The sequence below is a fragment of the Rosettibacter primus genome, assembly GCF_036860675.1.
Classification (GTDB): domain Bacteria; phylum Bacteroidota; class Ignavibacteria; order Ignavibacteriales; family Melioribacteraceae; genus Rosettibacter; species Rosettibacter primus.
Genome location: NZ_JAYKGK010000001.1, coordinates 576,713 through 634,383 on the forward strand (window position 1 = coordinate 576,713; position 57,671 = coordinate 634,383).

A 57,671-nucleotide genomic window follows, 5' to 3' on the forward strand; every position below is an offset into this window, starting at 1 on the left:
TTCCAATTACATCTGCATAAATCTGCATCATTAATGGATTTTTAACTGCAAGACCACCACAATTAACTACATCCTTAATTTTAACCCCATATTCTTCAATTCTATCAATTATAGTTAAAGCACCAAAGGCAGTAGCTTCAATTAATGCACGGTAAATTTCATGTGGTGTAGTATGTAGTGTTTGACCAATTAACAATCCTGATAAACGTACATCAACAAGAATCGTTCTATTCCCATTATTCCAATCAAGAGCTAATAAACCAGATTCACCGGGTAATAATTCCGAGGCAGCTTTTTCGAGATTAATAAATTTTTCTTCAACTGATGAACCATATTTTTCTGGAGTAAGATAATTTACGAACCACAACAAAATATCACCTACTGCAGATTGACCTGCTTCAATTCCATAATAACCATTCATAACAGAACCATCAACAATACCACACACACCTTCAATATCTTTAAGCGGTTTTTGATTATTCCATACCATGATATCGCAAGTACTTGTGCCGATTATTTTTACCATTGTTTCTTCAGTAATTCCAGCTCCAACTGCTCCCATATGAGCATCGAAAGCTCCAACTGCAACTGCAACATTTTCAGATAATCCTAATTTTTCAGCCCATTCTTTAGAAAGATTACCTGCTAAGTTTTCTGCACTGTATGTGTTTTCGTATAATCTATCACGCAGTTGTTCCAAGCCGGGAGAAAGTGATGTTAAAAATTCTTTATCAGGTAATCCGCCCCATTGCAAATTATACATTGCTTTATGACCAGCAGCACAAATACTTCTTTTAATTTCTGCAGGTTTCGTTTTACCAATTAAAACAGCAGGAATCCAATCACAAATTTCTACCCAGCTATATGTTTCATTGAATAATTCAGGGTCAACATTTTTGCAATGAAGAATTTTGCTCCAGAACCATTCCGAGGAATATTTACCACCAATCTTTGATAAATATTGAGGACGAATTTTTGATGCTAATTCTGTAATTTGTTCTGCTTCCTGAAAACTGGTATGGTCTTTCCACAACCAGACCATTGCATTTGGATTATCATTGTATTTTTCTTTGAAACACATTGGCAGTCCATTTTCATCAATTGGCATAGGACTACTGCCCGTTGTATCAATACCAATTCCTATAACATCATTATTATTAAAATCAGGTTCAATTTCTTTTGATTTCTTTAATGCTTCTTTAATTGTAGATTCAATGCCTAGTAAATAATCTGCTGGATTTTGTCTTGCAAGATTGGGGTTATCAGAATCAATGATAACCCCATCTTTTCCAGATGGATATGGAAATACATGACTTGCAATTTCTTTTCCATCAGAAACTCTAACTACTAAGGAACGGCATGAGTTTGTGCCGAAGTCAAGACCAATAACATATTTGCTCATATCAACCTCTCAAAAAATTAACCTGTAAAGTAGATATAAGCCATAAGTATGAAAATAATTACTAATGAAGAGAAAATAACATCCCATTTATTCCAGCTTGCTCTTGATTCTTTACGATGTTCTTCTGTAACTGTTTGATATGTTAATCCTGTTATTTTATCATACGATGGTTCTTCTGTAGCATAGCTTACTGCTACCATTACAATTAGACTTATCAAAAAGATCAATAAGCTGTAATATTGGAAATAAATATTATTGACAATCCAAAGGAATGAACCTTCGGAGTAATGAAATCCTTTAATTAATTTGACTGGAGTATCTACAGCGAGTCTAAAAATACCTAATGCAAAACCTGTATAAAGAGCAGCCAGACAACCCTTTGCATTTAATCTTTTATGAAATACTCCTGCAAAGAATACAACAAAAATTGGAGGAGCTAAATAAGCTTGAACACCTTGCAGATAATCATAAAGACCTTTACCACCACGAATAACAGGCAACCATAATAATCCAATTAAAACCATCACAGCAGTAGCAACTCTTCCAACCCATACCAATCTTTCCTGAGAAGCATTCGGATGAAGTCGAGAATAAAAGTCAATAGTAAATAAAGTTGAACTCGCATTAAAAGCTCCAGCAAGAGAACTCATTAATGCTGCTAGTAGACCTGCAACTACAATCCCTCTTATACCAATTGGTAAAACAGTAGCAACCATTAACGGGAATGCTTGCTGAGCGTTATCCCGAATAATATTTCCATTAGCATCGAGTAAAGTTTGTTGAATTGAAGGAATCTTTCCACTAACTGCAAGGCCATAGCAAATTATACCAGGGATAATAAATATAAATACAGGTAATAATTTAAAAAATGCAGCTGCAATAGTACCGCGGCGAGCTTGAGTTTCATTTGGTGCTGCTAATACTCTTTGAACAATATACTGGTCTGTAGTCCAGTACCACAAACCAATAATTGGAGCACAAAATAACATTCCAACCCAGGGATAATTATCATTAAAATACCATGCCATTTTACCTGCTTCTTTTACAGGTGCCCAGGTTCCTTCAACGCCATGTGGAACAAGCGGTTTCCATAGATTGAACATTTCTGGAGAAACAATTGCTCTAAGTTCACTCCAGCCACCAATTGCTTGCAGACCAAAAAATGTAACTAATGCAGAGCCAATAATTAAAATGATAGTTTGTAATGCTTCAGTATAAGCAACCGCACTCATTCCACCAAGAATTGTGTAAATTCCAGTTACAATAATTACAAGTATTGAACCTATCCAGAAACTATCCATTCCCATAAAATTTATATCTGGCAACAAGACAGCAAAAACAACTCCACCTGCAAAAACTCCAACTGCAATCTTAGTTAATATATATGCTACCAAAGAAATACCAGAAAGAACAATTCTTGCTTTGGGTGAAAATCTTTTTTCAAGAAATTCAGGCATAGTAAATACTTTTGACCTTAAATAAAAAGGAACCATAATCCATCCTAATATTAGCAAACACCAAGCATGCAATTCATAGTGAGCCATTGCAACTCCATCAGTAGCTCCTGAACCAGCCAATCCAACTAAATGTTCTGAACCGATATTAGAAGCAAAAATTGAAGCACCTACAATAAACCATCCTAAACTTCTTCCAGCTAAAAAATATCCATCAGAGGTTTTCTTTTGTCTTTTTATAACCCACCATGCAAGACCAAGAATTATCGCGAAATAACCGGCTATAACAAGCCAGTCAATTGTGCTGAGTACTCCCATATTTGACCTCTTTTATTTTGATGTGATTATTTAACTAAAAATCGATATATAGTTTTTTGTGTATATTTTTCACCAGGTTTTAAAACTACAGATGGAAAATTTGGATGATTCGGTGAATCAGGAAAATGTTGTGTTTCAAGACATAATCCTGTTCTAAAATCATAAGTTACACCCTTTTTCCCTTTAATTGAACTATTAAGAAAATTACCAGAATAAAATTGAATTCCAGGTTGGTCTGTTAATACTTCCATAGCTCTGCCGCTTATTGGTTCAAATAATTCTGCAACCTTTCTTACTTTGCCATTAAAATTATTTAATACCCAGTTATGGTCATATCCTTTTCCAAAAATTAACTGTTGATGTTGTTGATTAATTCTTTCACCAATTTTATGAAAAGTTTTAAAATCAAATGGAGTACCTTCTACTTTCATTAATTCACCAGTTGGAATTAACTGGTCATTGACAGGAGTTAGATAATCAGCGTCTATAAACAATTCATGATTTAGAATTGTATTTTCAAATGAGCCGCTCAAATTAAAATATGAATGATGTGTTGGATTTACAATAGTCGGTTTATCAGTTGTTGCAGTGTAATCTATAATGATTTCATTATTGTCATTAAGAGTATAAATAACTTCTATTGTTAAATTACCCGGATATCCCTGTTCACCATCTTTACTATGATATGTAAGCTTTAAAGATTGCGAGCTATCAGTTGTTATAGGTTCAGCTTCCCATAAAACTTTATTAAAACCTGTTGTCCCTCCGTGCAAATGATTTACACCATCATTAATTGTTAACTGATATTCAACATCATCTAATTTAAATTTCCCTTTATTAATTCTATTTCCAAATCTACCTACAATACATCCGAAGTAAGATTTTCCATTAATATAATCTTCAAGATTATCATAACCCATTACAATATCGTCGAACTTATTGTTCTTATCAGGTGCAGTTAATGATACAATCGTAGCTCCATAATTAATAATTTTTGCTTCCATTCCATTCTTGTTTGTAAGAGTGTAAACAAAAACTTGTTCACCGGTTGGAAGTGTACCAAACAATTTTTTGTCAATCATTTTTTCCCTCGTGTTACTTGTTTGACATGAATATAAAAAAGTCACAATTAATACCGTGCTGATAATTTTCTTAATCATTTTATTAATTCCCTTTTAATTAATTAAATGATATAAATGATATATTAGATAAGAATCATAAAGAAACCAAATTGCGACTTTTAATAACCAATTTACGAAATTATTTGTAAACATTAACAATAAATTTCAAAAGTAGTCAATAGAATATTATGACAAAAATAATTTAGTCATTTAACACTAAGCAATTTTTTTTATTGATGTAATAAATTACAAATTAATGATTAAAAACTTTTGAGACTAAATTTTACTTGGGAGTAAATTTAAGTAGAAATAACTAACATGATTTTAAAAATAAGAACTATTAAATGCATTACTTTGCAAATTCATTTTTTAGGTTTAGGATAACCTCTTTCTATTGGGAGAGAAAAATTTCTTGACCATTCATTCCATGAGCCTAAGTAATTTTTTACATTTTTAATTCCAGCGAGCTTCATAGCAATAAACATATTTGAAGTTCTTGCCCCTTTGAAACAATAAATATAAACTGTACTTTCTTCAATAATTCCTGACTTTAAAAAAATTTCTTTCAATTCATCTGGTTCTTTGAAATAAGCAACATAATTTTTATGATACATCGTCTGATACCATTCAATCCATTTAGCTCCTGGAATTCTGCCTTTCCTTGGAGCAAAATCAGGACCATATGGCGAAGAACTTGTGCCTACCCATTCTGCATGGTCACGGCAATCTAATTTTATTATATCTGGATTTGTCAATGATTCTAACATTTCTTCCTGAGTAACGATAATAGAATTATCAATACTTATATTGAAAATTTTTTCTTCAACATTAGGAATTTGTCGTGTAACAGGAAGATTTTTTGCAATCCATGCTTGATATCCGCCATGTAATACTTTTACATTTTTATGTCCAAGATGTTTTAACAAAAAATAACCTCTGCAAGATCTTCCATATCCATTATCCATTGCATCTTCATAAACAATTACTCTTTCACTTCCATCAATACCAGCTTTACCAAAAAGTTCGGTGAATTTCTTTCTCATTGCATCATATCCACCATTCTCTTTTGTGGATAGATAAGTAAATATTTCATAAATATTAATTGCACCTGGTATGTGGTCGACGAGATAATCTTCAGGTTCTCTTGTATCAATTATTACTAAATCTTTACTACCTAATATTTCAAATAATTCTTCAACTTCGATTAAATATTGTTTTTTTATTTCAGATTCCAATTTAATCTCTCAATTAATAAGGGAGTAGATTTTTTATAAAATTATCGGAAGTTTAATTGAAGATTTTAGTCGGGATTATTTTTTTGTTTTTGATAATGTCTTTCAATTAGATTATTCAAAACTTCCTGCAGTTCAATATTTTCTTCGACAAGCATTACTAAGAGATGATAAATTAAATCTGATATTTCATTTATAATTTCATTTCTGTCCTTATTCTTTGCAGCAATAATTGTTTCAACAGCTTCTTCGCCAACTTTTTGAATTATTCTGTTCAAACCGCTCTGGAATAATTTAGTGGTATAAGAACCTTCCGGTAATTTTTCTTTTCTTTCTTTAATTAATTCGAAAAGATATTCAAGAAATTTTGTATTTAATTTTTCATTGCCAAAACATGAATAATTTCCAAGATGGCATGTTGGTCCATCAGGCTTAGCAATTATTAAAAGTGTATCATTATCGCAATCTGTTTTGATATCAATTAAATGCAAATAATTTTTTGATGTTTCTCCTTTAGTCCATAATGTTTTTCTTGTTCTGCTATAAAATGTTACAAGTTTTGTATCAATAGTTTTTTCAAGAGCTTCCTGATTCATATATCCAAGCATTAAAACCTGACCGGTAAAATTATCTACAACAATTGCAGGAACAAGTCCAGAATTCTTTGAGAAATCAATCGAGTTTATTTCTATCATAATCTTATATTTATATTATTTTCTTTAAGATAATTTTTTAGTTCATTAATTCTTAATTCTCCATAGTGAAATAAACCTGCAGCGAGACATGCATCAACATTTGCAATTTTAAATGCATCAAGAAAATGTTCTTTTGACCCTGCACCTCCGCTTGCAATTACAGGAATTGTAACTGAATCTACTACTTTTTTCAAAAACTCTATATCATATCCTTTGCGAGTTCCATCATGGTCCATCGAAGTCAATAAAATTTCTCCTGCTCCAAGTTCATTAACTCTCTTACACCATTGAAACCCTTCAAGCTGAGTTTCTTCTTTCCCACCTTTGATGAAAACTTTTTTAATTCCATTTACAACTTTAACATCAATTGCCGCAACAACAGCCTGCGAACCAAATTGTTTGGCAGCTTGAGTAATTAAATCTGGATTTCTTACAATTGATGAGTTGAGAGATACTTTATCAGCTCCTGCTTTTAATAATTCTTCAATATCTTTTAGAGAAGAAATTCCTCCACCGACAGTAAAAGGGATTCTCAAAACTTTTGCAACATCACGCACAAGTCCAATCAAAGTTTTCCTTTTTTCTTCTGTTGCAGTAATATCAAGAAACACAAGTTCATCTGCCCCTTCTTCATAATATCTTTGTGATAACTCAACTGCTGAACCTGCATCTTTCAAATTAACAAAATTGACTCCTTTGACAACTCTACCATCTTTCACATCAAGACACGGTATTATACGCTTAGCTACCAATTTTTATTAAATCCCCCAGTTTAATTTTATTTTCATAAATTGCTTTGCCTACAATTACTGCATATAAGTTTATGTTTGAGAGTATTAAAATATCGTGTAAAGAACCAATTCCACCAGAAGCAATTAAATTTATATCCGGGAATTGATTCAAAATTTTTTCATACAATTCTTTATTTGACCCGCTAAGTGTTCCATCACGACTTATATCTGTGCATAAAAATGTATTTATTCCTCGTTCAAAACAATATTGAATATGTTCGTAAATTGAGATGCCGCTATGTTGCGTCCATCCTTTAATAAGAATTTTTTCTTTATTTGAATCTATTGCAACAATAAATCTTTCTTTGCCAAACTTATCAATAATTTTTTCAAATTCTGTTTTATCAGTAATAGAAAGAGAACCAATAATTATTTTATCTACGCCAGCGCTTATCAATTGATTGACCTGTTCAACATTTCTTATTCCTCCGCCAAATTCAATTTTCAATTTTGTATTTTCTTTTATCTGTTGAATAATTGGAAGAATGCTAATTTTTCCATCAATAGAAGCTGCAAGGTCAACTATGTGAACCCATTTGAAACCTGCAGAATTATATCTTTCAGCAACTTTTAATGGTGTTGTATCATAGTAAGTTGCTTGATTAAAATCTCCCTTCGTGAGTCTAGCAACTTTATTGTTCAATATGTCAATAGCTGGTATGATTAACATTTTTCAATAAAATTCTTTAATACTTTTAATCCATTGCTTCCAGATTTTTCAGGGTGAAATTGAATACCATAAAAATTATCTTTTTCACAGGCAGCTGAGAAGTCAATATCATAATTTGATTTTGCAACTGTAAAATCATTTAATGGGACATAAAATGAATGAGCAAAATAAAAATATGAGTTGTTTTCTATTCCATCAAATAACTTGCTTTCTTTAATCACTTCAACTTTGTTCCAGCCCATATGTGGCACTTTAACTTTGGATGCATCAAACATTTCTGTGGTAGTATTTATTATTCCCAGGCAACTTACATTTCCTTCTTTTGATTTATCACATAATACTTGCATACCAAGACAAATTCCAAGCAAAGGTTTTTTAATTATTCGAAGCATTGTAAATAAATTTAGAAGATGCAATTTTTTTACAGCAAAAGATGCTTCACCAACTCCTGGAAAAATAATTTTTTCACATTTCAGCAAATCACTTTCTTTATTTGTTACAATGAAATCTGTTGTTATGTCGCTCAATGCATTAACTACAGATTGAATGTTACCAGCTCCATAATCAATTACAGCAATCATAATTTCCCTTTTGTTGATGGCAATAATCCTTTTGCTCTTGGGTCAATTCTGCAAGCTTCATTTAATGCTTTTGCAAACGCCTTAAATATCGATTCAATTTTATGATGGTCATTTTTTCCTTCTGCTTTAATATAAATATTTGCCATTAATCCAATTGTAAGACCGCGGAAAAATTCTTCTGTTAATTCTGTCGGAAACTCTCCAACTTTTTCTCTTTGAAATTTGCAATTAAAATTGAGAAAATTCCTCCCGCTTAGGTCAATTGCACATACTGCAACTGAATCATCCATTGGCAGCATAAATCCAAATCTTTTGATACCTTTTTTATCACCGAGTGCTTTTCTTAATGCTTCTCCCAGAGCAATTCCAGTATCTTCAATTGTATGATGTTCATCAATATTCAAATCTCCTTTTACCTCAACAGTTAAATTCAAATTTGCATGACGGGCAATTTGTTCAATCATATGATTGAAGAATCCAATTCCAGTTTCTATTTCAGCTTTTCCTTCGCCATCAAGTTCAAGTTTAATTGTGATATCTGTTTCTTTTGTTTTCCTTTTTATCTCGGCAGAACGCAAGTTCTTAATTATTCTATCGACCGCCTCTTCAATATTTTTTATTTTGTTTTTAGAAATTACAATTTTGTTATCGGAAGATTTTCCTTTAATTCTAATTTCAAGATAGTCACTGTTCTTTTTCGCAGGATTAATTTTAATTCCTTCCAGTTTTAAAATGTCCAAAACTGTTCTATCAATTTTATCTTTATCAGCAAAGATTTGAAATGAATATTCTGATAATTTTTTTAATGAACTAATTAGTCCCTTTGCTAATTTGTTTGACGGATTAAAAAGTTCTGAATCAATTAAAATATTTTTCATAATATCTCATTAAGCTTTTCAAGAAATAAATTATTTTCTTCAGGTGTTCCGATTGTAACTCTTAGATAACCGGCAAAATTAAATTGATTGCTTCTATCGCGAATAATAATTCTATTTTTTTCGAGATAATTATAAACTTCTTTTGGATTTTCTACCTTAAAAGAAATAAAATTTGAATCAGAGTGCAACACATTTAATATTTTTTTATTTGATTTTAATGAAGAATATACTCTTTCTCTTTCCTTTAAAATCATTCTTATGTATTCATTTCTTTTATCAATGTTTTGAAGAGCAAGTGTTACTGCTTCGGCTGTAAGTTTACTAATATTATAGGGTAATTTTATTTTGAAAAATATATTAATAATTTCTTTTGAAGCAGCACAAAAACCACAACGAACACCAGCCATTCCCCAGGCTTTTGAAAATGTTCTCATTACAATCAAATTAGGGAATTCAAGTGTATATTTAATCAGACCTTCATTCTGAGCAAAGTCAATGTAAGCTTCGTCAACAAGTACAATGATGTTTAATTTTTTTGTCAACTCAAGAATTTTTTCTTTATCAAGCAAATTTGCAGTGGGATTATTAGGCGAACATAAAAATAGAATTTTTGTTCTTTCATTTACTGCTTTTTCAATTGCATTAATGTCAATGTTAAAATCATTTGTCAATGGAACATTAATAACTTCTACCTGATTTATATCGCATGCAACTTTATACATACCGTAAGTTGGTTCGCAAACAATTGCGTTATCAATTGAAGGCTGGCAAAAAATTCTTATAGCTAAATCAATTATTTCATCTGAACCTACACCAAAGAATAAATTTTCAACAGGAATATTTAAAAACTTGCTTACACCTTCTCTCATTATCTTTTGATATGGGTCCGGATAACGATTAACACCCCAAAAATCTTCTTCAGGTAAAACTGTTCCAAAACTATTTTCATTTGCATCAAGAAGAATTCCTTCAGAATGCGACTGGCGAGCAGAAGTATAAGGTTTTAGTTCCAAAATATTTTTTCTTACTAATTTTTCTATGTTCATTTATTTAACCTAATTTTTATTGCATTTGCATGAGCTTGCAGTTCTTCAACCTCTGCAAGAGTAATTACTGTTTGAGCAATTTTCTTTAGTCCATCTTTAGATAATTTTTGAAATGTAATAGACTTCATAAATGATTCTACATTAACTCCACCATACGACTTTGCATATCCATATGTTGGCAATGAATGATTAGTTCCAGATGCATAATCACCAGCACTTTCTGGTGAATAATTTCCAATAAAAACAGAACCTGCATTAACTATTTTATTTATTAATTTATTTGGATTCTGGACTGCCAATATCAAATGTTCCGGTGCATATCTATTGCTAATTTCAATTGCTTCTTCAAGATTTTGAACCAAAATGATTCTTGAATTATTAAGAGATTTCTCTGCAACTAATTTTCGAGGCAATAACTGAAGTTGATTTTTCAATTCAATTAATACCTGTTCTGCTAAATCTTTACTTGTCGTAACTAAAATTACCTGAGAATCTTCACCATGTTCAGCTTGTGATAATAAGTCAGCTGCAACAAAAGAACTCTCTGCAGAATCATCTGCAATTATCAAAACTTCACTTGGACCTGCAGGCATATCGATTGCACAGCCATCAGGGTCAATGCTTACAAGTGTTTTAGCTGCTGTTACAAATTGATTTCCGGGACCAAAAATTTTATCTACTTTCTTTACATCCTCGATTCCATAAGCCATCATTGCAATTGCATGAGCACCGCCTATTCTATAAAATTCATCTACTTCACAAATTCTTGCTGCAAATGCCAAAGCAGGATTAATTTCATTTTTAACTGGAGAGCAAACAACTACTCGTTTACAATTAGCTATTTTTGCAGGTATTCCCAGCATCAACATTGTCGAAACTAAAACTGCACTACCACCCGGAACATATAAACCAACATTTTCAATCGGAACAGATTTACGCCAGCATTTTATGCCCTGCATTGTTTCAATCTCATATTCATTTTTCTTCTGCTTTTCATGAAATTTAAAAATATTATCTGCAGCAGTGATTATTGCTTTACGAACATCGCGTGATAATTTTCTTTCGACTTTTGATAATTCATTCCTGTCAATAAGAATATTTTCGTCTCTTAAGCCATCAAATTTTTTTGCATATTTTATTACTGCACTTCTTCCTTTATTCTTTACATTTTGAATTATTGGTCGAATTTGTTCATAAATCTCTGCTGTCTTAATAGCAGGACGACTTAATAATTTTTCAATCTGTTTTACATTAAGATTTTTGTAATCAACAATTTTCATAATATCATATTTTCAATTGGTAAAATTAAAATTCCTGAAGCGCCAGCACTTTTTAGTTTTTGATAAATCTCCCAAAATTGTTCTGCAGGTATTACTGCATGAACTGCAACCATTGTAGGATCAGCTAAAGGAAGAATAGTTGGACTTTTAAGTGAAGGGATTATTTTTTCAATTTCTTCGAGTGAAGACTTAGGGGCATTCATCATTAAGTATTTTGATGTTTTTGCAGTTAAAGCTGAATCTATTCTAACCAATAAATTATTCAACAATAAACTTTTGTTATCATCATTATCAATAAATTTGTTCTTAATCAAAACTGCTTCAGAAGAAAAAACATCAAATGATTTTTTAAGCTTATTCAGCTTAAGAGTATTTCCTGTTGAAACAAGGTCACAAATTACATCTGCTACTCCAAGTGATGGTGCAATTTCTACTGAACCACTAATCTCGACAATTGTTGCTTTAATATTATTTTCATCAAGAAATTTTTTTAAAAGATTTGGATAAGAAGTAGCAATTCTTTTCCCATTGAGTTCGGATATGTTGTTGAGCGTTTTATTTTCTGGAATAGCTAAAGATAAATTACATTTGCCATAACCTAATTTTCGAATTACATCAACTTCTACATTTCTTTCATATAAAACATCTTCACCAACAATCCCAATATCTGCAACTCCATCACTTACATATTCTGGAATATCATCATCACGCAAGAATAAAATATCAAGTTCAAAATTACGTGTTGTAATTATTAACCTTTCTGAATAATCTTCAATATCAAGTCCGCAGTTACGCAGAAGTTGAAGTGATTTCTCGGTTAATCTTCCTCTTTTTTGTAAAGCTAATTTTAAATTTCCATTTAACATATTTCACTCCATATAACAAAAAACCCCGACATGCGCCGGGGTCTTATTGAAAATTTATTATTTAATTTATAGTATACCGGCGCTTCTCTCAGGAAGTAGATGATAATGGTGGATATGATGATATACTAAATTTTTCATAAGTCTTGTAAATTTTTGTTGTAAATTTAGAAAACTTTAATAAAGAAACAAAAATATTTTTTAGGAATTATAAATGCTCTGTTATTTTACATCTGACTTACACGGTCATAAATCAAGGTATGAAAAATTATTTAACTTAATTATTCAAGAACCACCTCATATTTTATTTTTGACAGGTGATATACTTTCTCATCATTCCACTCAAAATTTTTTAATGGATTACATAGTTCCAAATCTAAAAAGAATAAAAAATTTTCTATCAGAAAGATATCCACAGATATATTTAATTCTTGGGAATAATGATGAAAGAATTTATGAAGAAATCATTGAAAATATTAGCAAAGAAAATTTATGGAATTATATTCATTTTAAGAAAATAAAATTAGATAATTACAAAATCTATGGTTACAATTATTCTCCACCTACACCATTTTTATTAAAAGATTGGGAAAAGTATGACATTAATTATGAAATTAAAAAAGGTTGTATACCGCCTGAGATGGGTAAACGAACAGTCGAAATTTCTGATGAAGAAAAATTATCTACAATTCAAAATGATTTAGAAAAGTTAGCAAATATTGAAAATCATTCTAATTCAATATTTTTATTTCACGCTCCTCCTTATAAAACAAATTTAGACAGAATTGGCAGTAGTATTGTGTTGGATTCTCATGTAGGCAGTAAAGCTATTAGAAAATTTATTGAACAAAAGCAGCCATATTTAACATTGCATGGTCATATTCACGAATCAACAAGAATAACTGGTAAATGGAAAGATAGAATAGGCAGAACAATAAGTTTTAATGGAGCTCATGATGGAGAAGAATTATCGATTATAAAATTTCATATTGATAATTTAGAGAATGCAGAACGAATTTTAATTTGACCTAGATTTTAATTTCAATGGATGAGCAGCTTCAGTCAATGCGCTGATTTTTAATGCATAACTTGTTTTATTCTCAATATCATCATCCGTTATATAATGAACATCCAGTAATCCTTGAGTTTTTATACCAGTTCGTAAATAATTAATTTCACTCAAACATAAAGACCATCCTTCAAACCATAATTCGAGTTCATATTTTTTGCATTTTTCTTTATCTATATGAACAATTAAATCTATATCACTCGCTGGACCAGAAACAGCATCTTTGGTACTGCCAAATATATAAATACCTTTAACACCAAATCTTTCACCATCAAGTTCAGAAGCAATTTTTTCAGCCATTTTCATTCTCCAGCGCCAGTGGTCGCTTGGATGAAAATTCACACTTTCTTTAATTTCTTTTTCAATTTGAATATCCATAGATGGAGTAACAAACATTGCAATTGCTTCATCATATTCAGCATTCATCAATACACGTAAAACCATCCCACCAGTAGATTTTACTACATCAATCACTCTTATAGTGTCTTGCAGGTAATAGTATTCAGGTAAAAGATTTTCGAAAATATTTTCTGATTGAGTCAAAAATTCTTCATTGAATATAATCCCATCATCATCAGGATAAAGTGGAAGATATTTAATATTCGATTCAACTAAATCCTGGAAAAAATGAGTTCCAAAAGAAACTTCCGGGACATAATTCCCTTTTTTGCGTGCAATTTCAATTAACATTGCAGTATTGTTAATATCGGAATAAGTTACACTAACGCCTAATTTAATATCACCACGACTACCCCATCTGCCAGGTCCCATTAAAATAAATTTTCTCTTGGGTAATAGTTTATTTAGTCTGCTTACTGCTCTGCCAACTTGAATCAATTTATTTCTTTCAGAAATTTCATTGTATTTTATTGGGTCTACATAAACAATGTGAGTAATCTCAGGAACTCTTCCGTTTGACACAAATTTTTTAGCTGTAAAAAGAATTTTATCAACAGGAACATCTTTGGGAATTATATCAATAGCAGTTTCTCTTGAACGACTTTGCGGTCTACATTGAAGTAAATAAAAATCCTTGCTGTCACAAGCAAATTCCACATCAACTGGTGTTTTCATTTTTGACTGAAGAGTTTTTAGAATCATATCAATTTTTTTGAGAAAATCTGTTTTCAAAAATAATCCATCAAATGTAACAATGTATTCTTTTGATGGGTCCTCAAATTCAAAAGTCATAGGTTGACGTATTATGTTCCCTTGTAGAACTGAAAAAACTAATTCAAAAGAAGGAAAAATATTATTTGTTTCTTCAAGAAATTTTTTAATCGATATTGTTTCAAACTCGTTTGTTTTCAAATTAATCACATCAATATGCTTAGGAGAATATCTTAACATTTCTTCTGGCGAAACATTTACTCTTAAATTTGGTTGAGCTGGAGAAATAAGAATTGGATAATCATCACTTAATCTATCTACTGCACGAGTACCCAAGCCTGGAACCAGGCGAACCAAACCATCTTCTCTTTTAATTCTTGGAGACCATCTAAATTCATTCAAGCTGAAAGCAACGCCGGCAAATGAAGGCAGAAAATAATTTCCCACTCTTGTACCTACAACTTCTTGAATCATTATGCCCATTTCTTCGTGAAAATCCAGTAATCCTCTTTCTGCTCTATATTCAATTGGGTCAGGTCCAAATGTGGAAGCATAAACTTCTGCAATCGCATCCATAAGCGAAGCAAGTCTTTGCTGCTTTGTTCCCTGATTTGCAAGAAACAAACTTTTATATTTCCCAGAGAATGTGGCATCCATCTGATCTTCAAGTAAACTTGAACTTCTCACAATTAAAGGTCTATCACCAAAATCATCTAAAGCAACTGATAATCCTTTTACTATATCAGGAGGAAATTCAGAATTTTTAAAGAGTTGAACGATATGAGGATATTCAATTCTTACCTCATCAATTTCCTTATATTTTTGTTCAAGAACCTCTTCTAAGTTATTATATTGCATAAAATTAAGAATGCCATCCGAAGCTATATACCATGTTTTAGGAACTTTTATATTTTTCAATAAGTCATTGTTTTCAGCTTCTTTTTGTAGAATATGAGATGCTATAAATAAGCCTGCACTCTTACCACCAAGTTTGCCGTGACTTCCTGGCGGGAAGATCATCTTATCAATTAACTTATAAAAATCTGTTAATTTAACATACTCTTTGGCAATTGAAATAAAATTAAGCTGGTCAGTAAAAAATCGACGGAGCAAGGACACACGCAAGCCTTTAATAGTAGACGGTGGCAATTCAAATTTTTCTGGAGCTAAATGATAATATTTGCGCAAAGCATCTGCTATTTCTGTTAAAGAAGTATCCTGATTATCAACAACTTTAATCAATGCACTTGATTTATCTTCCTGAATCCATTTTTGAATTTTATTAAGTATAACTTCATCAGGTAAATTATCATCAGCTAATCTCTGAATGGTTTCAACATATTCGTCATAATTAATAATCTTTTCAACTTTGCTTGGTTTATTTTCATCCTGTGTATCACTATCATTATATCCAACTCTAATCCTTCTTGGTATATTTGAATGTTTCATTAATAATTCTGCTTCTTCAATCCCTTTCCAGCACAAAAGATTAAGAAGTTTTCTCATTAAACTCATAAAAAGATTAGGATCAGTCTTTCGTATCATATCTAAAACAATTTTCCATTCTCCTCTAATTGTTTTACCTATATCTTTTCTTGCATTTTGTAATTCCTCAAAAACACTTTTTAATTTTTGGTGAAGTATAAAATGACCCAATCTTTCAGCAATTGTATTAAGTAATCTTTTTTCCTCTTTTAGGAAAGGACTACCTTCAACCATTGGTACTTCTTTAGTATAATAAACAAGTATTTGCCCTACAACTTTTTCCTGGACTATAATATCAGTACTAATTACCCATGGCGTTTCTTCAAATTCAGAAGTTTGATAAACAATATCACCATACACTAATTTAGCTTTACAATATTCAGAATATTGAAATCCTGCTGGAATTGCATCAAGCACTGTAAGAAAAGCTTGGCGCAAAGATATTTCGGAACGATTAAGATTATCCTCTATTGTATATAAACAATTTAGTTCTTTTGTTCTTTCTTGAAGTTGCAGAATAAGATTATCATCCGGCTTATGTCCATTTAACATTTCTTAATGATTCCTTTCCCTGTTTTTCCATCTACTTTTACTAAAATACTTTTTTTTAGTTTAACATGAGAAACAAAATTTTTCTCTTCTACAATCTCCTGAACCTTTAGCCAGTCCCAATCTATTTTGTATTTACCTTTGTAATTTATTGAAAAATAGAACACATTGAAACTCAATAAATTATGAAAAAAGTGAGAACCTTGACTTAACTCTACATCGATATTAAGTAATGTGGATTCAACAATTATACTTGCCCCAGAAATTTGACTCCATATAACAGGTATACCAAGCCAAGGGTCACTGCTGCCCCACCTCCCAAAACCAATTAATAAATAAGGCAAATTATTCTTAACAAGTTTTTTATTGATAATCTCGATTTCTTTAGCTATTTGAGTTGTATATTTTTTATCAAAACTATCAGGTTTCACATAAACAATATCAAAAATATTTTCTTTAATCCCGTTACCCAAAACACATTCTGAAGCTATTAAAATATCATCGCTCATCATTTCATCATCTTTAATTTCTACAACCTCATTAGAAATTGCAATTGGTCGTATCTGTAAGAATCCCAAATCCATTTTACATATCTTTGGATTTAGTGTGCAGGCAAATTCAATTTCTACTGGTGAGTTGTAAGCATCCTGGCATATTTTTAATAATTCTTTTATTAAATCATTAAAACGAAATTCGTTAAAGTATAACAACGGTGTAAAATTAATAATCCTTGGTCCCTTAGTTTCTGTTCCAATTATAATTTTATCTTCTGAGTAACTATAAGTTGATGCAATCAATTTTAGAGTACTGTCATACTCTGCATCTTTTAAATTGCATTTAATAAGGAATTCTGTTTCTCTAACCGGATTGTAATGAATAATAGTACTCAAGTTTACTGCCCAAAAATCAGTTTGAGTGAGTTTTAATAATTCATGTGGGCTGCCAAAGACAAATGAAGACTTTGGATAAGCTGGAGAATAGGACCATGTTATACCCCCATCAACAATTGTTTTACCTAAACCAAGGGCTAAATTAACAATGCCATCTTCAGGTTTAGTTTTACCAATGGAATAAAAATTATACGAACGTGCAACTCCAGAAAAATTCGGATAATATCTTGTATCATATTTATGACCTACAACTTCCTGAATAATAACAGCCATCTTTTCTTCTTCTATATTATGAGTTGATATTCTAAAATAATCTTTTGAAACTTTGAAATAAGTGGATGCATAAACAAACTTAATTGCTTCAATTAATTTTTGGAAACGAACATCTGTACTTTGTTGGTTATTAGGTATCATCTTGGTTGCATAAACTCCAGCGAATGGTTCAAATTTAGCATCTTCCAACAAGCCAGAAGAACGAACTGCTAAAGGCGTTTTTATTTTGTCAATGAAGTAGTATAAATCACCCAGATATTCTACAGGAAAATCAGCTTTTAAAAAACGGTCCAATATTCTTACATCTGATTTTTCATTTAATGCATAATCATATAAATTATTGCGGGACATAAACAGTTCAAAAACTTTTGTGCGCAAAACAATCATTCTCGGAACTGAAATGACAATATCAGGGAATTTAGAAATATTAATTTCTTTACGAATAATTTCTTCAATAAAAATTAATCCACCGGCTTTCCCTCCAAATGAACCTTCCCCAATAAAGAAGTGAGTTTTTTGAGGTTCTAATAATCTTCTATCAAATTGTTCAATAATATTTTCATTCATCAGAATTTTTGAAATAATTTCTTGAGAATAAAATAAAGCCAAGAATTGAAAAAATTCAATCCTTGGCTAAACTTAAAATAAATATTAAATTATACCCAGCCTCTATCTTTACAAGCTTGAGCCACACGGCTAACAGAAATAATATAGGCTGCATCACGCATGTAGAGATTTTTCTTTTTTGCGAGTTCACTAACAGCCAAATAAGCTGATGTCATTTTTACATCAAGTTTACCTAGTACTTCATCTCTTTCCCAATAATAGTTCATATTTGACTGAACCTGTTCAAAATAACTGCATGTTACACCACCTGCATTAGCTAAAAAATCAGGTATTAAGAAAATTCCTCTTTCCTGAATTACTTTGTCTGCATCTGGTGTTGTAGGTCCATTTGCACCTTCAACGATTATTTTAACCTTCTTGCTAATTTTAGTGACATTATCTGCGTGAATCTGGTTTTCAAGAGCAGCTGGCAATAAAATATCAACTTCTTGTTCAATCCATTCCTCCCCACTTAAAACCTCATAACCAATTTCTTTAGCTTTATTTTTATCTATTCCACCAAATCTATCAGTAATTTTTAACAGCTCATCTTTATCAATTCCACTCATCTTTCTAAAAGTATAAGCACATTGGTCTTGTTCATCCCAGCTTGCGACTGCAATTACTTTACCGCCTAATTGTTGATAAAGTTCTATTGCATACTGAGCAACATTGCCAAAGCCTTGAACTGACATAGTTGTATCTTCAATTTTAATACCCATTTCTTTTAGTGCTTCTCTTAAAGTGAAAATAACACCATAACCAGTGGCCTCTGTTCTACCTAATGAACCTCCCATGCCTACAGGTTTGCCAGTAATAAATCCAGGATATTTACCGCCGTAGATAGTTTCATATTCATCAAGCATCCAGAGCATGTGCTGAGCGTTGGTCATTACATCAGGAGCTGGGACATCGTTAACAGGTCCAACATTTTTAGCCATTTGACGAACCCAGCCTCTGCAAATCTGTTCTTGTTCTTTCATACTCAAATGATGTGGATCGCATATAACTCCACCTTTTCCACCACCAAGCGGAATGTTTACAACAGCACATTTCCAAGTCATCCACATTGCAAGTGCTCTTACTGTATCAATTGTTTCATGAGGATGGAATCGAATACCACCTTTTGATGGTCCCCTTGCATCATTGTGCTGAACTCTAAATCCTCTAAATATTTTTGTTGTTCCATCATCCATTTTAACAGGTATGCTAAAATGATATTCCCTTAAAGGATATCTTAATAACTGACGAGTAGCTTCATCTAAATTTAACATGTCTGCTACTTTGTCAAATTGTGCTTGTGCCATTTCGAATGGATTGAATTCTTTTGACTTCATAAATTCCTCAAAATTTTTTATTGAATTTTTAAGTCATCAACACATATTATTTGTAATTAATGACTTAACTTATTTTTCTTATGAACGAAAAATAGAGAGAGAATATCATAAAGCAAAATAAATAAAAACTTAATTACACACAGAATGATTTCTTAATTTTAGCATGTTACAAAAAATCATTTAAGAAAATTATGCTATTAAATTTTATTTCTTAATTATTATTGATAATTTTTAGAAATACCTAACTTTCTCAAATAGTAAAATATTTTTTTAAAAAATGATATTTACAGACATCATAACTCAATTTAAGTAAAATTAAAGTTTGGATTTTTTCTGAACGAATTCTATCTTGTAGTTAAATAATCTCCTGTATATAAAACTTTGGAGAAATAATATGAAAAGAGCTTTACTGATAATATTTTGTGTTTATTTTTCACTTTATCTGAAAGCACAAAACTTACAATACCCCGTAACAAAAAAAATAAATCATATAGATGAATATCATGGAGTAAAAATTGCAGACCCTTATCGCTGGCTTGAAGATTTAAATTCTGAAGAGACAAAACAATGGATTGAAGCTCAAAACAAATTAACAAACAATTACTTATCAAATATTCCATACAGAAATAAAATTAAAAAACGATTAACAGAATTATGGAACTATGAAAGATACAGTACTCCCTTTAAAGTTGGGGACTATTATGTGTATTCAAAAAATGATGGATTGCAAGAACAAAATGTTTATTACATACAAAAAGGAATTAATGGAGAACCCGAAGTTTTAATTGACCCAAACAAACTTTCACAGGATGGTTCTGTTTCACTAGCAGGAATCTTTTTTTCTAATGACAATAAATATTTAAGTTATGGAATATCAAGAGGAGGTTCTGATTGGCGCGAGTTTTATATAATGGAGGTCTCTACAAAAAAATTATTTGAGGATAAAATTTTATGGTCAAAATTCTCAGGTAATGCATGGTATAAAGACGGTTTCTTTTATGCTAAATATGATGAACCAAAATCTGGTGAAGAATTAAAACAATCCAATCAATTTCAGAAAATCTTTTATCATAAGGTTGGCACTCCTCAGACTCAGGATGAATTAATTATTGAAGACAAAGAAAATCCCAAAAGACTATTTGGTGTAAATGTTACTGATGATGAAAAATATTTAATAATTTCTGTTTCAGAAGGGTCGTCATCTTACAATTTATTATGGTATAAAAATCTTTCTGCTAATTCTTCAATAATAAAATTAATTGACAACTTCGAAGCTGAATATAATTTTATCGACAATATTGATGACAAATTTTTAGTACTTACAAATTATCAAGCTCCAAATAATAAACTGATTTTAATTGACCTTAAAAATCCTTCTAAAGAAAACTGGAAAACTATAATCCCTGAATCAAAAAATGTTATTCAAAATGTTTCTCGGATTGGAGGGAAATTAATTGTTACATACTTACAGGATGCAAGCAGTAAAGTTTCAGTTTACACTGAAAGCGGTAATTATCTTTACGATGTTAAATTGCCCACATTAGGAACCGTCTTCGGCTTTTCAGGGAAAAATAAAGATACAGAAACTTTCTATACATTTACATCTTTCACATATCCTCCAACAATTTACAGATACGATGTTAAAAACAATAAATCAACTTTATTTAAAAAGTCTAACATAAAATTTAATATGGAGGACTATGAGACGAAGCAAATATTTTATAAAAGCAAAGATGGTACAAAAATCCCGCTATTCATTGTTCACAGAAAAGGATTACAATTAAATGGAAATAATCCCACATTACTTTATGCTTATGGAGGTTTTAATATTTCGCAGCAACCAACTTTTTCAATTCCAAGAATTCCACTTTTAGAAAATAATTTTGTATTTGCTTTAGCATGTTTACGCGGTGGAAATGAATATGGTGAAGAATGGCACAAAGCTGGGATGTTAAACAATAAGCAAAATGTATTCGATGATTTTATTGCAGCAGCAGAATGGTTAATTAAGAATAAATATACTTTACCTGATAAACTTGCTATTCAAGGAGCTTCGAATGGAGGTTTATTAATTGGAGCAGTAATTAATCAAAAGCCTGAATTATTCAAAGTTGCTTTTCCAATGGTTGGTGTAATGGATATGCTGCGTTTTCATAAATTCACCATAGGTTGGGCCTGGGTTTCAGAATATGGTTCAAGTGATAATCCAGAACAATTCGAATATCTATTAAAATATTCTCCACTTCACAACATTAAAAATTCTGAATATCCTGCTACACTTGTTACAACTGCTGATCACGATGACCGTGTATTCCCTGCTCATTCATTTAAGTATATTGCAACTCTTCAAGAAAAAAATACTGGTAAAAATCCAACATTAATTCGCATTGAAACTAAAGTGGGACACGGTGCAGGTACAAGCACATCAAAATCAATTGAACTCTATACAGATTTATGGTCATTTATGTTTTTCAATCTTGGTATAAATCCAAATTATTAATTTAATTTTTCCCCATTATGAAAATTTATACTATGAGGAAAAGAAAAATTAAAAAGATAATAATCAGTATCGTTGGAGGTATATTATTAATAATTGGTATCATCATGATTATTGTGCCAGGTCCTGCTTATTTGATTATTCCTGCAGGTCTGGGAATACTTGGAACAGAATATCAGTGGGCAAAACAAATGCATGAAAAAGTAAAAAAGATTTTAAAAAAAATTTTTAGTAAGTAAAAATCATCATCATTAACTTCAAACGAAAGTCTTTGTATTGCTACCGTAAAAACCACTTTGAATGATACTTTTATTATTTACGAAACTTTTTCATTGAGATTTTAGTTTTTATAATCAAACAAACTGAAAAAATCAATATGAGAAATATTATTTTATTAATTACTTGTGGACTGTTAATTTCTACAAAAATTTCATCACAGAATTATGGTGAAATTAAAGGATATGTAGTAGAAGCTAATACACAATTACCATTACCTTTAGCAAATGTAATAATTTTAGAGACTAATATTGGAGCTTCTACCGATTTAGAAGGAAAATTCACAATCAAAAATGTACCTCCGAATATATATAGAATTAAGGCATCAATAATAGGTTACAAATCTGTTATTAAAACTGATATTATAGTTAAACCCAATTCAACAACTCAAGTTAATTTTGAACTTGCTCCTGAAACGATAGAACTTGATAATATAATTGTTCAGGCAAATTATTTTGACAAAAATATAATTGAACCTGTAAGCCTGCGAAAACTATCTAATGAAGAATTGAGAAGAAGTCCTGGAGGTTTTGAAGATGTTATCAGAGCTTTATCTGTATTACCAGGAATTTCTCAAGCAGATGCAGGACGAAACGATTTAATAGTTCGTGGAGGAGCCCCATCTGAAAATCTTTATGTTGTTAATGGTTTTGAAATTCCTAATATCAATCATTTTGGGACTCAGGGTTCTACAGGAGGACCTATAAGTTACATCAATCTTGATTTCGTCAATGAAGTAAATTTTTCTACTGGTGGATTTTCAGTAATGTATGGAGATAAAATATCATCTACCCTTAACATAAATTTACGCGAAGGAAATGACAGCAGAATAAAAGGAAAAGCAACTATTTCAGCATCTATGTTTGGATTAAACATTGAAGGACCAATAAATAAAAATTCATCTTTTATTGTTTCTGCAAGAAGAAGTTATTTAGATTTTATTTTCAAAGCTGCTGGATTTTCTTTCGTACCCGAATATTATGATTTATTAACAAAAGTGGATTATAAAATTGATAATATTAACACAATCAACTTCTTATTCATAGGAGCATTTGATAAAGTAAAATTTTTCAACGATGACAAAGAAAAAATAATAAATAATTCGAGAATATTAGGGAGTAATCAAAATCAATATATTGCAGGATTATCATATCGTAGAGTTTTCAGCAATGGTTATATGAATTTGAAGTATTATAGAAATTTTACTGACTTTGATTACGTCCAGAAAGATTCATTACTACAACCTCTATTTAAAAATATTTCCAGAGAAGAAGAAAATAATTTTCAGCTTGATGTTGTTCATAAATTTTCAAAAAAAATTGAAATGAATTTTGGTGCTGCAATCAAATTAATAGAATTTAATAGTGACATATATTTCCCATCATTCAAAACTACTTTTGGTGAAATATTGCCTTCATTATCTCTTAATGAAAAAAATAATTTTCTAAAGAATGGTTCATACATCAATTTTAATTTTTTATTAACTCCAAAAATCCTAACCAATCTTGGTTTAAGATATGACTATTTCAATGGCATTAACAAAAAAAATTATATTAGTCCGAGATTTTCAGCATCATATTCATTAAATGAAATGTTCAGCTTTAATTTTAGTGCAGGAATTTATAGACAATTACCATCTTATATCTGGCTGATATCAAACAATCAAAATAAAAATTTAACTGCGATTAAAACCAATCAGTATGTATTTGGTATTAATTATTTATTTAGGAATGATGCAGAATTAAAAATCGAAACTTTTCTTAAAAATTATTCAAACTATCCAGCAAGTTTAATCAGACAATATCTTGTTTTAGCAAATACAGGTGCGGGTTTTTCAGGGAGTGATGATAATTTTTCCTCTTTTGGACTTGACCCTTTAATTAGTGCTGGTGAAGGGAATGTAAAAGGATTAGAATTATCAATTCAGAAAAAAATTTCCGACATACCTTTATATGGGATTTTAAGTTTAACTTATTCGAAATCGGACTTCATTGCATTAGATAGAATTAAAAGAAGCAGCAGTTATGATCAGAATTGGATTTTCAATATTGCTGGCGGATATAGATTTAATATGTTCTGGGAATTAAGTATGAAATTCCGATATGCTTCAGGAAGGCCATATACACCATTTGATGATAATGGTCTGCAGAATGTTAATCAATATAATTCAAGAAGATTAAAATCTTTTCATTCTCTCGATGTGAGAGTAGACAAAAGATGGTTAATTAATAGTTGGACACTAATTACTTATATTGATATTCAGAATATATATAACAGAAGAAATTTAAGCGGCATTAGATGGGACCAAAAAACAAAAACTATCGACGAAACAACGTCAATTGGTATATTGCCATCAATCGGGATTTCACTTGAATTCTAAACTAACTTCTTAAGCACAAAAGAGAATTCACTTCCTTTGCCTAATTTACTCTTTACTTCCACTTTTGAATTATGAGCTTCCACAATGTGCTTTACTATAGCCAAGCCAAGTCCTGTTCCTCCCATATCTCTTGAACGATTTTTATCAACTCTGTAAAATCTTTCAAAAATTCGATTTAAATCTTTCTCGTCAATTCCAATTCCCGTATCCCTAACAAATATTCTTGCATCCTTCTCGTATTCATCAACTCCAACTTCAATTTTGCCGGTTTCAGTATATTTTATTGCATTAGTAATTAAATTATTCATTACCTGTTTTAATCTTTCTTTATCACCAAAAATTTCAAGACTTTTATTTATTGGCAATAATACTAAATCAAGATTTTTCTTTTCAGCATAAGGTTTCATTTCATTTATTATGTTTTCAAGGAATGGAGCAACTTGAAAATACCTCAAACTCATTTTCATTTGTTTTGATTCAATCATAGAAATATCAATTAAATCATTCAACAAATTATTAAGATTAATAACGTGTTGATTAGCCTTTTGTAAAAATGTTCTATTAACTTTTTTATCATCAATAGCACCGTCAAGTAAAGTTTCAATATATCCCTGTATTGCAAAAATTGGAGTTCTTAATTCATGAGAAACATTACCCAAAAATTCTGTTCTTGTGCGTTCTAATTTTTTTAAATGATTTATATCATTCTTAACTTTTAAAAACATCTTACGAATTTCATCTTCAAGGTCTGCTAAATTTTTTGGTAAATGAATTTCTTCTGAAGATGAATATTTATTTTTTCTTATATAATTAATTGTTCTGGTTATAATATCAATTTCTAATTCTCTTTTTTTTGCCAAGTATAATATCAAAATAAATATAAATAAGAATGTAAAAATAGAGATGAAAACAATTTGTGAAATATTAAGGTTGGAAATAAAAAGAATTAATAAAAACAAGAAATAAAAAATTATTAAAGGGATTAAATAATCAGTTGAACGAAATATAAAATGACTAATTTTTTTATATATTCTTGAATCTATAACCAACTCCTTTAATTGTTTCTATTAAATCTGCATGTTTACCCAATTTCTCTCTTATTTTTCTAATATGAACATCAATTGTTCTTTCAACTACAATTATATCGTTGCCCCATATATCTGATAAAATTTTTTCTCTGTCAAATACTTTTCCTGGATTTGAAGCAAGATAAGCAAGCAATTCAAATTCTTTTCTTGGTAGCACAACTTTTTTATTATCAACAAATACAGTATATTCATCCTTGTTAATTTTCAGTGGACCAATATTTATCTCATTTTCACCAATCTTATCTTTTTCACTGATTTCCGTTTTTCTAAGATTCGATTTTATTCTTGCAATTAATTTCTTAGGAGAAATAGGTTTTTGAATATAATCATCAGCTCCAATGTTTAAACCGTGTATTTCGTCGATTTCAGAAGATTTAGCTGTCAAAAATATAATAGGAGTGTGTTTATGATTTTTGCTGCTTCTAATTCTCTTGCAAGTTTCGTAACCATCGAGCTTTGGCATCATAATATCCAGAACAATTAAATCAGGATTCTCAGAAAGTTTTGAAAGTGCTTCAATTCCATTACAAGCTGAAATTACTTCAAAGCCTTCGGCTTCGAGATTATATTGAAGAAATTCGATAATATCCTTTTCGTCGTCTACTAAAAGTATCTTTGCCATAATTATATTTTTATTTCTTTTCCTGTTTTTGCTGATTTATAAATTGCTTCAAGCATTTTCATTCTAATCAATGACTCTTCACTTGATGATATCGGCTGAATATTTTCTCGGACAGTTGCAATAAAATGTTTCAACTCATTTTCATAAGACTTTCTAAACAGATTCGATATATTTGTTTTTGATGGAGTATAATCAATATGTGTTGATTCAATTCTTTTATAAACTCTAAGCGGATTTAAATGTGCTGTCCCCTTTGTACCATGAACAACCATACTAAAGCTATCAGTTTCTGAATATAGTTCCCAGCTTACTTCAAAAGTTATTACTTGCTCATTTTCAAATCGAATAAATCCAATTGCTGATTCTTCAATATCCTTCAAAGTATGATTAAATGTTTGAACTGAGACAGATTCAATTTTATCGTTATCAAACATCCACAAAGCTAAATCGAGTAGTACAATCCCAAGGTCAATAACAACTCCGCCACCTGAATGCTTTTTATTTATAAACCATTTTTGTGCACTGCTTTTTTTTCTTAACCAACTGCATTTTATATAAAAAAGTTCTCCTAGTTCTCCGCTGTTTATTATGCTTTTCATTAACATAGCATCGGGTCTAAATCTCAGGTTCGTTCCTACCATTGCAATTTTTTTATGTTTTCTAGCAGCGTTATTAATCTCTTTAGCTTCTTCATAATTAATTGCTATTGGTTTTTCAATTAGAACATTAATATTTGACTTCAAACAATGAAGTGCAATTTCAGTATGTGTAGATGTTGGAGTTGCAATTATAACAGCATCAAGATTTTCATTCGCTGTCATCTCTTTATAATCTTGATATTTTTTTGCAGATGGATATTTTTCACCTATAGTTTTCAATCTATTTTTATTTATTTCACATAAAGCTGCAAGTTCTGCATTTTCGAGCTTAGATAAAATTGGCAGATGCACTAGTTGTGCAATACTGCCCAGGCCAATAATTCCTAATTTTACTTTTTCCATCAAGCTACAATTCCATTTTTAATTGCTTTTTTATTGATAAATTTTAATACCTGGTTTGCAATTCCATTCGGATCAATACCAAGCTGGTTATGTAATTGTTGCTGTGTCCCATGTTCAATAAATTTATCGGGTAATCCAATTCTTAAAATATCATTTTTATAATTTTTTTCTGCAAAATATTCAAGTACACCTGAACCAAATCCTCCTATTAAAGTATTTTCTTCAAGTGTAACAATTTTATCGAAACGATTTGCAACATCATCAAGCTTATTTTTATCAAGTGGTTTAATAAATCTCATGTTTATTATTTCAGAATTTATTCCATGTTCACTTAAAATTTGTGAGGCTTTTTTAGCATATTCAACCATAACACCCACAGCCAGAAATACAACATCATTACCAAGTTGAATAGTTTCACTTTGACCAATTTCTAATTCTTCGAATTCATCTTTTATTGTTACTCCAAGTGCATTCCCTCGAGGATATCGCAAGGCAATTGGACCTTTTTTATAATTAATTGCTGTAAACAACATATTTCTTAATTCAGCCTCATCTTTAGGAGCCATTATAACCATGTTCGGAATTAATCGCAGGTAAGACAAATCAAAAGCTCCATGATGAGTTGGTCCATCAGCGCCTACTAATCCAGCTCTATCCAGCACAAATACAACATGAAGATTTTGTAATGCAACATCGTGAATAATCTGGTCAAAAGCTCTTTGGAGAAAAGTAGAATAAATAGCAACTACAGGTATAATGCCTTGAGTAGCCAAACCTGCTGCAAATGTAACTGCATGTTCTTCTGCAATTCCTACATCAAAATATCTTTCAGGAAATTCTTTCTGTAAATAATCTAACCCTGTTCCATCAGGCATTGCTGCAGTTATACCAACAACATCAGAATTTTTTCTTGCAATATCAACAAGTGTTTTACCAAATATTTCTGTATAAGATGGAGTTGTAATAGATTTCTTAATTACTTCACCAGTAATTTTATCAAAAGGGATTGCTGCATGTAATCGTTGATTATGTTTTTCTGCAGGTGCATATCCTTTCCCTTTTTCTGTAATAACATGAACAAGGATTGGTCCTTTTAGATTTTTTACATGTTCAAATATTTTTATTAATTGAGAAATATTGTGCCCATTAATTGGTCCAAAATATCTAAATCCAAGTGCTTCGAACAACATTCCAGGTGTTACAATAGCTTTTATTCCATGTTCAATTCTTACAGCAGCTTTTCTTATCCTGTCTCCAAATTGGTCAAGTTTTCCGGTCAAATCCCAGATAGCTCCTTTTAATTTATTGAATTCAGGATGAGAAATTACTTCTGTAAAATAATTAGAAATCTGCCATTTATTTGGAGCTATCGACATTTGATTATCGTTGAGAACAACAATTAAATCACTTTTAATCAATCCAGAATTATTCATAGCTTCGTAAGCCATTCCGCCTGTCATTGCTCCATCACCAATTACAGCAACAACTTTTCTGTCTGTCTTTAAAATATCCCTTGCAACTGCAATACCCAAAGCTGCAGAAATTGAAGTTGAAGCATGTCCAGCACCAAATGCATCGTATTCACTTTCGCTTCGTTTTAGAAACCCACTTATTCCATTTAATTGTCTTATTGTTTTTAATAAATCTCTTCTTCCAGTAATAATTTTATGAGGATAAGCCTGATGACCTGTATCCCATACAATCTGGTCGTAAGGTGTATTAAATACTTTATGTAATGCAACTGTTAATTCAACTGCTCCTAATCCCCCGCCAAAATGACCACCAATTTGAGATATAATATCAATCATGTATTGTCTTATTTCATAACAAAGTAAATTTAATTCTTCGATAGAAAAATTTTTTATATCAGCAGGAGAATTAACATTAAAAAGAATTTTGTATTGAGCTTTATCAATCATAATTCATTTCCATTTTGAAAATTATTTTTTAAATCTGCTTCAAATTGTTTTTTAAGTTCGGTTACTTTTAGTTCTGCTTCTTTCAAAGTAGTATAGCAGAATTTTGCTAAATTTATTCCTTCTTCGTAAAGTTTAATTGATTCTTCAAGGCTAACTTCTCCTCTCTCAAGAATTTCCGAGATCTCTTGAAGTCTTTTCAATGATTCTTCGAATGAATTTTCTTTTTTCTTACTCATTTATTATTACTTCTCCATCATAAAATTTCAATTGGACTGGTTTGTGTAATGTTAATTCCTTTAATCTATGAATAATCTTTTCATTCTGTTTGACAATAGCAAATCCTCTCCTTAAAATATTTTCTACATTAAAAGATTGAACTTTGTTATTGAGCAATTCAAGTCTATTTTTTTCTGACTTTAGTTTATCATCAATTAAATACTGAAATTTAAAAACAGTACTGTCTAATAATTGAATTTTGTTTTTAATATTATCTTGTGGCAATCGGAAACCATAGGAAGAAATTAATTGATTAACCTCCAATTTATAGTTTTCAATAATTTCGAGCATATTTTCTGTGAAATAATAGGAAAATTCATTTATAAAGGCAAAAAGTTCATCAATATTTGGAGTTGCAAGTTCCATAGCTGCGGAAGGAGTAGGAGCTCTTAAATCTGCCACAAAATCTGCAATTGTAAAATCTATTTCATGACCGACAGCACTAATAATTGGAATTCTTGAATTGAATATAGCACGAGCAACAATTTCTTCGTTAAAGGGCCATAAATCTTCAAGTGAACCTCCGCCGCGTCCAACAATAATTGTATCAATATCATTAAACTGATTGAGTAATTTTATGCTTTCTACAATTTCTTGAGCTGCACCTTCTCCCTGAACTCGGCAAGGTGCTATTACTAATTCTACAAGAGGATATCTTCTTGCAGCTATACTTTTCATATCCTGAAAAGCTGCACCATCAATTGCTGTTACAATACCAATTTTTTTAGGAAATCTTGGGATTGGCTTTTTATGTTCAATATCAAACAAACCTTCAGCGGCAAGTTTCTGTTTCAATTTTTCAAATGCTGCTTGAAGTTCACCAATTCCTGCCGGTTTCATGGAGCGAACATCAATCTGATAACTACCTCTTGGCGCATAAACAGTAATTCTTCCACTTACAATTACTTTCATTCCATCCTGTGGAGTAAAAAACACATAACTGTTTACTCCTCTCCACATAGCACAATTTATTTGAGCATTTGCATCTTTCAATGTAAAATACCAATGGCCTGAAACATGCGCTTTGAAATTAGAAATTTCACCTATTACATTTACTTCCGAATAACTTTCTTCGAGAGTAACTTTAATAAGATTTGTTATTTCACTAACCGATAAAATTGTTTCCTGCATTACAATAAATTTTTTATAAAAAATTCATTAACTAAAATTAAATTTTCTAAAAATTAATTGAGAAGAAATTGGAATATAATCCCACAGATACTTCATGAAAATCTGTTCCCCCTCTGTCAGGTTGGAAATTATATCTGTATCTCAAAAAAGCAGTAAAAACATTTTGTATCTGGAATAAACCAAATGAGAACTCTGGACTTATTCCATTATAACCTTTAAAATCAGTAAAGTAATTTAAGCCTGCAGAAACATATTTAATAAAATTTAACTGAATAATTTGCTTGTATCCAACTCTTAGAAAATTTTTTTTATCTGCATTAAAAATATGAGCATATTCAGCGCCTATGTAACCAAAGGGATAATTATAACTTCCTTTATAAAAAGAAAAAACAGGAATTTCTTTTGTTAAACCAAAATAATCCTTGTTGTTTTTAGAAATATAAGTTGGAGAAGGTAAACCAAAAATAATACCCCCAAAACAACATACCTGAAATAAGTTTACATTTTTTTTGTAAGCAAAAATGATGTTCTGCGGAATTTCTATTTCATATAACTGGCTAATGGATTCAACATTATCTTTATTGTAAACTAAAATTTTATATTGAATTAAATTCTTTTTATTAATTATGCCATCAAGCTCAATTTCTATTCTATGATTTTCATTCAATTTATCAGAAACAATAAATTCTTTTTTATTATCAAAAACTATTTTTGACGTACAGCTATCACTTGTATAAAACGACAAAGTAAATTTATACGGTGGTTCTGGTGTTATATATGAATCGATAACAAAAATATCAATGTTTCCAATCTGTGTAGTATCAATTTGTGCTGTTATTAATGACGAAACTGAAACAAGAAAAATTAAAATATCTTTGAGCTTCATAGTTATAATAAATTTTTCAATACAAAATTAAGATATTTAAAACAAAGTTTTATAACTAATTTAATGTTTCTTTGTTATTTCAGCTTTTAAGTATATTTACTTTAATAAAATTTATTTATAGAGAAATATTTCTGTTAAATATCCAATAAAAAATATAGGTGAATAGTGAAAATATTAATAACAAATGATGATGGAATTGATTCTCCTGGAATCTCAGCACTTGCTGGTGAGATGAAAAAAATTGGAGAAGTTACAGTGGTAGCTCCGCGAACAGAACAGAGTGCTGTTGGACATGCAATAACAATGAAAATCCCATTAAGAATTACAGAGTATTTCAAAGATGGAGAATTTTTTGGTTATGCAGTTGACGGAACTCCAGCCGATTGTGTAAAAATTGGAATTCGAAACATAATGAAAGCTCCACCAGATATAGTAATTTCGGGAATAAATCATGGCTCAAATACTGCAATTAATATAATTTATTCCGGGACAGTATCCGCAGCACGCGAGGCAGCAATAATGGATGTTCCTTCTATAGCCGTATCGGTTACCAATCATGCAGCTAAAAATTTTCAATTTGCAGCAAAATTATCAAGAGCACTTTCATTATTAGTCATAAAAAATGGATTGCCAAATGGGACACTACTTAATGTAAATGTGCCTGATTTGCCAGAAAATCAAATTGCAGGAATTAAATTAACACGTCAGGGGAAATCAAAATGGGATGATATTTATGAAGAAAGAATTGATCCTTATGGCAAAAAATATTACTGGCTTACGGGAAACTTAGTTGAAACAGACAATGATTTAACTACAGACCAATTTGCCATTAAAAATAATTATGTATCAATTTCACCAATTCATTTTGATTTGACAGATTATAATACTTATAACTCAATGCAAAGCTGGAAAATTGAAAATCTAATGGAAAGTTTAGAAAAAGGTTAATCAAATGCCCACAGGCAATTTTCATATTTCGACAGAAATAAATTTTTTTTATTTAATTCCCGGAATAATTATTCTACTGGTTTATTCATATTTTATATATAAATATACAATCCCAAAGGTTTCTACTTTAATAAAAACACTTTTAGTAACTATAAGAAGCATTTCGATATTGTTAATCCTGATTTTAATTTTTGAACCTGTTCTTACAATCAGTTACAAAAAAATAAATGAACCAAAAATTTTTCTTTTTACAGACAATTCAAAATCACTTGCTGTTAAAGACAGCCTTAAAAGACTTTCGAGCAATATTGATGCAATAAAAAATTTAGTAACTACCAAAAAGTCTATTTATAACATTTTTACTTTTGGAGTTCATCCTGAACCTCTGTCAATAGATTCGTTAAATAAAATTAAGTATAATGAACCGGTTACAAATTTTGATAAAATAATTTCCGTATTAAAAAATTCAGAAGATAATATTGCAGGAGCGGTGATAATTAGTGATGGAATAATAACAGATGGAAGCAATCCGATATATGAAGCAGAAAAATTAAACTTTCCAATTTTTACTGTTGGAATTGGGGATAGTTCAATTCAAAAAGATGTTGCTGTAAAGGAAGTTCTTTATAATCAATATATTTATGCAAATAAAGAAACAGAAATTGAAGCATTAATAACACAAAAAGGATTTGATAATAGCATCATCAGTGCTTCTCTTTTTGAAGAAGATAAGTTAATTCAAACAAAAAATTTTAATCTCAGTGAAACAGGTTTTAACAAAATTAAATTTGATTACACACCTAAAAATTATGGAGAAATAAAATTAAGTATATTAATATCCCAACTAAAAAATGAGGATAATCTTTTTAATAATAAGAAAACATTTTTCATTAATGTATTAAAAGACAAAATTAAAGTTGCAATAATTGCTGGCAGTCCATCTCCTGACTTGTCAGCAGTTTCAACAGCAATTAAAAACAATGAGAATATTGATATAATAAAAATCATACAAATTACACAAAACAAAATATGGAATGATAATATTTCCAAAATTGACAGTGCAGATGTTTTAGTATTAATAGATTTTCCTGCATACAATTCAACATCATCTTTTTCTCAACAAATCTTTTCAAAGATTGAAAAAAATAATAAACCTTATTTGATGATAGTTTCCAACAATACGGATATGCATCAATTATCGGCTTATGAAAAAGTTCTCCCCTTTTCAATAAATAACATTTCGAATACATACATAGAAATTGCACCAAGTATTTTTAGTAGTTCTATAAAATCAATATTCTCAAAATCCTTTGAAGATAAAGAATGGGAAAACTTGCCTCCACTTACAAAATCAACAACTGAGTTAATACCAAAACCTGGATGCGAAATTTTGGTTAAAGGAACTGTAAGAAATATACCCGCAAACATTCCTCTGATTATTTCAATGAATATTGGGAGACAAAAATCATTTGCAATTTTAGCAGGAGATATTTGGAGATGGCAATTATTAAAAGCAGAAAAAAATCCTTACTTTTTTTCTAAATTTCTTAACAATATAATCAAATGGCTTAATACTGCTGAAAGACAAAACCAATTCATTGTAAAAACAAACAAAAAAATATTTTCCGAAGGCGAACCAATTGATTTTATAGCTGAGTTATATGACAACACTTTTGCACCGATTGACTCAGCAAAAATTAATTTGACTGTTTTTAATGATAATCAAAAGTATAATTTGATATTAGAAAAAGTTAAAGATGGAATATTCCAATCTAATTTTGAACTTAACAGGCAGGGAAATTATTCTTATGAAGCAACTGCAGAATATGATGGAATAACTTTGAAAAGTAATCGTGGAAGATTTTCAGTAGTTGAATCAGATATTGAAAAATTAAATACTCAAATGGATATAAATTTCTTAAAACAATTAGCTTATGCATCAAATGGAAATTTCTATTTTTTAAGTGATATTGATGAACTTAAAAAACAATTAAACGAAATCCTTAATGCTTCAATAAAAGAAAAAAGCATTACATCAGAAATTAATTTACGAACAGATAAATGGCTGCTGATTACAATTATAATATTATTTTCAATTGAATGGTTTATAAGAAAAAGACACGGAATGGTATAGTTAATCATTTGAAAACATTAATGTAATTCAAATGAAATTAGTAAAAGAAATATTAGATTTTTTTCTGCCAAGAATTTGTATTTCATGTGAAGAGAAATTAAAAGATGACGAAAAATGCATATGCTTTAATTGTTTTTCTTCTATACAAAAAACAGATGAAAATTTATTGTCAAAAGAATACAATAGAAAATTTAAAGAAGAAAATATCATAAAAGATTTTCGTTCTCTATTTATCTTTGAAAAAGATAAAGCTTTACAATCAGTAATTCATGATTTAAAATACAACGGAAATATTAAAGCAGGTATTTTTTTAGGTGAGCTCGCTGGAAAAAATTTTTACAAAGATATTCTAAACTGGAAACCTGACTTTATCATTCCAGTTCCTCTTTATCATCTTAAAAAAGCAGAAAGAGGATATAATCAATCATATTATATTGCCAAAGCAATAAGTAATATTGTTAAAATTCAGGTAGAGACATCTATCTTAAAAAGAATAAGATATACTCAATCGCAAACAGAATTAAAATTAGAAGACAGAAAAGCCAATGTATGCGGAGCTTTCTCAGTTAAAAATAATAAATTGATAAGAAATAAAATTTTCTTGATTGTTGATGATGTAATTACAACTGGTGCTACAATTTCTGAATGCGGTAAAGTTTTAATAGAAAATGGTGCTTCAAAAATTTATGCATTATCTATTGCTTTAGCCAGTTAATTACATTTTTTCAGGAGCAGAAACACCAAGTATTTTTAATCCATTTCTAAGCACCGTTTGAACTGCAACTATTAATGCAATTCTTGCTTCGGCTAATTCTTTTGGACTGCCTATTATTCTGCATTCAGTATAAAATTTATGGAATAAAGCAGCTAATTCTTCTAAATAAACACATATTCTATGAGGTTCGAAATTTTCTGCACTCAACAATACTTCATCAGGAAATTCGTATAATTTTTTCAATAAATTTTGCTCTTCATCTTGAGTAAGTAATTCAAGATTTTCTAAAGAGAAATTTAGATTTTCATCCTTTGTTATTCGAAGTATTGATGAAATTCTTGCATGAGCATATTGCAGATAAAATACTGGATTTTCGTCAGACTGTTTTTTTGCAAGTCCAATATCAAAATTCAAATGACTTGAAATACTTCTCATGTTAAAAAAGTATCTCACAACATCACTTCCAACTTCATCTATCAATTCATCCAAAGTTACATAATTTGCTTTTCGGGTTGACATTTTAACTACTTCACCATTTTGAATTATTGTAACAAATTGATGAATCAAAACTTTTACTTTGTTTATATCATACCCAAGTGCTTTAAGTCCAGCTAAAACATCTGGATAAGTTGCATTATGGTCTGAACCAAATAAATCAACTATTAAATCATAACCTCGTTCAAATTTGGTAATATGGTATGCAATATCTGGCAGTCTGTAAGTTGGTTCCCCGGTTGATTTAACAATAACTTTATCTTTTTCATTACCTAATTCAGAAAGTTTAAGCCAAACAGCATCATCTTTCTTATAAGATAATTTTTTTTTCTCAAACAATTGTAAAAGTTTTTCTATTCTTCCTTCTTCATACAAACTATTTTCATTATAATAATTATCAAAATGAATATTGAGCCGTCTCAAAGTTTTATTAATATCATCAAAAATTTCTTTTTCTGCTCTTTGCTTAAAAATTCCTTCTGGATTTTCATTAATTAATTTATCTCCATATTCATCATAAAGTTTTTTTGCAATGTCTTTAATATAATCTCCCTGATAATATTCTTCCGGAAATTCAATACTATGACCGAGCAATTCAAGATATCTTAAGCGAACTGAATCACCAAGAATTCTCATTTGTCTGCCAGCATTATTAAAATAATATTCTCTTTCAACTTTGTAACCAATCCATTCAAGCAAATTTGCAATAGTATCACCCGTTACAGCGTTTCTACCATGTCCTACTGTTAAAGGTCCAGTTGGATTTGCAGATACAAATTCTACCTGTGCAATTTTACCATCATATTTTTTTGATTTGCCATAGTTTTCAGATTTTTCAATTATCTCTTTAATTACATTCGTTACATATCTTTTTGTAAAATAAAAATTTATAAATCCTGGTCCTGCAATTTCTATTTTTTCAATAACTGATTTATCATACTGAAGATTAGAGATAATTTCATCAGCAATTTCTCGTGGGCTTTTCTTTAATGATTTAGATAGCAACATTGCAACATTTGTAGAGTAATCACCATGAGCTTGTTGATTAGGCACAGTAAAAATAAAATCGATATTTTTTAGATAATCTAATTTATCAGAAAGCCTATTAAAAATAGTATAAAGATAATTTTTCAATTATTTCTCCGTTTTCTTTTTTGATGAACTTTTAGAATTTTTTGAATTAAGTTTTTGTTTGGGCTCTTCTTCATCATCGAGAGGAACAATTGGGGCATCACCCCATAGTTTTTCAAGATTATAATAATTTCTTACTTCCGTTCGAAAGATGTGAACAATTACATCAAAATAATCAAGGATGACCCAGTTCAATGTTTCATAGCCTTCTCTGCTGAAACATTTAACACCTTTAGAATTTAGTTTTTCTTCTACCTCATCAGCTATAGCTTTAACCTGTCTGTCTACATCAGCAGAACAAATAACAAAAAAATCTGAGATAGTAGAAATTTTACGAATATCAAGAATTTTTATATCATAACCTTTCTTGTTTAATATCAATTGAGCTATTTGTTTAGCAAATTTTAATGAATCCACACTTACCTCATTTTAGTGGTTTTAAGTTATAGTAATCTTTTCCAATTACTATTGTAACATCAAGAAAATAATTTTCGTTAAGCTGCTGAATAACATTGTCTCTTTTTACACCCAAAACCTCTGCAACTTTGTATGCATTAGCTTTATTGCCCATTCTATCGATAACGATAGTTTCATCAATGTCATTGTTTATGTAATTACCAATATTTACAACATCAAATCCGTTGTTTCTTAGAAAATCTGTAAATCTATCAGCTATCCCTGCTACATTACAGCCATTTAAAACTTCTACTTGAATAATTTCTGAAGGTAATTGTTCTTCTTTGTATGAATTTGTTTTTGCATCTGAAATTTTTATATAAAGTGAATATATCATAAAAAGTATAATTGCAAATAAAAAGAAATTGGTGATGTTTAAGAATAGATTTATTGAGGAAGATTTTAAATCTGTGCTCTTTTTAGATGATTTTTTCGAATTATATTTTTCCAATTGTTGTGTGTCTAAGTTAAATCAAATTATCAATCGTAAATTTAATAAAATTTCTGTCTCTATTTATCATACTCAAAGCGGTCAAACAAATCTCTGTAATAAAAAGATGAATAATAACTATATGGATTGTAATAAGGAATGTTTCTGTATTGTAAAATTATCGACATGTTTTCAGTAGGCTTGTAGTTTATTTGTGCACGGTTTAAATATAATCCATTAATTTTATTTGAGAATTCTTTTCCAAAAGAATTAAAAGGAGAATTTACAAGACTAATATCTGCTTGAATATTTAATTTATCATTTATTTTATAAAACATGCTGTTAGTATAAGTTGTCAAAGCTAAACTGCCTGCTGCACCAAATGTTTGATAAGAGATATCGAATGTATGATTCATCTTAAAATTTTCTGAGTTAAAAAAATTGAATAAGCTTGATGAATAATTTTTTATTATGTTACTTTTAATATCATAATTACTTGTCTGGTCTTTGAATTGAGCAGTTATAGTTGTTGCACAAATTATTAATACCAAAATTACTCTTTTCATTGTAAGCTCCATTTTTTTGGCTTTTAACAATGAATCAAAATTTTTGTTTCTTTGTTAATCGCTATAGCAATTTTATCATAACTTTTATAAAGTTTCAAGTCATATAATAATCAACTAATTATTTAATACGCACGACCATTTCAATTTCTATTGGTGCGTTCAATGGTAAATCACTTACTCCCACAGTACTTCTTGCATGTTTCCCTTTTTCTCCAAAAACATTAACTAAAAACTCCGAAGCTCCATTTGCAACTTTGGGCTGGGATGAATATCCTATTCTGGAATTTACAAATACAGTTAATTTCACAATTTGTTCAATTCTATCCAGGCTGCCAATTAATGATTTAATTGCACTTAAACAATTTATTGCACAAAGCTGCGCACATTCTATTGCTTTTTCTTCACTTACCTCATAACCTACTTTGCCTTCAGCTATTAATTTCCCATTTTTAATGGGAAGTTGCCCTGATGTATAAACTAAGTCACCAATTTGATTTGCTGGAACATAAGCTGCTAATGGTTTGGGAGTATTTGGCAAATCATATCCTAATATTTCTCGAATTTTTTGTTCATACATTTTTACTCCTCCTTAATTTCAATGCAAATATATTGAAAATATTTTTTTGATATTATTAAAAAATTTTGAATTAGCTTTTTATCGAACTCATTATTTATCTTTGCAGCAAAAAAAGGTTAGAATATGACAGGGGAAAAATTTGAAGAACTATACAACATTATGAAAAGACTAAGAAAAGAATGTCCATGGGACAGAGAACAAACTCACGATTCAATTAAAGCTGCTACAATTGAAGAAACTTATGAATTAATAGAAGCAATAGATGAAAAAGATTACAAAGAAATTAAAACTGAACTTGGAGATTTATTGCTACACATACTTTTTCATTCTGTTATTGCAGAAGAAGAAAATCATTTTAATATCAATGATGTAATAGATACTATCCGAGAAAAATTAATTCGTCGTCATCCGCATGTTTTTGGAGATGTAAAAGTCAATGGGACTGAAGATATTGTAAAGAACTGGGAAGAAATTAAATTATCTGAAGGAAGAGATTCAATTTTGGAAGGAGTTCCTAAAAATTTACCTGGACTTGCAAGAGCATACCGTTTACAGGAAAAAGCTTCTAAAATTGGTTTTGATTGGAATAATAAAGAAGATGTATGGAAAAAAGTTATAGAAGAAATTAACGAAATGCATGCATGTGAAAAAAGTGGGGACCAAAAAAAATTAGAAGAAGAACTTGGAGATGTTTTCTTTGCTCTTACAAATTATGCAAGATTTCTTGGAATCAATCCTGAAAATGCTTTGAGAATTACAAACGAAAAATTTATAGCAAGATTTAATTATGTTGAAAATAAGATAAAAGAAAGCGGAAAAAATTTAACAGAATCTTCACTAAAGGAAATGGATAAATACTGGGAAGAAAGCAAAGCAAAATTGTAAATCACTTTTATTTAATAATAAATTTAATTCCCACTTTATAATTTTACTGAAGCAAGAGCAGAGAGCATAACAGAATCAAGAATTATATTCTAAATTATTGCTCTATACTCTTGCTTTTTTTAAGAGCAAATTCATTTTATACTGTTGATTGCTCTGGTATATTTTTTAATACATTAACTAATGTATTCCAGAATTTTTCAACCGTACTGATTTGAACCCTTTCATCTGGAGAATGGGCTCCAATTATAGTTGGACCGAATGAAATCATATCCATTTCAGGAAATTTTTCTTTAATAATTCCACATTCAAGTCCTGCATGGATTGCTTTTACGTGTGGTTCACTTCCATATAAATTTTTGTATACATTTTTCATTATTTGAAGTATCTGTGAATTAACATCGGGCTTCCATCCTGGATAGCTATCTTTTTGATGAACTTCGGCTTTTGCTAAATTAAAAACTGATGAAATTGCATTTGATATATCATGTTTTTCAGTTTCCACTGAACTTCTTTGGCTTGTAATAATCTCTACAGTTTTTCCTTTTGTAGTAACAACAGCTAAATTCGAAGAGGTTTCAACCAGTCCTTCAATCTCTGCACTCATTTTAATTACACCATTTTGAATACCATAAAGAGAGTTAATCAAATTTGTTGCAGTCGTTTTATCCATAACTTTTGAACGATTTTTTATTTCTGTTGCTGTAACATTTAAATTTGGCTCAACTGTTGACATCTCACTTCGAACTATGTTGTTATAATTTTCAATATAACCAACAACATCATTTAATATTTTGTTAGATACTCTAATTATTGAAAAACATTCACGCGGAATTGCATTATGTTTGCTACCACCATTTATATTTACTAATCTAATCCCAAATTTATAATTCAACTCATGAAGTAGGCGAGCCATTAATTTTATTGCATTTCCTCTTCCAGTGTTAATATCCAGTCCCGAATGCCCGCCTTTCAATCCAGTAATTTTGATTTCGAGAGCAGTAGTATTTGCAGGAATTTCAGATGGTTTGAAGACAAATTTTGCAGTTGTTGTTTGTCCTCCTGCACAACCGATGTATAAATCTCCATCCTCTTCTGAATCGAGATTAATTAATATTTTAGCATTGAGAAAATTAGGTTTAAGAGCTTGCGCCCCATTCAATCCCGTTTCCTCATCCAAAGTAAATAAAGCTTCAAGTGGTCCATGTTCAATGTCATTAGATTCAAGAACTGCAAGAGCAGCAGCTACTCCAATTCCATTATCAGAGCCAAGTGTTGTCCCTTTTGCTTTTACCCAATCACCATCTACATATGGTTGAATGGGATCTCTATCAAAATCATGCTGAACATCTGCATTTTTTTCTGCAACCATATCAAGATGTCCCTGCAGAACAACAGGAATTAAATTTTCCTTTCCTAATGTTGCCTTCTTTGTAATTACAATATTTCCAAAATCATCTCTCTTATACTTCAAGCCATTCTTTTTTGCAATTGAAATTACATACTCAGCAACTTTCTCTTCTTTTCTTGAAGGATGTGGACGCTTGCAAATTTCTTCAAAATGGTTCCATAGAAGAGATGGTTTCAAATGCCCTAATATTTCTCCCATAATTATTCTCCTTTAATTTCTTCAAATGTTATTAATCTTTGTTCATATAGTTGTGTTAAAAATTTAGTTAATCTTTCTTCAACAGGCTGAACTTTAGACCCAAATTTTTGAGTGAGTCTATCTGCAATTTCTAATACTTTCTTTTTACCATCAATTTCAAGCCACGCAGCAGAACCTAATTCATCAAGTTTTAGTTTTATAAATGGATTTTTCAATCTGGGCATGATATATTTAAAACTAAAGCTACTATTAAACTTAGGTATGTGAATTGTTACGAAGTTGTTTTCATCTGATTCATATTTCATTAAATGAACAGGGGTGAGTTCAAGATAATTTGCACTTTTCAATTTTTTTCTTCTTTCAAAAAAATTCATATTAATGTCAATTTGTGAATTCAATAATAATTTAATTTTATACTTCTAAACCAAAATTATAAAATTATTGCATCTAAAAAAATTTTAAAGAATAGCTTGATAAATTATTTTTTTATTTTATTAGCTCCGCAAATGAAATATAGTTTTTCATTTTACTATAACTATTTTTTTCATTTGTATGATTTTTGAATTCACTGTAAATACTAAAATATAAATCCCACTTGAACAATTATTTGGAATGATAATAGTTGAATTATCTGACTCTATATATGCTTCAAATTTTTTTTCTCCAATTATTGAGTAAAGAAATAAGTTCCCGGATACTGAATTTTTATTGCTAATTCTAATAACATAACTTCCTTTTTCAAAAACATCATTGAAAGTTATCTCATTTTTATCTCTATTTTCTTTTATTCCTGTTAAATGATAATCCACCATAATGGTATCAGAAAACTGAAAATGTCCGTCGATATCAATTTGCTTTAACCGATAAAAATATTTTCCTTCATGAAACAAAGTAGAATCAATAAATACATAATTCTTTGGTGAATTAGAATTTCCGTTGCCCGGGACAAATCCAATTTCATTAAATATCAACGAAATATTTGAACGTTCTACATAAAATCCATAATTGTTAACTTCTGTTGCAGTACCCCAGCTTAATAATACAAATCCATTGGAAGCTATTGCTTTAAAATAAATTAGTTCTACAGGGAAAGTATGGTTCTGTGCATTTAAATTAATAAAGCACATTAATAAAAAAGCAAAATACTTCATTTTAATATTGCCAATTTTTGAATTGCAGATTCAGTCTTCTCTTTCTTTTGTACAATTATTTTATAAAAGTAAACTCCGTTTGAGACAATATTGCCATCATCATCTCTTCCATCCCAGTACACTTTATTAAGATTAGTCGTTAATTCATAATTATAAACATTTATTTGCTTTATTAATCTTCCTGCAACTGTATAGATTTTGATTTTAACTTCATCGGGAATTTGTGTTAGAACAAAAGTAAAATAAGTATAACCGCTGAAAGGATTAGGGAAATTGTAAACATTCTTAATTTCTATTTCAGAAGTCACAATAAAATACTTTTCATAAACTGGTAGTGTTGTAAATTTATTATTAGCATCTTTGGTAAATATTTTCAAGCTGTGTTCGCCTTTTTCAAAACTTCTGTGAAAAAGAACAATTATTTTTCTATTCATTGTATCATAATCAATTGCACCAGAATTCTTGAGCTCGAAAAAGGAAATTACTTTGTTATCTAAGAGTAATTTGAATGCTGTTGTATCTTCTTCATACATATACCATGTTGGATAATATATTTCTATTTTGATATCAGTTTCTGGTTCTACATAATCCCAATCATTTATTTCAAACTCGTTAAACTTAACAACTATTGAAGATGCATTTATTGAGGTGATTGTATCTTTCCAAACATAAAAGGTTTTTACATAAGTGTTATTATTTTCTATTAATTCTTTTACTTCATCCTTTTTGTCTAACGTTAAAATAAAACTAAAATTACCATAACCATCATTATTAATGTATTGATAAGAAAAAGAGGTATATTCAAATGGGGTTAAATTTTCAATGAGAGTATCTTTCAAATTAATAATTGTATTATCAGGTTTAACAAGTTGAAGAGAAACATCAAATATACCTGAGTTCGATTTGCCAGCATTAAAAATCTTAGAATGAAAATGAATTTTTCCTCCCTGTTTAATAGAATCTTTACAGGAAGGGTTGGATTCACATTCAATCGATGTGATCTGATAATTAGTTACTAATTCAGGTAAAGATGAAAAATATGCCGAAAGAGATTTAATGATTGGGCTTTCCTTCTTTTCATTCGCAAAAAATTTTGCGATAATTTTAATCCGAGGATATTTACTTGCATCTAACTGGCTGATATTTATAGAATCAGTATATGAAATAAAATTTTTCAGTGTATCAAATTCTCCATATGTATTTATTCCTATAGGGGTTAAAACAATTTTAGAATTATCAGGTTTATATGTATCTATAATAATTTTTTCCCATTTACTTGCATTTGTTATTTCTGGAAAACTCAAAAAGCCATTATCGAACATTAGACTTTTTGAAATTTCTATTTGAACGGGACCCTGTAATTGTTTTTTATATGCTTCAGGAACTGAGCCGGGTATAGCACCTTTCTTTCCAATCAAGCACCATGAATCACGATATTGAACACTGTCAATGTAAAAACTACCTAAACTTTTTATAGCATTGCGAACTTTTGAATTTTTTCCACCAAATATATTTTGCTGTGCATCTGCACAAACTGTCATTGCTACCATTGTTCCAGCAGCTAATGAATTGATAAAATTTACAAGTGAATCTGCTACTTCGGCATCGGGCACTAAAAAATATTTAACTGTATTTGGCATATATGTAATAGAATCAATAATAGCAACAGCAAGACCCCAATAATATGTTGAAGGGAGCTGTTCATTGTTATCATACAAAATAGAACCATATGAACCATCGAGCCAACCTGCTGATTTGACAATCAATGAAATATTTCTACTGTTTAACTTCCAACTTTTACTTTGACTGTCATAAACAGTATTTGAATAAATAAACTCTCTATCATTTTCAACTGGTTCATCAATCAATACTTCAGCTTTATTATTAATCTTCTTAAATGAATATACATCTGAAAATTGACTTGATTTATCATTCAATCTAAATCTGAAATAATATCTTTTATTATCCTCAAGCTGATTTAATGGAATTTTTGTAACTAACATACCTACTGGTTTAACAATTTCTATTGGTTTGATGAAATCAGAATTTTCATCAAATTGAATTATAATTTCATCAACATTAATATTTAATTTTTCTATTGGATTCAGAATTAATAATGTGTCATTAATTATACTGTAATGCTTAGAAGAAATTAAGGGGACCAGTGAAGCTGAATAAACAAAAAATTCATATTCAGCATAATTATCATCTTCATAAATTTCATCAATGGAATTTGTGATATCTAATACAATTCTTATTTTATGTTTTCCAGCATAATTTTTAATGGGGACATTAATTAATAATGTATCTTCAAACTTTGGAAGATAAACATTGATTAACCGCTCAAATAATATTTTATTATTAAATACATCTTCAATTTTAATTTCAGTTATCGCATTTTTATATATACCATAATTTGAGACATTTATTTTAATCAATGCTGAATCATTTTTGTCATTAAGATTAGATGAAAGCAAATTGATTTTTGAATTATCTACATACAAATTTGGCTTTGATGGCAAAGCAAGACTGACGATTGGGTCCCCAAGTAAAAGATTACAATAAGTAAAAACACGATTAATATCATTAAAACCATTTTCATTAAGCTGTTTAATTTTTGCTGAAAGATGAGCATAACCAATTCCCTTTCCTAAATCACTCAGAAATATTTCATAAAAATATTTTGGAAATCTTAATGAAGTCGAAAGATAGCCCCAGCTTGAATTTCCAAGATATGCAATTGCCTGGCCATCATGAGATTGACAAATAAACAATTCTCCAAATGCATCGACATCAGGTTCTGCAAACTTTCCTGTAGAACAACCAAAATCGGTAATTAATGGGAATCTATCAGAATATTTATTCTTTAGATGTTCAACTTCTGTAATGCCATTATCCCATGTTCTTGTTCCACTATGTCCAATGTAAGAAATAAATAATCCCCCTTCATCAATTATTTTTTGAAATTCTTCATTTGAATATGGTCCAAAATTCGTTTGAGGTGATATTGTTTTAAAGAAGTGAGTGCCCGTTCCAAAATATGGAGATGATAAAACATAATTTTGATAAAGTGCATCATTTACATTTTTAATTTCTTGCAGTTCTGATTGTCTTGTTGTATTGCCTCCACTGAAAAACAAAAATGTCTTGTTATATTTATCATATTTTCTTGAAATATATTTTTGATGTTTATTCATGTAAAAAATTACCTGTTCATCATTATTAGCAGGAATTCTTCCAACATACATTTGAGGAATTGCTGTTATTGTGCTATCCCATATAACATACCATATATCACTCACAGGAAACCCGTAAGACATTACCAAATTTTTTTTGCGAATTATCGGAGTAGATGATGTTACATTTTTATAATCATAGTTCGCATCTCCAATTAAAGTTAAATAAGATGGTTTTGGATTATGCCAATTTTCATAAGCATTTATTAAAAAGCTTTTAATTGCTTGAGCATCAATCTGTCCATATGAAAATTCATCATAAATATCTTCATCATAAACCAATTCAGTTTTAATGCTATAAGAATCGTTAATAAACTTTTTGTAATTTTCAACCGAATTGGATAATGATTTATTTGTAATTATGATATAATCAGCCTGTCTTGATTTATCTCTTAGATTAACAAAGTGTTTTTTATACCTGTAAATTGGTTCACCAACTTTTTCAATTTTGGTTATAAAATATTTATCCCCACCTGTGACAGTATCAATTATCTGTAAACTCTTTTTAACTTCTCCAAGTAATAAATAATTATCAATCTTTTTGAATGAAGGAAAAATTTTATAGACTAACAAATTACTTTTATCTCCTTTAATATTTTCTACTTTTATCACTCTTAATTTTTTTCTTAAAGTATCTGGAATTGTAATTAATATCGAATCATCAATTGCAATGTTTTTTCTGAAATATTCTACATCAATCCAGTCAATTAATGATTGATGAAATTCAACTGAAGTTGGTAATCCAAAAATTCTTATAGTGTTTACACCATTCTTTAATTGTCCTGAATCAAATGTTGAAATAAAATTTATTGTTTCTTTGTAGTTATAAACAATTGTATTTTGAATTGATGGGCTGTTAAGACTAATGCCAATTTTATGCGTATTATAAATTCCTTCTGGGTTGTTTGCCACATTAGCAGAATAACTAATTAACCTCGTTAAAGTCTTTACAATGGAATTTTCGACACAATTACTTGCATTAAAATTTACATTAAGTGAACCTGAATTTCCGATCACTAACCAGGTATATAATTTATTTTCCTGCCAGAAAGGTAACTGAACTCTTGGTTCTGTCGGATCATAATACCAGAGTCTTTCATCTTTCTCGAGATGTAATTTTACAAGATGATAATCAATTGTATCTACAATATGGCTATAATTAGAATTATCAATTTCAATTCTTTTCCCTTTTTCACCGCCCCATGTAATCCACAAATTTGTTGTATCATTATATAAATTCATATAATGGACATAATCTTCTCCTTTGTTGACTACTTTACGATAATCTTTGCCTGAATAATTTTTCTCACAGTAAAATTCAATATAGTCACTTTCATTAAATTTATTATCTTCTTCCCCCTCAACATAAATTGGAATTTCTTTACCTTCTCTGAATATTTTAATAGTAGCTGGATTAATTAAATCTAAATTTATATCATGTTTGATAAAAAAATCATAACTAATTCTATATATGTTATCATTTGCTACAGAAATTTTAATATAATTTTTTGAATAATCTATCCAGCTGTCACTTGAATCCTTAAATGTAAATTTATAATTAGTGCGAAACTCTTTGGCTTCTTCATAATTAACAATCAATTCTTTCAATGTTTCGTCGAATAATGATGATTCATCATTTCTTATATAGCTCACATTGTTGCCCTCATAAATCAACCTTAAACTACATGTTTCAATTATACTTAATGTTCTATCCTTGAATGAATAACGATGCGTGTTAATTTTAACCACAGCACAATAAAAACCTCTCACCCATGTATAATTTACAATTTCATAATCTTCTTCAGGATAAATATCAGTTGTTATTGAATAATTATGACTTTCATAAGTTTTGTAGAGAACCGAATCATTATCATATGCAGGCAATTTGTTTACTGCAATATCAATATCACGAATTTGTGTAATATTTTTATCTGTTAATTCAATCCTTGCTTTTGATTTTGGTGGTATAGCAATAAATAATGTTTTTGAAGGTAATTTAGGTTTCCCTGAATTTGATTCATCTTCATCATAAATAAAATCAAGTTTTGAATTATTATTGATATTATAAACATGCTGATTAAATTTAATAATAAGTTCGAAACCATTTGGTATTTTTTTCACATTAATATCCTTAGCAAGAATTCCTGAAAAAATGAAAATAAAAAGTAGAACAAAAAAATTATGTGTCTTCATAATTAAGCCCTCTATTAAATTTTGCCCTCTGATAAGTAAGCATATAATAAATAAACAATGGTATTCCCAGAAAATATCTGAAAAATAATCTTCTTGGTTCTTTTACAACTCTGTACAGCCATTCAAGTTGTAAATGTTGTATTAAGCTTGGGGCTCTCTTTTTAATATCAAAATAATAATTAAAAAAATTACCAACACATACATAGTTTATTTCAGGTAAATGTTTTTTTAATTCAGCAGCTATAAATTCCTGCTTCGGTTTACCCATTCCAATAAAAACAAATTCAGCATTTGAATCTTTTATACTATTTATTATTGTTTCTTGACAACAGCTATTAAAAAATCCATGATGATAACCAATTAGATAAAGATTTTTCTCTTTGGATTTACTTTCAACAAATTCATTTTTGAAATCATATCCGAGCAAAAATATTTTCTTTTTTGTTTTTGTAATCTTTTTAATCAGCCAGTTAAAATAATCGGTACTGACAAGCCTGTCTGCATCTTTTCTCAAGTAATTCAAAGCTAAATACATTCCTATACCATCTTGAAAAATGTAAAAGTTATCAATCATCAACGAACAATATTTTTTGTTATTCTTAACATGATTAAACGCATGAAAATCAAAGTAGGTAAATAGAATTCCTTTGCTGTTTAGAAGTTTGTTTAATGTAAAGTTTATTAGCTCTTTTTTACTTGAAATTATTTTGTTAAACAATTCCATAGCAGTTAAGAATCATTTAACATTTCTATGTAAATCTTTAAAAGTTTTTCTGCATAACTTCTTGGGTCAGAAAAAGTATTTGTTTTTTCATACAAATTTTCTACAAATTGTTGTTTTTGAGAATTAGATATTTTTAAAGCTTTTTGTATAGAATCAATCAATGCTTTATAATTATTAGCTTCAAATAATATTGCATGTTTTCCATCTTCTATAAATTCATTAATTCCATTAATATTTGATGCAATCAAGAATTTTTTATTCATTCCTGATTCAAGCACAACATATGGACAACTTTCAACTAAAGATGGAACAATTACAATGTCAGACAATTTATAATACATCGTTATATCATCAGAAGGTTTTATAAAAATTATTCTTCCATTTTTTCTAAGAATATGACTCTTAATATTTTCATCTGCATCTGTAATGATTAACAAAAACAAATTATAAGTCTTTGATACTTCTAAGAATGCTTTTATTAAAATATCAATACCTTTTTCTTTAGAATATCTCCCTACAAATAAAATTACTTTGCTTTTATTATCTATTTTGAAATCATTTCTATTAATTTGTATTTCGTTTGTAACTGATTTATCAACTGGATTATAAAATTGAACTATCTTTTTTTCTGATATTCCATAATTATTAATCAAATTATTCTTAACAGTATTACTTACAGCAATAATTTTATCTGATTTAAAACTGATACTCTTATAACCCTTAACAATACTATGCGCAGTTGTAATAATTTTTATATGCTTCTCTGTTTTTCTAAAAATTCCTTTTTTAACTAAATAGGAAAGTAATTCTGTATAACGGTGATGCGAATGTATAATGTCTATCTTATGTGATATACAATATTTTTCAAGTTGGAATGTGTTGGGGATAATAAAAAACAAATTTCTAAATCCTCTCTTAAACGTAATAATATCAGGTCTTATATCAATTGAACTGAGCCTGCTTAAGGCATCTCCGCCATTTGTTATGAAATGCAAATTTAGTTTTGGAACATTATTAACGGACAATTCTTTCAGCCCTCTTAATACCAAATAAACATACTTGCTTACACCACATACATAATTAAAGTATGGTGAAATATGTAATAAGTTAATTTCGTCCCTCATTTACTAAATTGTAATAGTACTTTTCAAAAAAAATTTTGAAATTGTTCAAATTATATTTTTTCACTATTGCTTGATAACCATTTTCGCCTAACTTTTTGCATAGAGTTTTGTCATTCATTAATAAAATTATTTTGCTAACAGCTTCTTGATAATTTTTGCAACTAAAAATAAATCCACAATTATTTTCTTCTATAATTTCTTTTACTCCCCCAGCATCAGTTGAAATTACAGGAATTTTATTAAACATTGCTTCCCAGATTACAATTGGCAAACCCTCTGTTTTTGATGTTAGTATCAATAAATCAAATAACTTCATATAATGAACAGCATCATGAACAAAACCATAAAATTTTATATTCCCTATTGATAAAGATAATGCATAATTCTCTAGCATTACTCTCTCTTCTCCATCTCCAAATATTACCAAAAAAACATTATGATTTTTTAATTCATATAAAATCTTTATCGCACACTTAACATTTTTTTCTCTGTTTAATCTTCCAGTATAGCCAATTACAAAATATTTTTCTTTTAATTGATGCAGCTCACTAAACAAGTTAGCATCAATACCTTCGCTAAAATAAATAGGCAAGTATCCATTATAATAAAAATCAATTCTTGAGAATAATTTTGTTTCGCTTATTAAAATGTTTTTATTTCTCCTGGAAGGAACTAATGCATTTACATTATTAATTCTGCAAATAATATGATGAAGAATTTTATAAATAAACTTATCTAATTTTGTATTGTAATCATTCTCTATAAAACTTCCGTGATAACTAAATATTATTTTTCTCCTTAAGAAGAAATTCATCAATCCTGCAATGATATAAGGTTTTAATGAATGAGCATTAATAATATCAGCATTTTCTAACGATATAATTTTAGCGACATGAAAAAATATTCTAATTGAGTACTTTTTATTAAGAAGTGGGAGAGAATAATACTTAATGTTTAACTCTCTAAAAATATTTTCTACAAAAAAATCACCTTGAGATATTACAAACTGTTCATATAGTGAATTATCAAGAAATTTGATTTGAGCACATAAATGCCTGAATACTCCATCTTCTTTTCCGGTAACACGATTTACAAAATGACAGATTTTTATTTTATTCTTTTTGAACTCTTTCATATAAACTCACATAATTATTTATCACATTTTCCCATTTTAAATGATTGCATATTTTTCTTGCATTTTCAGAAATGCTTTCTAATAATTCATCATGTTCATGTAATCTTTCAATAATGGATTTCAATTCACTATAATCGTTATAAAGAATAGCATTAACATTATTTTTTATTAATTCTGTAATTCCTGCTTTTTTACTAACTATCACTATTTTTCCGGCAGCCATACATTCAAGAGCAAATAAAGAAAAAGAATCAAAAACATCCCCCTTGATTAAAATATTTTTGTCTTCAAGAAAATTGATTAAATCTTGTTGATTCATATAATCTTTATAAAAAACTGCTATATTATTTTTTGATACAACATCTGTAAATGAATCTCCAATTACATAAAGTTCTAATTCAATATTCCTGATTTTTAGCAATGTGTTGTAAATCTTAAGTAAATCTCTTTCAATATACTTTGAAGAATTATAAAAGATTAATTTCAATGGACTTTTATTAACTAAAGGGGAAGGTTTAATGTAAAATATTTCATCGATTCCATGATAAATTACTGTGCAATTCTTATTTAACAAATCATAATTTTCTGCGAATAAATTTTTCAGCAGTTCAGAAACAAACACAAGGTAATCAGCTTTTGATACTGCGAGTTTCTCAAGGACTCTTAACTTTAATTTTTGTATCCAACTAAATTTTTGTTTTGCATTTTTTATTTCATAAAGAAGGGAGCCATGAAATGTTATAATAATTTTTACTTTCAAAAAATATTTAAGAAGAAAAATAATTATCTGATAATTTTCGAGTGTTACAATGTGAATAATAGCAGGAGAATTTTTAAGTAAGATAAAAATTAATTTAACTATACCAGTGCAAATTACGTTGTTTTCATTTTCAACCTTAGAATAACCAAAAAATCTATTAAATAAATTTGTATCAAGTTTGTTTTTAAAGTAGAAATCACAAAACAAAACCTCACAATTTCTTAATGATAGATAGTGCAAGATTCTTTTAGCAATTTTTTCTGGACCTGTTAGAACTTCTGACTTATTAAATCGCCCCAGAAGAATAATTTTTTGCATTAAAGCTTTACCCTCATTAGTTTTAATGCAGGGCTGATTAAATAATGATATGCTTAAATCATATTTAATCAGCCTTAAATATTTACATTGCAGTTACATTGAAACAGGAGGTGGAGCAGGTTCGTCAGCTTTGCCAGCATTCTTTACAGGAATCTGGATTAAATACCATGCAATAAAAGCAAAAACCAATAAGCTAATATAGAATGATGGATATTGAAAAATTGAGAATAACTGTATTTCAAAGAAAGCGAATGCAGCAAAGACTAAACCAATCAAAGCTTCACCTGCAATTAAACCAGCAGCAACAAGTACTCCTGTATTTTCAACTCTTGATTTTTGTGCATCATTAAATTTTCTTTTACTACTAATTCTTTCTACGATTCCTTTAATAATTCCGCCGATAAAAATTGCAAAAGTTGTTTCAAGTGGCAAATACATTCCAACAGAAACAAGCATAGGACTACGAACCTGCATCAATATAAATCCAAATCCCATAACCATACCAACAATAATTAAAGGCCATGCCATTTCACCTTTGACAATACCTTGAGACAACAAAGCCATTAAACCTGCTTGAGGAGCAGCTAATTTTGCACTTCCAAAACCGCCTTCATAAGGTGGTGTAGCCATTTTGCCTGCATTAACATCACCTTGATGTAAAATTAAAAGTGGAATAAACATTACTGCGGAAGCAACAGCTACGCCAAGTATATCACCCACCTGCATTTTCCAGGGAGTTCCACCAAGTATATGACCCACTTTTAGGTCTTGAAGCATTTCGCCTGCAACTGCAGCCGAGACACAAACGACAGCTGCAACTCCCAGCACTGCAGCAACTCCTTGTTTTCCTGTCATTCCAAGTGCAACCATTAATAGAGCAGCAACAATTAAAGTGGAAAGAGTTAATCCACTTATTGGATTATTACTTGAGCCGATGATTCCAACTAGATACCCTGAGACTGCAGCAAAGAAAAATCCTGCTATAATCATAACCAGAGTTGCAACAAGAGCAGCAAAAATATCTTGTGCAAAATAATTATAGATTAAAAAGGTCATAACAGCAGAAAATGCAATTCCAATCATAACCCATTTAAAGCTCAGGTCCTGGTCAACTCTTTCTGTTTTATGTTCTCCAGTTGCTGCTTTTTTTACATCACTTATTGAACGTTGAATTCCAACTGCAAGACTTTTTCTCATTCTAAATAAAGTATAACCTGCACTTACAAGCATTCCACCAATTGCAATAGGACGGACTACATATCTCCATATCATTTGCGACCAGATAATCCAATCATGATCAGAAGGATTCATTCCTGGATTTGCAGATTGATATTGTTGAATTAATTCTGGCGAGAGAAAATATAAAATTATCGGTACAAATAATCCCCACGCAAGCAATCCACCGCTAAAGTTCAGTGAAGCTAATTTAGGACCAATTATATAACCAACTCCAATATATGCTGGACTTACACCAGGGGAACTAAGTAAAACACCTCCTTGTGCAGTTGCAGTTCCGGCCGATTTTAAATTTATTACTGATTTTGAAAATCCAACAAACTTTTCCCATGTAGTAGCAAAAAATTTAAGTTGTCCGAGTGATTGAATTATTGCCCCTACTCCCATAGCAGTAAATAAAAATTTTGCTCCTGTTCCTCCAGCTCTACCTGCTTTGTGAATTTCAGAAGCAGCAACAGATTCAGGGAATGGCAATTCTGCATCTTCAACCATTACTCTTCTTAATAATGCAACGAACATTATACCAAGCACTCCACCAACAAACATAATTGCTGTTGATATTAAATAATTGCTCATTGTATCGAACTGAACCCAGATTCCTGCAATATAAAATGCAGGTAAAGTAAAAATTGCACCTGCAGCAATTGATTCACCAATTGAACCAACAGTACGTGCAAAGTTTTCTTCAAGTATTGTTCCTTTCATCAATTTAAGAAGTGCCATTCCAATAACTGCAGCCGGGTAAGTTGCAGCTATAGTCATACCGGCTTTTAATCCAAGGTATGCATTTGCGGCACCTAAAACAACAGACATTATTAATCCAATTATCAAAGCTCGGATTGTAAATTCTGCCATATTTGTTTCTGAAGAAACAAAGGGGACAAATCGTTTTTGTTCCGACATGCCGTTCTCCTATTTATGATTGTTGTGTATAAAAATAATTATGTATTTAACTATGAGCAACTATTAATTTTCAAAATTTCATTTTTCTCATACCAATATGGCAAATTGCAAAATCATATTTAACCGGGTCATCAGGGTCATATCTTTTTAATTTTTCTGTTATCTCTTCTGCCATCAGCCAGTTTATATTTTTTCTTTTAGTAAGTCCAAGATTCCTACAAATTTTTGCTACATGAGTATCTACTGGTATAACAAGTTTTGTTTTGGAAATTTCTCTCCATAATCCAAAATCAATTTCATCTTTTCTTACCATCCATCTTAGAAATAAGTTAATTCTTTTACATGCACTCCCTTTCAGTGGATCTGGAAACATAAATTTAATACCGGGACTTACATCAAATTGAGAACCAATTAATTCCAAAATATTTTTTGAAAAAAAGGAAATAGAACTTTTTAGATTTTTTTCTTCACCGAAATGATATAACAGAAAGAAATATTTTAATGATTGATACGAAACATAAATTTTATTCAATGCATAAAAAAATTTTGCAATATCATCCGAAGTATAAAACCGATGAATAATTTCTTTGAAATATTTTTTATCTCTCGAATAATTATAATTCATTACAAAATCATAAGGTTTGAAATTCATTAGAGAATGAATTGTAAGCAGAGTTTGATTTATTTGTTTTACATTGCCATATGCAAAAACTGATGAGATTATACCAGAAATTTCTATATCAAAATAATTTTTATACCTGTGAAGAAATTCTACAGGGTCGGGTGACATTTTATCTTTATCAAAAAATTTGTAGTGATATTCTAATTTTTCTTTCAGATTCAAATTTATTCCGGATTAAAATTTCACTTTGAACTTCGGATAATTTCTATCATTTCTTTTACAGCTTTTTCAACTCCAACAAAAACAGAACGAGCGATAATTGCGTGCCCAATGCTCACTTCGTCAATATCCTTAATAGCAACGAGTTCTTTCATATTAATATAATTCAGGCCATGACCAGCATTGACACCAAGTCCTAATTTTTTTGCATGCTTAGCTGCAATTCTAATTTTTTCTAATTCATCAAAAATATCTTCCTCACTTACAGCATTTGCATAATGACCTGTATGAATTTCTATAAAGTCAGCATTAATTTCTGCAGCAGCATCAATTTGATTTATATCCGGTTCGATAAATAAAGATACTGCTATTTCAGCTTCATGAAGTCTATCAATTGTATTTCTTAAATGATTGATGTTATCAATTACATTAATACCACCTTCAGTTGTAAGTTCCTGTCTTTTTTCAGGAACTATTGTAGCTAATTCTGGCTGAACTTCACATGCAATTTCAATAATCTCATCAACAGCAGCCATTTCAAGGTCAAGTTTTGTTGTTATTAATTCTCTTAATAACCTTACATCCCTTTCATTAATATGTCTTCTATCTTCTCTCAAGTGAACAACAATTCCATCAACACCAAATTGTTCTGCCATAAGTGCATATGTTACGGGATCAGGTTGAACTTCTGCACGAGCATTTCTTAATGTTGCTATGTGGTCTATATTTAAACTGAATCTCATAATTATTCCCTTTTATTTGTTTTTCAAAATTAAAAAATAATTGATATCAAATCACAAATAAGATATCAATTCAGAAGAATAAAATGAAAAGATGTTAATAATAAATTTTTTATTTCAAAAATAACATTGCAACTCCACCAACAGCTAAAAATGCTCCTATGATTGCAATCCATGTCAATTTTTCTTTGTAATAAAATTTAACAAGTGGAAGCATAATTATTGGGACTGTCGACATTAAAGTAGATGCAATCCCAACTTTAGTATGTGCCACAGAAATTAAACTGAATGTAATTCCCAAGAAAGGACCAATTACTGACCCAATCAAAGTATAAATTAATGCAGTTTTGTTATTTCTGAAAATTGAAAATGGATTTTTAATTTTAGTTATAAATACAAACAAAGGATACATAAAAATAACAGAGGCACTGATTCTAATAAATGCAGCTACAAAACCATTGATATCAGATTCGTTGAAAGCATTTTTAGCAAAAATTAATCCTACAGCTTGACCAACAGCTCCCATAAATGCATAAAAAATTCCAATGTAATCGATTTTATAATCAGAACTTGGTTTTTCCTGACGATTTAATACAACAATAGCAATTCCCAAAATTGTTATTAGCATTCCAATTATTCCTGTAAAAGAAATTTTTTCACCAAGAAAAATGAAAGCTAAAATGGCAGAGATTCCAGGGACAGATGCCATAATAAGCATGCTTAATCTTGCACCAATATTTTGAAATGCTTTGAATAAAAATGTATCACCTATTATAAGCCCAATTATTCCACTTAAAACTAAATTTAGTATTTGTGATGTTGATAGATTAATTTCTATTTGGAAAATTAAAACTGTCAAAGCAAGACAAAACATTGCAATAATTAATCTTGCTACATTAACATAGAACGAACCAACTCTAACAGAAGCCTCCGTAAAAACAATAGAAGTTCCTGACCATAGAAGAGCTGTTATAAGTGCTGCAATTTCTCCAATCATTTTTGCCCTTGAATTTCTGTATACCTTTTTTTAACAATTTCCCACACATAATCAATTGACAATGCTTCCATAGCTTTTTTTTCATCTTCTTCTGAGTAATGTTCTAAATTTAGTGGCGATTTAATGTTTATATGCTTATTACCAAAAGCTCCCCAATCAACTGGATGTGAAGAACCAAGCAATGCTATTGTTGGAGTTTTTACAGCTACGGATACATTCATAGGTCCTGTGCAATTAGAGAAAAACATACTGCAATTTTTTATCATTGCTGCAAGTTGACCAATTGTTTCGGTAGATGCCGATATGATTGCTTTATTACCAATTTGTTCTGCAACATAGCTAACTAATTTTTCTTCACCCTTTCCCCATGTTAGCAAAATATTTACATCAAATTTTTTTACAAGTCTTATCCCAATTTCTGCAAATCTTTCAGGCATCCAGGCTCGAATTGATTTACTTGCCCCGGGATGAATACAAATTGTATTTGCTTTTTTTAATTTATTTTTTTCGAAAAACATATCTGCATATTTCTGTTCTTCTTGTGAAATAAATACAACTGGATTTTCATCAGAAACACTGCAACCAACTGCTTTCACAATATCAAGATTTCTATGAATTTCATGATATCTGCCTTTTGGATGTTC

48 protein-coding genes (2 of these 48 running past the window's edge) are annotated in these 57,671 nt (G+C 29.7%); 8 read left to right on the top strand and 40 right to left on the bottom strand.

Annotated elements, in window-relative coordinates:
* The 12 genes from VJY32_RS02420 to hisG form a co-directional block, all read right to left on the bottom strand.
* Nucleotides 1-1,402, bottom strand: partial view of a ribulokinase gene (locus tag VJY32_RS02420; RefSeq protein WP_353676280.1) — the 5' portion only. The gene continues 299 nt to the left of window position 1, outside the view; only the first 1,402 of its 1,701 coding nucleotides appear in the window; its start codon is at nt 1,400-1,402; its stop codon lies off the left edge, out of view.
* A gap of 17 nt (nt 1,403-1,419) precedes the next feature.
* Nucleotides 1,420-3,174 (bottom strand): sodium:solute symporter, encoded by a 1,755-nt coding sequence (locus tag VJY32_RS02425; protein ID WP_353676281.1) that lies wholly within the window; start codon nt 3,172-3,174, stop codon nt 1,420-1,422.
* Between the two features lie 26 nt (nt 3,175-3,200).
* Nucleotides 3,201-4,256, bottom strand: a complete 1,056-nt coding sequence (locus VJY32_RS02430; RefSeq protein WP_353676282.1) for an aldose epimerase family protein — start codon at nt 4,254-4,256, stop codon at nt 3,201-3,203.
* A gap of 401 nt (nt 4,257-4,657) precedes the next feature.
* A complete protein-coding gene (locus VJY32_RS02435; RefSeq protein WP_353676283.1) occupies nt 4,658-5,530 on the bottom strand; it encodes a sulfurtransferase in 873 nt (290 codons plus the stop codon).
* A gap of 65 nt (nt 5,531-5,595) precedes the next feature.
* Nucleotides 5,596-6,222 (bottom strand): bifunctional phosphoribosyl-AMP cyclohydrolase/phosphoribosyl-ATP diphosphatase HisIE, encoded by a 627-nt coding sequence (gene hisIE, locus VJY32_RS02440; protein WP_353676284.1) that lies wholly within the window; start codon nt 6,220-6,222, stop codon nt 5,596-5,598.
* A complete protein-coding gene (hisF, locus tag VJY32_RS02445; RefSeq protein ID WP_353676285.1) occupies nt 6,219-6,974 on the bottom strand; it encodes an imidazole glycerol phosphate synthase subunit HisF in 756 nt (251 codons plus the stop codon). Before hisF ends, hisIE begins: the two co-directional genes overlap by 4 nt.
* Entirely contained in the window at nt 6,964-7,683 is a 720-nt protein-coding gene (gene hisA, locus VJY32_RS02450) for a 1-(5-phosphoribosyl)-5-[(5-phosphoribosylamino)methylideneamino]imidazole-4-carboxamide isomerase (protein WP_353676286.1), read from the bottom strand. The genes hisF and hisA overlap by 11 nt, the downstream gene beginning before the upstream one ends.
* Entirely contained in the window at nt 7,677-8,264 is a 588-nt protein-coding gene (gene hisH / locus VJY32_RS02455; RefSeq protein WP_353676287.1) for an imidazole glycerol phosphate synthase subunit HisH, read from the bottom strand. The genes hisA and hisH overlap by 7 nt, the downstream gene beginning before the upstream one ends.
* Nucleotides 8,261-9,142, bottom strand: coding sequence for an imidazoleglycerol-phosphate dehydratase HisB (gene hisB, locus VJY32_RS02460; protein WP_353676288.1), 882 nt, complete (start codon nt 9,140-9,142; stop codon nt 8,261-8,263). The genes hisH and hisB overlap by 4 nt, the downstream gene beginning before the upstream one ends.
* Nucleotides 9,139-10,188, bottom strand: a complete 1,050-nt coding sequence (gene hisC / locus VJY32_RS02465) for a histidinol-phosphate transaminase (protein WP_353676289.1) — start codon at nt 10,186-10,188, stop codon at nt 9,139-9,141. The genes hisB and hisC overlap by 4 nt, the downstream gene beginning before the upstream one ends.
* On the bottom strand, nt 10,185-11,468 hold the full coding sequence (hisD, locus tag VJY32_RS02470) for a histidinol dehydrogenase (RefSeq protein ID WP_353676290.1): 1,284 nt from the start codon (nt 11,466-11,468) through the stop codon (nt 10,185-10,187). Before hisD ends, hisC begins: the two co-directional genes overlap by 4 nt.
* On the bottom strand, nt 11,465-12,334 hold the full coding sequence (gene hisG / locus VJY32_RS02475; protein ID WP_353676291.1) for an ATP phosphoribosyltransferase: 870 nt from the start codon (nt 12,332-12,334) through the stop codon (nt 11,465-11,467). Before hisG ends, hisD begins: the two co-directional genes overlap by 4 nt.
* Nucleotides 12,335-12,545: 211 nt before the next feature.
* Here hisG and VJY32_RS02480 point away from each other — a divergent pair, with 211 nt between their 5' ends.
* Nucleotides 12,546-13,358 (top strand): metallophosphoesterase family protein, encoded by an 813-nt coding sequence (locus VJY32_RS02480; RefSeq protein WP_353676292.1) that lies wholly within the window; start codon nt 12,546-12,548, stop codon nt 13,356-13,358.
* Here the strand turns inward: VJY32_RS02480 and VJY32_RS02485 are convergent.
* From VJY32_RS02485 to VJY32_RS02495, 3 genes are all read right to left on the bottom strand, one after another.
* Nucleotides 13,350-16,547, bottom strand: a complete 3,198-nt coding sequence (locus tag VJY32_RS02485; protein ID WP_353676293.1) for a PEP/pyruvate-binding domain-containing protein — start codon at nt 16,545-16,547, stop codon at nt 13,350-13,352. The genes VJY32_RS02480 and VJY32_RS02485 overlap by 9 nt on opposite strands.
* Nucleotides 16,541-18,274, bottom strand: coding sequence for a PEP/pyruvate-binding domain-containing protein (locus VJY32_RS02490; RefSeq protein ID WP_353676294.1), 1,734 nt, complete (start codon nt 18,272-18,274; stop codon nt 16,541-16,543). The genes VJY32_RS02485 and VJY32_RS02490 overlap by 7 nt, the downstream gene beginning before the upstream one ends.
* 89 nt (nt 18,275-18,363) lie before the next feature.
* Nucleotides 18,364-19,650, bottom strand: coding sequence for a Glu/Leu/Phe/Val family dehydrogenase (locus tag VJY32_RS02495; RefSeq protein WP_353676295.1), 1,287 nt, complete (start codon nt 19,648-19,650; stop codon nt 18,364-18,366).
* Nucleotides 19,651-20,044: 394 nt separating this feature from the next.
* Here VJY32_RS02495 and VJY32_RS02500 point away from each other — a divergent pair, with 394 nt between their 5' ends.
* From VJY32_RS02500 to VJY32_RS02510, 3 genes are all read left to right on the top strand, one after another.
* Entirely contained in the window at nt 20,045-22,150 is a 2,106-nt protein-coding gene (locus tag VJY32_RS02500; RefSeq protein WP_353676296.1) for a prolyl oligopeptidase family serine peptidase, read from the top strand.
* Nucleotides 22,151-22,182: 32 nt separating this feature from the next.
* A complete protein-coding gene (locus VJY32_RS02505; RefSeq protein WP_353676297.1) occupies nt 22,183-22,386 on the top strand; it encodes a PGPGW domain-containing protein in 204 nt (67 codons plus the stop codon).
* Nucleotides 22,387-22,523: 137 nt separating this feature from the next.
* Complete coding sequence (locus tag VJY32_RS02510; protein WP_353676298.1) at nt 22,524-24,803, top strand: TonB-dependent receptor; 2,280 nt, start codon at nt 22,524-22,526, stop codon at nt 24,801-24,803.
* Here VJY32_RS02510 and VJY32_RS02515 read toward each other — a convergent pair.
* The 7 genes from VJY32_RS02515 to VJY32_RS02545 form a co-directional block, all read right to left on the bottom strand.
* Nucleotides 24,800-25,663, bottom strand: coding sequence for a sensor histidine kinase (locus VJY32_RS02515; protein ID WP_353676299.1), 864 nt, complete (start codon nt 25,661-25,663; stop codon nt 24,800-24,802). The two genes, VJY32_RS02510 and VJY32_RS02515, sit on opposite strands and share 4 nt — an antisense overlap.
* A gap of 163 nt (nt 25,664-25,826) precedes the next feature.
* Nucleotides 25,827-26,513: a response regulator transcription factor gene (locus VJY32_RS02520; RefSeq protein WP_353676300.1), complete on the bottom strand. Its 687-nt coding sequence runs from the start codon at nt 26,511-26,513 to the stop codon at nt 25,827-25,829.
* 2 nt (nt 26,514-26,515) lie between these two features.
* Nucleotides 26,516-27,514, bottom strand: a complete 999-nt coding sequence (locus VJY32_RS02525) for a Gfo/Idh/MocA family protein (protein WP_353676301.1) — start codon at nt 27,512-27,514, stop codon at nt 26,516-26,518.
* Nucleotides 27,514-29,433 (bottom strand): 1-deoxy-D-xylulose-5-phosphate synthase, encoded by a 1,920-nt coding sequence (gene dxs, locus VJY32_RS02530; protein ID WP_353676302.1) that lies wholly within the window; start codon nt 29,431-29,433, stop codon nt 27,514-27,516. The genes VJY32_RS02525 and dxs overlap by 1 nt, the downstream gene beginning before the upstream one ends.
* Complete coding sequence (locus tag VJY32_RS02535) at nt 29,430-29,669, bottom strand: exodeoxyribonuclease VII small subunit (RefSeq protein WP_353676303.1); 240 nt, start codon at nt 29,667-29,669, stop codon at nt 29,430-29,432. The genes dxs and VJY32_RS02535 overlap by 4 nt, the downstream gene beginning before the upstream one ends.
* Nucleotides 29,662-30,840 carry an exodeoxyribonuclease VII large subunit gene (xseA, locus tag VJY32_RS02540; protein ID WP_353676304.1) on the bottom strand — a complete coding sequence of 393 codons (1,179 nt, stop codon included), beginning with the start codon at nt 30,838-30,840 and terminating at the stop codon, nt 29,662-29,664. The genes VJY32_RS02535 and xseA overlap by 8 nt, the downstream gene beginning before the upstream one ends.
* Before the next feature lie 46 nt (nt 30,841-30,886).
* On the bottom strand, nt 30,887-31,726 hold the full coding sequence (locus tag VJY32_RS02545) for a hypothetical protein (RefSeq protein ID WP_353676305.1): 840 nt from the start codon (nt 31,724-31,726) through the stop codon (nt 30,887-30,889).
* A 165-nt stretch (nt 31,727-31,891) separates the two neighbouring features.
* On the opposite strand from VJY32_RS02545, the gene surE reads away from it, so the two are divergent.
* The 3 genes from surE to VJY32_RS02560 are packed head-to-tail and all read left to right on the top strand — an operon-like array spanning nt 31,892 to nt 35,523.
* Complete coding sequence (gene surE, locus VJY32_RS02550) at nt 31,892-32,674, top strand: 5'/3'-nucleotidase SurE (protein WP_353676306.1); 783 nt, start codon at nt 31,892-31,894, stop codon at nt 32,672-32,674.
* A 4-nt stretch (nt 32,675-32,678) separates the two neighbouring features.
* Nucleotides 32,679-34,808: a hypothetical protein gene (locus VJY32_RS02555; protein WP_353676307.1), complete on the top strand. Its 2,130-nt coding sequence runs from the start codon at nt 32,679-32,681 to the stop codon at nt 34,806-34,808.
* 31 nt (nt 34,809-34,839) lie between these two features.
* Nucleotides 34,840-35,523, top strand: coding sequence for a ComF family protein (locus tag VJY32_RS02560; RefSeq protein ID WP_353676308.1), 684 nt, complete (start codon nt 34,840-34,842; stop codon nt 35,521-35,523).
* Here the strand turns inward: VJY32_RS02560 and argS are convergent, their stop codons facing one another.
* From argS to VJY32_RS02585, 5 genes are all read right to left on the bottom strand, one after another.
* Nucleotides 35,524-37,152: an arginine--tRNA ligase gene (gene argS / locus VJY32_RS02565; RefSeq protein ID WP_353676309.1), complete on the bottom strand. Its 1,629-nt coding sequence runs from the start codon at nt 37,150-37,152 to the stop codon at nt 35,524-35,526.
* Nucleotides 37,153-37,566 (bottom strand): ribosome silencing factor, encoded by a 414-nt coding sequence (gene rsfS / locus VJY32_RS02570; RefSeq protein WP_353676310.1) that lies wholly within the window; start codon nt 37,564-37,566, stop codon nt 37,153-37,155.
* A 7-nt stretch (nt 37,567-37,573) separates the two neighbouring features.
* Nucleotides 37,574-37,942, bottom strand: coding sequence for a LytR C-terminal domain-containing protein (locus VJY32_RS02575; protein WP_353676311.1), 369 nt, complete (start codon nt 37,940-37,942; stop codon nt 37,574-37,576).
* A 173-nt stretch (nt 37,943-38,115) separates the two neighbouring features.
* The gene (locus tag VJY32_RS02580; RefSeq protein WP_353676312.1) at nt 38,116-38,601 is read right to left on the bottom strand and encodes a hypothetical protein; all 486 of its coding nucleotides are present in this window, start codon (nt 38,599-38,601) and stop codon (nt 38,116-38,118) included.
* A gap of 118 nt (nt 38,602-38,719) precedes the next feature.
* Nucleotides 38,720-39,178: a RidA family protein gene (locus VJY32_RS02585; RefSeq protein ID WP_353676313.1), complete on the bottom strand. Its 459-nt coding sequence runs from the start codon at nt 39,176-39,178 to the stop codon at nt 38,720-38,722.
* A gap of 123 nt (nt 39,179-39,301) precedes the next feature.
* On the opposite strand from VJY32_RS02585, the gene mazG reads away from it, so the two are divergent.
* Entirely contained in the window at nt 39,302-40,063 is a 762-nt protein-coding gene (gene mazG, locus VJY32_RS02590; protein WP_353676314.1) for a nucleoside triphosphate pyrophosphohydrolase, read from the top strand.
* A 136-nt stretch (nt 40,064-40,199) separates the two neighbouring features.
* Here mazG and VJY32_RS02595 read toward each other — a convergent pair whose 3' ends face one another.
* The 13 genes from VJY32_RS02595 to VJY32_RS02655 form a co-directional block, all read right to left on the bottom strand.
* Nucleotides 40,200-41,669 (bottom strand): aminoacyl-histidine dipeptidase, encoded by a 1,470-nt coding sequence (locus tag VJY32_RS02595; protein ID WP_353676315.1) that lies wholly within the window; start codon nt 41,667-41,669, stop codon nt 40,200-40,202.
* Between the two features lie 2 nt (nt 41,670-41,671).
* Nucleotides 41,672-42,016: a PqqD family protein gene (locus VJY32_RS02600; RefSeq protein ID WP_353676316.1), complete on the bottom strand. Its 345-nt coding sequence runs from the start codon at nt 42,014-42,016 to the stop codon at nt 41,672-41,674.
* Nucleotides 42,017-42,190: 174 nt separating this feature from the next.
* Nucleotides 42,191-42,820 carry a hypothetical protein gene (locus VJY32_RS02605; protein WP_353676317.1) on the bottom strand — a complete coding sequence of 210 codons (630 nt, stop codon included), beginning with the start codon at nt 42,818-42,820 and terminating at the stop codon, nt 42,191-42,193.
* Nucleotides 42,817-48,249 carry a C25 family cysteine peptidase gene (locus VJY32_RS02610; RefSeq protein WP_353676318.1) on the bottom strand — a complete coding sequence of 1,811 codons (5,433 nt, stop codon included), beginning with the start codon at nt 48,247-48,249 and terminating at the stop codon, nt 42,817-42,819. The genes VJY32_RS02605 and VJY32_RS02610 overlap by 4 nt, the downstream gene beginning before the upstream one ends.
* Nucleotides 48,236-48,973, bottom strand: a complete 738-nt coding sequence (locus VJY32_RS02615; protein WP_353676319.1) for a WecB/TagA/CpsF family glycosyltransferase — start codon at nt 48,971-48,973, stop codon at nt 48,236-48,238. The genes VJY32_RS02610 and VJY32_RS02615 overlap by 14 nt, the downstream gene beginning before the upstream one ends.
* 5 nt (nt 48,974-48,978) lie before the next feature.
* Nucleotides 48,979-50,097, bottom strand: coding sequence for a glycosyltransferase family 4 protein (locus VJY32_RS02620; protein ID WP_353676320.1), 1,119 nt, complete (start codon nt 50,095-50,097; stop codon nt 48,979-48,981).
* The gene (locus tag VJY32_RS02625; protein ID WP_353676321.1) at nt 50,081-51,232 is read right to left on the bottom strand and encodes a glycosyltransferase; all 1,152 of its coding nucleotides are present in this window, start codon (nt 51,230-51,232) and stop codon (nt 50,081-50,083) included. Before VJY32_RS02625 ends, VJY32_RS02620 begins: the two co-directional genes overlap by 17 nt.
* The gene (locus VJY32_RS02630; protein WP_353676322.1) at nt 51,210-52,310 is read right to left on the bottom strand and encodes a glycosyltransferase family 4 protein; all 1,101 of its coding nucleotides are present in this window, start codon (nt 52,308-52,310) and stop codon (nt 51,210-51,212) included. The genes VJY32_RS02625 and VJY32_RS02630 overlap by 23 nt, the downstream gene beginning before the upstream one ends.
* Nucleotides 52,311-52,403: 93 nt before the next feature.
* Entirely contained in the window at nt 52,404-54,449 is a 2,046-nt protein-coding gene (locus VJY32_RS02635; protein WP_353676323.1) for an OPT family oligopeptide transporter, read from the bottom strand.
* Between the two features lie 70 nt (nt 54,450-54,519).
* The gene (locus VJY32_RS02640) at nt 54,520-55,293 is read right to left on the bottom strand and encodes a TIGR02757 family protein (protein WP_353676324.1); all 774 of its coding nucleotides are present in this window, start codon (nt 55,291-55,293) and stop codon (nt 54,520-54,522) included.
* A 20-nt stretch (nt 55,294-55,313) separates the two neighbouring features.
* The gene (locus VJY32_RS02645; protein WP_353676414.1) at nt 55,314-56,036 is read right to left on the bottom strand and encodes a pyridoxine 5'-phosphate synthase; all 723 of its coding nucleotides are present in this window, start codon (nt 56,034-56,036) and stop codon (nt 55,314-55,316) included.
* A gap of 106 nt (nt 56,037-56,142) precedes the next feature.
* Nucleotides 56,143-57,027, bottom strand: a complete 885-nt coding sequence (locus tag VJY32_RS02650; RefSeq protein ID WP_353676325.1) for a DMT family transporter — start codon at nt 57,025-57,027, stop codon at nt 56,143-56,145.
* Nucleotides 57,024-57,671: the 3' portion of a glycosyltransferase family 9 protein gene (locus VJY32_RS02655; protein WP_353676326.1), read on the bottom strand. The gene runs 390 nt beyond the window's last position; 648 of the gene's 1,038 nt are visible here — the last part of the coding sequence; its start codon lies beyond the right edge, outside the window; the stop codon is at nt 57,024-57,026. The genes VJY32_RS02650 and VJY32_RS02655 overlap by 4 nt, the downstream gene beginning before the upstream one ends.

Coding starts and splice junctions, on each gene's coding strand:
- VJY32_RS02425 (WP_353676281.1), bottom strand. CDS start 3,174: ATGGGAGTACTCAGCACAATTGACTGGCTTGTTATAGCCGGTTATTTC.
- VJY32_RS02430 (WP_353676282.1), bottom strand. CDS start 4,256: ATGATTGACAAAAAATTGTTTGGTACACTTCCAACCGGTGAACAAGTT.
- hisIE (WP_353676284.1), bottom strand. CDS start 6,222: ATGATAGAAATAAACTCGATTGATTTCTCAAAGAATTCTGGACTTGTT.
- hisA (WP_353676286.1), bottom strand. CDS start 7,683: ATGTTAATCATACCAGCTATTGACATATTGAACAATAAAGTTGCTAGA.
- hisH (WP_353676287.1), bottom strand. CDS start 8,264: ATGATTGCTGTAATTGATTATGGAGCTGGTAACATTCAATCTGTAGTT.
- hisB (WP_353676288.1), bottom strand. CDS start 9,142: ATGAAAAATATTTTAATTGATTCAGAACTTTTTAATCCGTCAAACAAA.
- hisC (WP_353676289.1), bottom strand. CDS start 10,188: ATGAACATAGAAAAATTAGTAAGAAAAAATATTTTGGAACTAAAACCT.
- hisD (WP_353676290.1), bottom strand. CDS start 11,468: ATGAAAATTGTTGATTACAAAAATCTTAATGTAAAACAGATTGAAAAA.
- hisG (WP_353676291.1), bottom strand. CDS start 12,334: ATGTTAAATGGAAATTTAAAATTAGCTTTACAAAAAAGAGGAAGATTA.
- VJY32_RS02480 (WP_353676292.1), top strand. CDS start 12,546: ATGCTCTGTTATTTTACATCTGACTTACACGGTCATAAATCAAGGTAT.
- VJY32_RS02485 (WP_353676293.1), bottom strand. CDS start 16,547: ATGTTAAATGGACATAAGCCGGATGATAATCTTATTCTGCAACTTCAA.
- VJY32_RS02490 (WP_353676294.1), bottom strand. CDS start 18,274: ATGAATGAAAATATTATTGAACAATTTGATAGAAGATTATTAGAACCT.
- VJY32_RS02495 (WP_353676295.1), bottom strand. CDS start 19,650: ATGAAGTCAAAAGAATTCAATCCATTCGAAATGGCACAAGCACAATTT.
- VJY32_RS02500 (WP_353676296.1), top strand. CDS start 20,045: ATGAAAAGAGCTTTACTGATAATATTTTGTGTTTATTTTTCACTTTAT.
- VJY32_RS02505 (WP_353676297.1), top strand. CDS start 22,183: ATGAGGAAAAGAAAAATTAAAAAGATAATAATCAGTATCGTTGGAGGT.
- VJY32_RS02510 (WP_353676298.1), top strand. CDS start 22,524: ATGAGAAATATTATTTTATTAATTACTTGTGGACTGTTAATTTCTACA.
- VJY32_RS02520 (WP_353676300.1), bottom strand. CDS start 26,513: ATGGCAAAGATACTTTTAGTAGACGACGAAAAGGATATTATCGAATTT.
- VJY32_RS02525 (WP_353676301.1), bottom strand. CDS start 27,514: ATGGAAAAAGTAAAATTAGGAATTATTGGCCTGGGCAGTATTGCACAA.
- dxs (WP_353676302.1), bottom strand. CDS start 29,433: ATGATTGATAAAGCTCAATACAAAATTCTTTTTAATGTTAATTCTCCT.
- VJY32_RS02535 (WP_353676303.1), bottom strand. CDS start 29,669: ATGAGTAAGAAAAAAGAAAATTCATTCGAAGAATCATTGAAAAGACTT.
- xseA (WP_353676304.1), bottom strand. CDS start 30,840: ATGCAGGAAACAATTTTATCGGTTAGTGAAATAACAAATCTTATTAAA.
- VJY32_RS02545 (WP_353676305.1), bottom strand. CDS start 31,726: ATGAAGCTCAAAGATATTTTAATTTTTCTTGTTTCAGTTTCGTCATTA.
- VJY32_RS02555 (WP_353676307.1), top strand. CDS start 32,679: ATGCCCACAGGCAATTTTCATATTTCGACAGAAATAAATTTTTTTTAT.
- VJY32_RS02560 (WP_353676308.1), top strand. CDS start 34,840: ATGAAATTAGTAAAAGAAATATTAGATTTTTTTCTGCCAAGAATTTGT.
- VJY32_RS02575 (WP_353676311.1), bottom strand. CDS start 37,942: ATGATATATTCACTTTATATAAAAATTTCAGATGCAAAAACAAATTCA.
- VJY32_RS02580 (WP_353676312.1), bottom strand. CDS start 38,601: ATGAAAAGAGTAATTTTGGTATTAATAATTTGTGCAACAACTATAACT.
- VJY32_RS02585 (WP_353676313.1), bottom strand. CDS start 39,178: ATGTATGAACAAAAAATTCGAGAAATATTAGGATATGATTTGCCAAAT.
- mazG (WP_353676314.1), top strand. CDS start 39,302: ATGACAGGGGAAAAATTTGAAGAACTATACAACATTATGAAAAGACTA.
- VJY32_RS02595 (WP_353676315.1), bottom strand. CDS start 41,669: ATGGGAGAAATATTAGGGCATTTGAAACCATCTCTTCTATGGAACCAT.
- VJY32_RS02605 (WP_353676317.1), bottom strand. CDS start 42,820: ATGAAGTATTTTGCTTTTTTATTAATGTGCTTTATTAATTTAAATGCA.
- VJY32_RS02610 (WP_353676318.1), bottom strand. CDS start 48,249: ATGAAGACACATAATTTTTTTGTTCTACTTTTTATTTTCATTTTTTCA.
- VJY32_RS02615 (WP_353676319.1), bottom strand. CDS start 48,973: ATGGAATTGTTTAACAAAATAATTTCAAGTAAAAAAGAGCTAATAAAC.
- VJY32_RS02620 (WP_353676320.1), bottom strand. CDS start 50,097: ATGAGGGACGAAATTAACTTATTACATATTTCACCATACTTTAATTAT.
- VJY32_RS02625 (WP_353676321.1), bottom strand. CDS start 51,232: ATGAAAGAGTTCAAAAAGAATAAAATAAAAATCTGTCATTTTGTAAAT.
- VJY32_RS02630 (WP_353676322.1), bottom strand. CDS start 52,310: ATGCAAAAAATTATTCTTCTGGGGCGATTTAATAAGTCAGAAGTTCTA.
- VJY32_RS02635 (WP_353676323.1), bottom strand. CDS start 54,449: ATGTCGGAACAAAAACGATTTGTCCCCTTTGTTTCTTCAGAAACAAAT.
- VJY32_RS02650 (WP_353676325.1), bottom strand. CDS start 57,027: ATGATTGGAGAAATTGCAGCACTTATAACAGCTCTTCTATGGTCAGGA.